Below are 57,671 nucleotides of genomic sequence, written 5' to 3' on the forward strand. Positions count from 1 at the left end.
CAGAGGACGTGCCTGCCGGCTTCGAGGGCCTTGATCGACCACGGGACGTGGAGGTCATTGGGCAGCGGGTTGTAGATCGCGTCCACCTCGGGATCGGCCAGAAGTTCCTCGTAGGAGCCGTAGGCCCGGGGGATGCCCAGCGAGGTCGCCGCTTCGCGGGCGCGGTCGATGCCCCGGGAGGCGATCGCGACGACCTCGGTCAGCTCCCCCTTCTGCATGGCGGGGATGACCTTGGCGACGCCGATCTTGGCCGTGCTCAGGATGCCCCAGCGGATCTTCTTCATGGCGGTTCTCGGACGAGATTTGGGCCGGGGTCGTGGCCTGCGTTCAGGCGATCGCCATTATCCCCGCCGGGGCGGCGTCTTCAACTCCCGAGGGGGAGGGCGAGGCGGTGCGATCCGCCCCCGATGATCCCCCTGGCATGGTCTCGGGTGCTGTGATAGACAGATGCGTCGATCATCGACGGTTCGACGATCGACCTGACGGCCCGAGGACGAGTTGCCATGAATGCGATCGCCGCCATCAAAAGTTCCTTGCTCTCCACCCGGCACTTGACCGAGATGCTCGTGTCGGATCTCTCCGATGCCGACCTTCTGGTCCGGCCCGTGCCGAAGGCCAATCACATCGCCTGGCAGCTGGGCAACGTGATCGCCGGCGACCTGTTCCTGGTCAAGTCGCAGATCCCCGAGGCGGAATACCCCGCATTGCCCGATGGGTTCATGGAGAAGCACGGCCCGTCTTGCGCCTCGGACGATGGGCCGGACGGATTCTTGACCAAGGCCGAATATCTCGACCTGCTGAACCGGACGCGTGCCGCGACCGTCGCCGCGCTCGAAAAGATGACCGAGGCCGAACTCGATCGCCCGCCCAGCGAAGACATGATCCGATTCGCCCCGACCCTCGGCGACGTCTTCATCGCGACCGCCAATCACACGCTGATGCACGCCGGCCAGTTCTCGGTGGTCCGCCGCCTGCTGGGCAAGCCGGTCCTGATCTGAGCCGATTCCCGGGCCGGGCGGTCGACCGTCATCGCCCGGCGAGGAGCAAGCTGGCGTTGAACCCGGCGGGCTGGTTGGGGTCGGCGATCGAGTCGGCGTACCAACGCACCAGGGAAAGGTGGTTGGAGCGGAGCGGGCAGACTACCCCCACGAACGGGGTCGGCCCGGCCACCCGGTGATTCTGGACCCCGGCCTGCGCCACTTCGCGTCCGAAGGCGCTCGGCCCGGGGGACCAGTAGTTCTCGACCCGCGAGGCCAGCGAACCGGCCGACAGCCGCCCGAAGATGACATCGTGGTAGAACGCCGCCGGTTCCAGCAGCGTCAACTGGGCGGCGTGCTGCCCGTAGAGGGTCGCGAAGTCCCAGGCGGCCGACGTCGCGACCAAACCCCCGGCGCTGTGGCCGATCAGGTGGGTCCGGGATGGGGCGACGCCCGCGCGGATCAGGGCCGCGGCCAGCAGGTGCCCCTGCCCGACCGCGTCCTCGACATTGCTGCGGACGCTCAGGGAGTCGAAAGTCGCCGCGTTCCAGTCCCAGGCGAGAAGATTGACCTGATTCGAAAGCCCGCGCCGGTTCAGGCCATCGGCGAGCCGCTCGGCCATCGTGAAATGGACGGTACGCGGCATCGGGTTGAAGCCGTGGATGAAGACCACGGTCGGCCGCGACGGGTCGGGCGGCGCGAAGGGGGGCACGCCCGGGTTATGGTTGACCAGCACGCCCCGGGCCGGGTCGCTGCCGCCGACCAGCAAGGGTCCGCGCCGTAATCCTGGCCCCGCGATCGTCGAAACGAGCGCGACCATCACCATGGCGTGCGTCAGCATGACCAAGCCTCGTCACGGGTGCCATACAGGATGCTGCTATCCTGTAGGTCGGACCACCCGTGGCGAAACTTGAGTCGAAGTCGAACGATTTCAGATCGTGATCCCATCCTGGAGGATGGTGAACTTGGGGATCACCACGATCTTGTCGCGGATCACGTAGTGCGGGGCATCCTCGGAATCGACGATCCCGGCTTCGTTGACGATCCGGACGCCCTGCCCGATCCGGGCGTTCTTGTCGATGATGGCGTTTTCGAGCACCGAGCCCCGGCCGATCCCGACGTGGGGGCGATTGGCCCGGATGTTGGTATCGAGCTGCTTCTGGGACTCGTAGCTATCCGCGCCCATGAGGTAACAATTGCGGATGACGACGTCCTCGGCGATCTGGGCCCGGACGCCGATCACGGAATTCTCAATCACCGAGTTCTTGCCGATGACGCAACCGTCGGAGATCAGGCTGTCGGTGACCTTGGCCCCGGCGATCCGCGAGCAGGGCAGGTAGCGGGGCCGGGTGTAGATCGGGTGGTCGGCGAACATGAAGTCGAACGGGGGGTTCGGGCGCGTCAGGTCGATGTTCGCCTTGTGGAAGGCGCCCACCGTCCCGATGTCCTCCCAGTAGCCGTCGAACAGGTGGGCCTGCACGCGGTGGTTGGCGATCGCCTGGGGGAACAACTCCTTGCCGAAGTCGGTCGCGTTGCCCGAGGCCAGCAGGTCGATCAGGGTCGACCGATTGAACAGGTAGATCCCCATGCTGGCCAGGTAGGGGCGGCCGGCGGCCTCGATCCCCAGGCGGGCCATCCACTCCGGGTCGGTGTGGACGCGGTCCAGGAGTTCGCGGGTCTTGGGCTTCTCCTCGAAGTCGATGACGCGGCCGCTCGTCTCGACCCGCATGATCCCGCACGCCTTGGCCTCCTCCTCGGGGACGGGGAGCGTGGCGATCGAGACCTCGGCCTTGTTCTCGATGTGGTTGCGGATCATGTCCCGGAAATCCATCCGGTAGAGCTGGTCCCCGGACAGGATCAGGACGAGGTCGAACGACGATTCGGTGAAGTGGGGGATGTTGCGGCGGACGGCGTCGGCCGTCCCCTGATACCACCCCTCGTATTGCATCGTCTGCTGCGCCGCCAGGATCTCCACGAACCCCCCGCCGAACGGGTCGAACGTGTAGGTGTTGGCGATGTGGCGGTGCAGGCTCACCGAGTTGAACTGGGTGAGGACGAAGATCCGGTTCAGGCCGGAGTGGATGCAGTTGGAGATGGGAATATCGATGAGGCGATACTTCCCGCCGATCGGCACGGCCGGCTTGCTGCGGGAACGGGTGAGGGGGAAGAGGCGAGTGCCCCGCCCTCCCCCGAGGATCAGGCTGATGACCTTGGACATCGCGACGCTCCGGCCGATACGATCTGTCGTGTCCCGAGAAGATCGGCAGTTTGCGCGCCAAACTCAAGTCTCGAACCCGGTCCCACCCCGCGACCGCCGGCCGGCCGTCACCAACCCAGGGCCATGTTGGATTCGATGACCTTGCGGGCCCCTTCCAGGTCGGTGCCGGTCTGCTGCATGTAGAGCCGGACCGCGTGGAGCTTGTCGCCCTGGGCCTTGGACAGGCAATCGCGCGCCTTGACGCAGGGGTCGCCGGCCTTGGTGATGCCCAGCAGGTTCTTGGAGATCACCCAGGCGTCCCTGGGCCGGTGGCTGACCCGAACGACTTCCTCCTGGGGATAGTTCTCGGCGGCGAACCCGCGTGCGGCGGCCTCGTTATCGGCGCACGCGATCATGATATGCGACGTCGTTTCCACTTCGAACAGCGGCATGTTCCACCCCTCCCTCGCGTTGGATTCGATCGGGGGTCGCGGAAGGATCCGCGGCCGGACATGACCTGACTCGATTGATCCTATCCCTGCCGGGTGGGGCGGTCAAATCCCTGGCGGCCCGCGCCGCCCGGGAAAATGTCCGCCACTCCAACCGGCGGCATCAGGGGAGCGGCTGTCCCGTGGCGATGGTCGCCTGGTCCTCGTAGATCTGGGCCATGATCAGGGAACCGAGGCTCACGACCTCCTCGCCGACGGCCAGCCCGCGACCGACCACCACGGCCTCGGCCCCCTCCTGCTTGACGTCGAGCTTCCTCCGCTCGAAGCGATCGCCGTCGCCGTCGCGTGACTTGCGGACGAAGGCATAATACTGGCCGTTGATCACCGTCAGGCTGCCCCGGAGGATGACCGTATCCCCCCCCTCGGGCGGGATCAGGAGCGTGGCGCGGACCAGCATGTCCGACTTCAGCCGCTTGCCCGGGTTGGGGATCGTCGCGCGGATCCGGACGGTATGGGTGTCGGGATCGACGCGGCTGGAGATGCTTTCCACCTTCCCCTCGACGTGGTCGTTGAGGTAGGGGAAGTCGATGTCCCAGGTCTGGCCGAGCCGGACCTTATCCTGGTCGCACTCGAACACGTTGCCCCAGACCCAGAGGCGGTCCATCGGCGAGATCGTGATCAGGTTGTCCTTGCTGTCGTAGACGTTGCCGGGGACCACCTCCTTCTCGACGACGAGGCCGTCGACCGGCGAGAGGACGACCATCCGGGAGATGTCGTTGGACTCGTTGGCGGCGGAACCGCTCGGGACGCCGTCGTTGGCGAGATTCTTGAGCAGGCCATCGATCTCCGCGCGGTTCATCCCGTAGGTGATGAGCTGGTCGCGGGCCACGTCGTAGTCGAGGCGGCTCTTCTGCTCCGAGTTCTGGGTGTCGGTCCAGAGCACCTGGGTGATGCCCCCGCTCTTGGCCAGGGGCTCGCGGGCGATCATGAGATTGCGGTCGTGATTCCACTGGACGTACTTGGTCCGGCAGTCGTTCTTGGCGGCGGCGAGGTCCGAGCTGTAGAGCTCGAAGAGGGGTTCGCCCCGCTTCACCATCTGGCCAGTCGTGGCGTAGACGTGCTGCACCAGGGCGTTGTCGAACCGGGGGCGGATCTTGTTGAGCGTGGAGTGGTCATAGTCGGTGCGGCCGCTGAGTTCGAGCTTGATCGGCACGACCTGCGCCTGGACCGGCACCAGCTTCAGCCCGATCGAGGTGGCGTCCTCGTCGCTCAGCCGGATCGTCCCATCCCAGGGCCGGGGCTTGGGCAGGGCGATCGTGGGCTGGACCGGATTCGGCTCGTGATGCCCCGGGATGTGACGGCGGGCCTGTTCGTAGAGTTTGATGAGCCTGGCTTTCCCCAGCTTCGCGGCCCCGGCCCCGAGTCCTCCGACGATGAGGAACGTGACGATCAGGGCCCAGGGGACCGACCGCTTCTTCCGCGACGGGTCCGCCGGCCGATGCCCGGCCACTCCCCGGTTGGGTTCGTTTTGATGCGGCGCGGCCTCGGCCATCGCCACGGACGTCGAGATATCCATCAGATCCCCTCCCCCTGGGCGTTGTGATCGGGAATGAACGAGCCGTCGCCGAGTCCGCTGACTTCCTGATCCAGCCCGTCGGGCGCCGGGAAGTAGCTGTAGAGGACCGGCATCAGGTACTGGGTCAGGAGCAATGCCGCCGACATGCCGCCGACCACCACGATGGCCAGCGGCTTCTGGGCCTGGGAGCCGATCGAGTTGGCCAGGGCGGCCGGCAGCAGGCCGAGGATCGCCGTGAGCGAGGTCATGACGACCGGCCGGAGGCGAAGCTCCGAGCCCCGGATCACGACCTCGCGGACCGGGATGCCCGAGGCCCGCATCTGGTTGAAGTAGGAGATCAGCAGCACCCCGTTCTGGACCGCGACGCCGAAGATCGAGATGAAGCCGACCGCCGCCGAGATGCTGAACGGGGTCCCGGTCAGCTTCAGCGCCCAGACGCCCCCCATCGTGGCCGTGACCACGTTGGCCATGACCAGCAGGGCATCCTTGATCGAGCTGAACGCCGTGTAGAGGAGCATCAGGATCAGCCCGATCGAGACCGGGACGATCCACATCAGGCGGGCGTTGGCCGCTTCCATCTGGGCGAACTCGCCCGACCACTCCAGTTCGTAGCCGCGAGGGAGCTTGGCCCCATGTTCGGGGTGGTCCACCTCCTGCTTGGCCGCTTCGATGGCCGAGGCGAGGTCGCGGCCCCGGACGTCGAACTTGATCGGGATGTAGCGGCGGTTGTTCTCGCGGTAGATGTACGAGGCGCCCGACTTGTGGGGCTCGATGTGGGCCAGCTGGGAGAGCGGGATCCGGCTGCCCGGCGTGGTGGGCGTGGCGGGGATGTCCACCGTGATCCGCTCGATCACGTGGGGATCGTCCCGCAGATCGACCGGGAGCCGCAGGACAATGTCATAAAGCTTCTCCCCCTCGACCATCTGCGAGAACGCCTTGCCGCCGATGGCCACCTGCACGGCCGCCTCGACGTCGGCCACGTTGATCCCGTAGCGGGCGCAGGCCCGGCGGTCGATCTTGATCTCCAGGTTGGGCTGGCCCAGGATGTGGAACTGGCCCACGTTCTCGATCCCGGGGACCGACCGCAGGAGCCCGACGACCCGCTGGCCGGCGTCTTCGAGGGTCTTCAGGTCGGTGCCGAAGATCTTGACCGAGTTGGACCCCTTCACGCCGGAGAGGGCCTCCTCGACGTTGTCCCGGATCAACTGCGAGAAGTTGAAGCTGATCCCCGGGAACTTGGCGAACCGGCGGGACAGCTCGTCCTCGATCATCGGGCGGGTCATCCCCTCGCGCCACTCCTCCATCGGCTTGAGCGGGACGTTGAACTCCAGGTTGAAGAAGCTGGTCACGTCGGTCCCGTCGTCGGGCCGGCCGATGTGCGACATCACGTTGCGGACCTCGGGGACCGAGGCGATCACCTCGCGGAGCTTCGGGGCCATCCGCGAGGCTTCTTCCAGCGACACGGTCCGGGGCAGGACCGCCCGGATCCAGAGGTTCCCCTCCTCCAACTGCGGCATGAATTCCCCGCCCAGCCCCGGTACCAGCGAGGCCGTGAAGGCGAGCAGGCCGGCGAGGAAGGCGAGGAAGATGGGCCGGTGGTTCAGGATCCAGCCCAGGACCGCGAGGTAGCGCCGCTTCATCAGGCGATCGATGAAGGTGTCCTTCTCCTCGTGCTTGTTGTGGAACAGGAACGAGCAGAGGACCGGGGCCAGCGTCACGGCGATCGCCAGGGCGCCGAAGATGGCGAAGGCATAGGTGTTGGCCATCGGTCCGAAGAGGGCCCCCTCCGGCCCGGTCATCACGAAGAGAGGCAGGAAGGCACACACGATGATCGTGGTCGAGAAGAACAGGGGGCGTTCGATCTCGTGCGAGGCCTCGGCGATCCTCTGGATCAAAGGCCGGGTGCGGTCGGCCCCGTGGGCCGTGATGTGCCGGTAGATGTTCTCGACGATGATCACCGAGCTATCGACGATGATCCCGAAGTCCACGGCACCGATCGACAGGAGGTTGGCCGACTTCCCCTGGAGGTACAGGACCGTCACCGAGAACAGCAGCGCCAGGGGGATCACCAGCGCCACGATCCCGGCGCTGATCAGGTCTCCCAGGAAGATGAACAGGACGCCCGCCACCAGGGCCATGCCCACGACGAGGTTGTGCATCACGTTCTCGGTCGTGACGCTGACCAGGTCGGTCCTTTGGTTGAAGACGCGGATCTTCATCCGGGGCGGGAGGATGCCCGACGACTCGATCTCCTTCAGCTTGGCCTCGACCGCCCTGGCCACCGGGATCGACTTCTCGTACTTCCGCATCAGGACGATGCCCTCGATCACGTCGTCCTCGTCGATCGCGACCGGCTTGCCGTCCTTCTCCTTGAGCCTCCGGCCGACCTTCCCCTGGCGCGGCTGATGATCGATGACCACGTTGGCGAGCTGCCGGACGTAGATCGGCACGCCGTTGGTGGAGGTGACCACCACGTCGTTGATGTCCTGGATCTTCCCGGTCTCGATCGCCTGGGCGTCGGCCACCAGCAGCGGGTCGAGCGGGTCCACGCCGCCGCCCAGCAGCCCGACGGCCCGGACGTTGTGGGCCTGCGTGCCGAGCGTGATGATGTCGCCGCCGACGTTGGCGTTGGACCGCTGGACCGCGTCTTCCACCTGCTGGAGCGTCACGTTGTATTGCTTGAGCAGGCGGCTATCGACCTGGATCTGATACTGCTTGATCTCCCCGCCGTAGCCGGTCACGTCGATCACGCCGGGCACCTGCTTGAGCGCCCGGTTGAGGACCCAGTCCTGCACCGCCTTGATCTGCTTGGTGGTGTATCCGGGCCCTTCGAGGACGTAACGGACGATCTCGCCGGTCGGGCTCCAGGGAGAAAGCTTCGGGCTGATGTGCTCGGGGAGTTCGGCCTGCCCGATCCGGTTGATGACCTCCTGGCGGGCCGACCAGTAGTCGGTGCCGTAGGCGAACTGGCATTTGATGTCGTTGAGGCCGGCGATCGACGTGCTGCGGAGGTCTTCCAGGCCCGGCATGCCGTTCAGGGCGGTCTCGATCGGGATGCCGACCAGCCGCTCCATCTCCTCGGGGCTGGCGCCGGGGTTCTGCGTGATGACCTCGACCAGGGGCGGCGTCGGGTCGGGATACGCTTCGACGTTGAGATTGAGCGCGGAGTGCACCCCGGCCGCGATCAGGGCCATGATGCCCAGGATCACGATGAATCGGTTATGCAGGCTCCACTTGATGATCAAGTAGACCATGGGGATGACGCCTTCGAATGGGGCGATGAAGCCGACCGGAACGGCCCTGCGCGAGGAGGGCCGGCGACGGGGTGCGATCGGGCGCGTCTGGCCAGGGCCCCGATCCGATCACGCGCGGGCGTGGGATGGTTCCGAAGGCGAGAGCGGATGGTGGAGGGACCGTGCAGCCTGCCTCAGCAGCGCAACGGAGGGGCCAGCGCGAACGCCTGCCGGTGCCCGCCGAGGGCGGAGGGCCGGAGCGTGGCGGTGGCCGGGATCAGGCCGGGGAGTTGGATCCGGTGATCGGCCGGGCCCGGGAGCATGGTCCGGGCCTCGGGCTGGCCGTCCGAGTCCTCCGCATCATCCAGCGAGGAGGATTCCCTCGACCACCCGGGGGCGGTCGGTGCATCGACCCCGCGGACCGAGGCGTCGGCCTTCACCAAGGTGGGGAACGCCGGTGCACGGTCGGCGCCGGGAAGGTTGATCGACGCCAGCGGGTACTGCTCCGGCCAGGCGACCAGGCAGGACAGGACGAGACAGAGGATGGGCAACTGGCGGAACCGGTTGAACAAGCTCGTGGAGTCCCGATCGGGCGAGAACCAAGGATGAAGGCGATCGACCCTCGATCATACGACGCATTCGTCGCAAAGGGCGAGATCAATCCTCGGAAGTTTTCCGTGTTGCGGTTTCGATTCAATTGCGATCGAACCAGCGGCTTGGTTCGATGCTCTGAGGGACTGAGATCCCGATCGGCATCCGACCCGGCCCCACTTTCCTCCAAAACGGATCGAGCCACCGACCATGAACGAAGCGTCCCCAGGCGACCATGACCGCAATCTGTCCGCGGCCTTCGACGGCCAGGCGTCCCAGTTCGAGAAGGCCCCGGTCCAGACCGATCCCGCCGCGCTCGCCCGCCTGGTCCGGTTCGCGGACCTGCCCGGGTCGGCTTCGATCCTCGACGCGGGGTGCGGGCCGGGGCTGGTCAGCGAGGTCTTCGCGGAGGCCGGCCATCGGGTGACCGGCGTGGACCTGTCCGCCGAGATGGTCGATCGTGCCGGCGTCCGATGCGCGCGGTTCGGCGACCGGGCGCGGTTCGCCCGCCAGTCGTTGTACGACCCGATCGACGGGGGCCCGTTCGACGCCGCCGTGTCCCGCTACGTCCTCCACCACGTCGCCGAGCCGGAACGATTCATCGGCCGCCAGGTCGAACTGGTCCGCCCCGGCGGCGTGGTGATCCTGAGCGACCACACCACCGACCCCGACCCGGCGCGGGCCGAATGGCATCGCGACCTCGAATGGGCCCGGGATCGGACCCACACCGCGAACTACACGGCCGGCCGCATCGCCGATCTGATGGCGCTCGCCGGGTTGGGCGAGCTCCGCCTGTTCGAGGAGCCTTTCACGCTCGACTTCGACGAATGGTTCGACCGCGGCACCCCCGCCAGGCCCAAGGATGAGGTCCGCGACGCGCTGCTGGCGGGGAGGTCGGCCCGCGGATTCCGCCCGGTCGCCGGATCCGACGGGTCGATCACGCTCCATTGTTGGCGGGCGGTGGTGCGGGGCGTGGTGCCGTCCTGACCGGGTGGGGGTCGCCTTGTCCCTCCCCCGGATTGGCCTTAGGATAAGGCCATCGCCGCGCGGAGGGATGCTCCGCCCGGACGGCTTTCCCCGGGGGACTTGACGTGATCAGCCTTTCACTTCACCGGCCACGGTCCGCGACGTCGTGCGTCCGGCTCGCGTCGGCCGTCTTGCTCGCCCTGATGACGTTCAGCCCCCCGGCCGCCCCGGCGGCCGACCTGCAACCGGCCAAGAAGGACAGCAACAAGCGGGCCCAACCCAAGGACGCGACGCTGACCGCCAGCGTCACCCCGGCCGAGGCCCGGCCGGGAGAGACGGTCACCTACAAGGTCACGGCCCGGATGGAGCCGACCTGGCACATCTACGCCTATAACAAGACCCAGCCGGACGACGGACCCCGGCTCACCCAGTTCGACTTCTTCGACCCGGCCGGCCTCAAGGTCGTCGGGGAATGGACGCCGTCGCGGCCGCCGATCCAGAAGAACGAGCCGGCGTTTCCCGACATCCCCTTCCTCGAATTCTACGAGGAGGAGGTGACCTGGAGCATCAAGCTCACGGTCCCCGCCGACGCCGCCCCGGGCAAGAAGACCCTCAGGTGCCAGGCGGCCTACCAACTCTGCTCCGACCAGAGTTGCAGCTTCCCCGGCCAGTGGACCCTGCCCGACGTCTCCCTCACGATCAAGCCGAAGGCCGCCGGTGCGGCTCCCCCGCCCGAGGTCATGAACGATATCCCGGCCGACGCCTCGCTGGTGCGGGTCTCCGCCGAGGCCCCGTCCGCGTCCCCCGCCAAGCCGGCCAAGAAGGACAGCAACCCCCGGGCGAAGCCCAAGGATGTCGCCTTCACCACCGCCATCGAGCCGGCGACCGCCCGGCCCGGCGACACGGTCCAACTCCGGGTCACGGCCAGGATCAACCCGCCCTGGCATCTCTACAAGTATGCCAAGGTGCAGCCGGACGGCCCGGGGCCGAAGCTCACCACCTTCGACCTCTTCGATCCCGCCGGCTTGACCCCCCAGGGGGAGTGGGCGGCCTCTCGGGCGCCGATCCAGAAGAAGGATCCCGCCTTCGAGGAGCTGGAATATGTCGAATTCTACGAGGATGAGGTGACCTGGAGCCTCCCGCTCCTGATCCCCGCCGATGCCACGCCGGGCAGCAAGACGGTCCAGGTCCAGGCGGGCTACATGATCTGCGCCAAGGTGTGCAGCATCCCCGGCCAGTGGACCCTCCCGGCGGCGACCTTGACCGTCGAGTCCGGGGGGACGGTGCCGGCAGCGGCTCCGGTCGCGGCGATCACCCCCCCTGCCCCGATCGTACCGGCCTCGGAGACCAGGTCGACCGATGACACCGCCGAGCAGGCTTCGCTCACCGGCCATCTCGAATTGTCGTCCATGAAATCGGACCGGGGCGGATTCCTCGGATTCCTCGTCCTGTGCGCCGGTGGGGGCCTGCTCGCCCTGGCCATGCCGTGCGTCTGGCCGATGATCCCGGTGACGGTGAATTTCTTCGTGAAGCAGGGCCAGAAGAAGGGCGGAGGCAACGCGACCGGGCTGGCGATCACCTACTGCCTGGCGATCATCGGGATCTTCACGGCGATCGGAGCGTTGTTCTCGGTCTTCCTGGGCGCCGGTTCGCTGTCCAAGCTGGCGAACAATCCCTGGCTGAATTTCGGGGTGGCCGGCCTGTTCATCGTCTTCGGCCTGAGCCTGCTCGGGCTGTTCGAGATCCGGCTGCCCAATGCCCTGCTCAACGCCTCGGTCCAGGGGGAGAGCCGGGGCGGGCTGGTGGGCGTCATGTTCATGGCGCTGACGCTGACGATCACCTCGTTCACCTGCACCTTCCCCGTGGTCGGGGCCCTGCTGGTGGCGATGGCCAACGGCGAATACTTCCGGCCGATCATCGGGATGATCACGTTCGCCTCGGTCGTCGCGTTCCCGTTCTTCCTGCTCGCCCTGTCGCCGGGCCTGCTGGCGAAGATGCCCAGGAGCGGCGACTGGATGAATTCGGTCAAGGTGGTCGGCGGCCTGATCGAACTGGGGGCGGCGTTCAAGTTCCTCAACACCGCCGAATGCGCGTTCGTGGTGCCGAAGGAGGCCTGGACCAACGCCTACGCCGTCCTGACCATCTGGGTCGTGCTGGCAATGATCTGCGGGATCTACCTCCTCGGCCTATTCAAGACCGACCACGACCACGGCGACGCCGGGGTCGGGCCCGGCCGGATCGTCTTCGGTTGCGCGTTCCTCAGCCTGGCCCTGTTCCTGGCCCCGGCCCTGTTCGGGCGTCCTCCCCAGAGCCCGCTCTGGTACACGGTGGTCGGGCTCTTGCCCGCCGATGCGGGCGACCTCAAGGCCGAGAGCCACGGCGGAGGCGGCGGGGAGCGCCGGACGGCGGAGGCCTCGTCGTCCGATCCCAAGAAGGCGGAGCGGGAGCAGGTCGCCTTCCACGGCGTCGCGTGGGGGATGAGCTACGACGCCGCCATCGAGACCGCCAAGGCGACCGGCAAGCCCGTCCTGATCGACTTCACCGGGGTCAACTGCGCCAACTGCCGCCTGATGGAGCAGCAGGTCTTGCCCCGCGAGGACGTGGCCAAGGTCCTCGGCGAATTCGTCACGATCCAGCTCTACACCGACTTCGTCCCGATCAACTCGATCACCAAGGAGCAGCGGACCGAACTCGCGGAGCAGAACCTCGACCGCGAGATCAAGCTGACCGACGAGGCCACCAACCCGAACTATGTGGTCGTCGACGCCGAGGGCCGATTCATCGGCAAGATGGGGGGCTGGAATTCCCCCGGCGACTTCATCGCCTTCCTGAACGACGCCCTGACCCGGGCCCGGCAGACGGCCAGCCTGGGCCGGCCCGGGGTCGGGGGCTGATCGATCGCCCGGGCCGTGAGAGCCCGCCTCAGGCGGCGGGCGACTCGTCCCAGGTCACGCCCTTCTCGCCCTCGACGACCTCGCCGATCACCCAGGCCGGCTGCTTGACCTCGGAGCGGAGGTAGCGGGCGATCGCCTCGGCGTAGTACTCGGCGACGACCAGCACCATGCCGATCCCCATGTTGAAGACGCGGAACATCTCCTCATCGGGGATGTTCCCGACCTTCTGCATCCACGGGAAGACGGGCGGCACGTCCCAGCACTTCCGCAGGCGGATCGCGCAGCCGTCGGGCAGGATGCGAGGCGGGTTGTCGATCAGCCCGCCGCCGGTGATGTGGGCGATCCCGTGGACGATCCGCTTGACCCGGTAATGGCGATAAACCGTCTTGAGCGCCCGGGTGTAGATCTTCGTCGGGCGGAGGAACTCGTCTGCCACCGTCGCGCCGAACTCGGGCACGAACGAGTCGGCCTGGAGCCCGGCCCCCTCGAAGGCGATCTTCCGGGCCAGGCTGTAGCCGTTGGAGTGGAGGCCCGAGCTTCCGAGCCCGATCACCTTGTCGCCGGGGCGGATCTCGCGGCCGTCCAGCACCTGCTTGCGCTCGACCACGCCGAGGGCGAAGCCGGCCAGGTCATACTCCCCCGACTTATAGAAGTCGGGCAGGATGGCGGTCTCGCCCCCCATCAGGGCGCACTCGGCCTCGATGCAGCCGTCGCTGATCCCCTGGACAACCTTGCGGGTCAGCTCGGGGTCGTCCTTGCTCATGGCGACGTAGTCGAGGAACATCAACGGCTCGGCCCCGGCGCATAGGCAGTCGTTGACCGACATCGCCACGAGGTCGATCCCGACCGTCTCATGCCGGCCGGTGGCGAAGGCCAGCTTGAGCTTGGTCCCCACGCCGTCGGTGGAGGCCACCAGGACCGGGTCGTGATACTTGCGGGTCAGCAGGCGGATGCCGTCATCGAGCCGGAACAGCCCGGCGAAACCGCCCGGCCAGTCCATGACCCGGGGCGAGTAGGTCCGCCGGAGCAGCGGGGGCAAGGCGGCCATCGTCTGCTCATAGGCGTCGAGGTCGACTCCGGACGCCTTGTAATCGAACGGCTCGGGCATGGTCATTCGCAGGGGCTTGGGGACGTCGCGGCATTGCGGGCACCCCAGGAGTGTACCCCAGGGATGCGGCCCGCGAAATAACCGTTCCGGCCCGACCTCGCACGAGGGGCGGGTGAGGCTTGATCGCGGCGTTGGCGCCCTATACTTTAGAGGCCTTCCAACCGGCACGCCTCTCGTCCCAACGATCCTGGAGCCTCGCTCATGCTGCGCAAGTTCGCGATCCTGGCCGTCAGCGTCTCCGCCCTCGCCGGCCTGTCGTTTGCGGCCGACGATGACGATACCCCGTTCCAGAAGTCGATGACCCAGGTCAACAAGGCGAACGGAGCGCTCCGCAAGGCGACCCGCAACGAGGCCGAATTCAAGAAGGCCGGCGACTCGATCGGCAAGAACGCCGAGATCATCGCCAAGGTCGGGAAGGAATCGCGCGAGCTGAAGGACTTCGCCGAGAAGGAGAAGAAGCCGCTCGCCGAATGGACCAAGCTGATGGACGAGATGACCAAGGCCGCCGAGGACGTCTCCAAGGCCGCCGCCAAGCCCAAGGCAACCGCCGAAGAGGCCAAGACCGCCTTCACCGCCCTCAACAAGACCTGCGCCAACTGCCACAACGTCTTCAAGAAGGACGAATAAGATCCGCACGGCCCGGGCCTGCGACCCTCAATTCCGGGTCGCAGGCCGGCCGAGTGCGGCGGGCCGGGCCGATCACCCCCTCTGCCGGCCCTCGATGGCCAGCAGGAGGACGACGGTCGCGACGGCCAGGGGGCGGGGCAGGAGCTGATCCGTGTCCTGGCTCAGGTCGACGTCGAACTTCTGGATGAACGGGTTGAAGTGCTGGCGCATCGAGCCGACCACCTGCCCATCCACCTCGATGTTGAAAGTTTGCGGCAGGAACAGCGAGGCCGCGTCCACGAACCGGCGGGCCAACGCCTTCCAGGTGCTTTCCTCGACCACCTTGCCGCGGACCACCCCGTCGGCGTCGAGGATCTCCCACGAGTCCTTGAACATCGAGGACCAGCCCTTCCGCCTCAGCGTGCCGATATGCTCCCCGGTCTGTGCATCATCGACCCGATAGGCGGCGCTGAAGTCCACGATGCGATCGGCCTTGATCCGGAGAAGTTCGGCCCCATCTCCGCCCGGTTCGTTGATCCGGATGTCTTCCTTGAGGCGGAAGGCCTTCTGCTCCGAGCGGGCCAGCGGGCGGCCATCGGTGGTCTCCAGGGTGAAGCCCGCCCCCAGGAGCTTGAAGACCTTTCTCCTCGCCCGGAAATGGTCCAGGCGATAGACTTCGGGTGTTTCCATTGTCATCCGGTCGGACCTCCGGTCGATGCCTGATTTCTGGATGGCAGAGATGGTCGCCGACTCCCCGGCCGCGATCAAGTCCTTCGCCCATTGAACTTCGTGCCAAAAAGGCGGATCGGCCCGTGACCTGGCCAGCGCAGACCGCCATCGACTTCACCCTGCCCGGGATCCCGGCCAACCTCGCCGCCGATGAAGCCCTGCTGATCGAAGCGGAGGAATCCGGCCATCCGGCCGTCCTCCGGTTCTGGGAGGCGGACGAGACCGCGGTCATCCTGGGCGCCTCGTGCCGGATCGCCGCGGAAGTCCACGTCGAGGCTTGCCGCGACGACGGCGTGACGATCGCACGCCGGTCCAGCGGCGGCGGCACGGTGGTGATCGGGCCCGGTGCCCTCAACGTGACCGTGGTCGTGCCGATCGCCGCCGACCCGGAGTTCCTGTCCGTGGACCTGGCCCAGCGGGCGGTCCTCGGGCGGATCGCTTCGGCCCTGCGGCAGGCGGGCCCCGCGGTCGATGTCCAGGGATCGGGCGACTTGACCCTGGGAGGCCGGAAGTTCTCCGGGAGTGCCCAGCGACGACTGCGCACGATGATGATGATCCATGCGAGCATCCTGTACGATTTCCCGCTCGACCTCGTGGATCGCTACTTGCCCATGCCCCCTCGTCGACCGTCTTATCGCGCGGAACGGACCCATGCGGAGTTTCTGACCAATCTCCCCCTCCCCCGGGCAAAAATAATCGAAGCGATCTCGGGAGAGTTGGGGGCGTCGCAACCAATGGGTCAGGAGGGAGATACGCTCATCCCGATGGGGCGGGCACGGCGGCTCCTGGGGGAGAAATTTTCAGATCATCGGTGGATCGGGCGACTTTGAACGTAATGCGAGTTGGGCCCATCGCGGGGGGCCGACGTCGCGGGTCATCGGGCAATGAACCTGCCGCCGGTCCGTCGGGGCTCTATACTATTGCAGAGAGACCGACGAACAGGGTTTGGGTCCTGTCCTGATTTCGGTATGCTGGGCGGAGGAGACATGTGCCTCAGGACGGCGCAAGTCCTCGCCCAAGTTTTGGCGAAGCACGTCTAATCGACTGGGGCCGCGTCGCCCGCGCCGCCCCCAGGGGATCAAGCTCCCATGAATCGCTCGACGGTCGCGAACCGGCAGAATCTCGGGCTGATCGAAGAGAATTACCGGCTCTGGCAGCTCGATCCGACCTCGGTCGACGCGACCTGGCAAGCCTTCTTCGACGGATATGATCTGGGTCAATCGCGCAGCGGGGCCGAGGGATCGACCCCGGACGACTTCGAGGCGCAGGCCAAGGTCACCCGCCTGACCGATACCTACCGCGAGATCGGCCATTATCTGGCCGACCTCGACCCGCTCAAGTTGAGCAAGCCCGGCGAGGCCGAGGCCCTGCTCGACCCCGAGACCTTCGGCCTCACCGCCGAGGACCTCGACAAGTCCTTCCATACGCGCCTGCCGGGTGCGAGCCGCGCGACCCTGCGCGAGATCCTCGCCGCCCTCCGCGAGACCTACTGCCGGACGATCGGCGTCGAGTTCATGCACATCCGGAACGAGCCGATCCGCGCCTGGCTCCGCGAGCGGATGGAGGCCTCGCGCAATCGGCCCCAGCTCGACATCCGCCAGAAGCGGCGGATCATCCTCAAGCTGAACGCGGCCGAACTCTTCGAGGAGTTCCTCCACGGCCACTTCGTCGGCGCCAAACGGTTCTCGCTCGAAGGCGGGGAGACGCTGATCCCCCTGCTCGACGCCCTGATCGAGCGTTCGGCCAGGCATGGCGTCAAGGAAGTGGTCCTGGGCATGCCCCACCGTGGACGCCTCAACGTCCTGGCCAACATCCTCGACAAGCCGTACGGGATGATCTTCGCCGAGTTCGAGGATAACCTCCCGGAGACCGTCGCCGGCGATGGCGACGTGAAGTATCACCTCGGCTTCTCGGGCGACCACATCTCCGCCGATGGCCACTCGATCCACCTGTCGCTGACCCCCAACCCCAGCCACCTCGAAGCCGTCAACCCGGTGGTCGAGGGGCGGATGCGGGCCAAGCAGAGGCGATTCAAGGACAAGGACCGCAAGCTCGGCGTGCCGATCCTGATCCACGGCGACGCTGCGTTCGCCGGCCAGGGCCTCGTGGCCGAGACGCTGAACCTGTCCCAGCTCCGCGGCTATCGGACCGGCGGCACGGTCCATGTCGTCGTGAACAACCAGATCGGGTTCACCACCTCGCCCGTCGATAGCCGGTCCACCCGGTATTGCACCGACGTCGCGAAGATGATCGAGGTGCCGATCTTCCACGTCAACGGCGAGGACCCCGAGGCGGTGGTCTACGTCGCCGAGATGGCCCTCGACTTCCGCGAGACGTTCGGCCGCGACGTGGTGATCGACCTGGTCTGCTACCGCAAGCATGGCCACAACGAGGTCGACGAGCCGGCCTTCACCCAGCCGCTCATGTACAGCCGGATCAACGGCCGGCCGACGATCCGCGCCCTGTACACCCAGTCCCTGATCGAGTCCAACGAGATGACGGCGGCCGAGGCCGAGACGATCGCCGAGACGTTCAAGGACAAGCTCCAGGCCGTCTACGACGAGGTCCACCATCAGACGCCCAAGCCCCTCCCCTCGACCGGGTTCGGCGGGCCGTGGAAGGGTCTTCAGCCCAAGTATCGCTTCGAGCCGATCGAGACCGGCGTACCGCACGAGGTCCTGACCCGGATCACGCAGGCCACCACCTCGGTCCCCGAAACCTTCCACATCCACCCCAAGATCGGCCGCCAGCTCACCGCCCGGCTCAAGACCTTCGAGAGCGGCGAGGGGATCGACTGGGCGTTCGGCGAGACCTTCGCGTTCGGCTCGCTGCTGGCCGAGGGGACCCCGGTCCGGCTCAGCGGCCAGGATAGCCGCCGGGGCACGTTCAGCCATCGCCATGCGGTGCTGGTGGACACCCAGGATGGCGAGACCCACGTCCCGCTCAACGCCCTCTCCCACAACGGGGCCGAGATCTGCGTCTACGATAGCCTGCTGTCCGAGGCCGCCGTGCTCGGCTTCGACTACGGCTACTCGCTCGACGAGCCGAACATGCTGATCCTCTGGGAGGCCCAGTTCGGCGACTTCGTCAACGGCGCCCAGGTCATCATCGACCAGTTCATCAGCTCGGCGGAATCGAAGTGGAACCGGGCCAGCGGCCTGGTCATGCTCCTGCCCCACGGCTACGAGGGCCAGGGCCCCGAGCACTCCAGCGCCCGCCTGGAGCGGTTCCTCCAGCTCTGCGCCGAGGACAACATCCAGGTGGTCTACCCCACCACCCCGGCGCAATACTTCCACCTGCTCCGCCGCCAGATGAAGCGGGACTTCCGCAAGCCCCTGATCGTGATGACGCCCAAGAGCCTGCTCCGCCACAAGGCCGCGGTCTCCAGCGTGTCGGAATTCACGGCAGGCAGCTTCCGCGAGGTCATCGACGACACCGTGTCGCCCGAACGGGTCAAGCGGGTGGTCCTCTGCTCGGGCAAGGTCTACTACGACCTCATGGCCAAGCGAGACGAGTTCAACAAGTCGCGCGAGGTGGCCATCGTCCGCCTGGAGCAGTTCTATCCCTGGCCGGGCGATGCCCTGAAGGCGGTCGTCGATCGCTACCCGGCCGTCAAGGAATGGGTGTGGGCCCAGGAGGAGTCGCACAACATGGGCGGCTGGTCGTTCGTGGCCCCGCGCCTCAAGGACCTGACCGGCCACGACTTCGAGTATGTGGGCCGCGACGCCAGCGCCAGCCCGGCAACCGGCTCGCACACGATCCACGACCGCGAGCAGAAAGAACTGGTGGAAGCCGCCATCGGCGCCGCCATCCCCCACCAGGTCAAGGCGCATCCGGCACGCCCGGCCGTCGCCCTCACAAGCAAGGATTGATCCGATGGCCGCCATCCCGATCAAGGTCCCGTCCGTCGGCGAATCGATCTCCGAAGGGATCCTGGCACGTTGGCTGAAGTCCGACGGCTCGATGGTCAAGGCCAACGAGCCGCTGTTCGAGCTGGAATCCGACAAGGCCAGCCAGGTGGTCAATTCCCCGTCGGCCGGGACGCTCAAGATCGAGGTCCAGGAAAACGAGACCGTGGCCATCGGTGCCGTGATCGGCTCGCTCGATCCCAACGGCACCCCCTCGGCATCGGCACCCGCCGCCGCCCCGGCGAAGGCGGCCGAGCCGGCCCGCGCGGCGGTCGCCCAGGCCCCGGCCCCGGCCGTGCCCGCGACCAATGAAGCCCGGCCCGTCGACTCCACCGTGACCGGCGGAGGGGCGGATGCCCTGGCCCCGTCGGTTCGGCGCCTCGTTGCCGAAAACAACCTCGACCCGTCTCAGGTCGAAGGGACCGGCCGCGGCGGCCGGATCACCAAGGGCGACGTCCTCGCCCACATGGAGACGCTGCCGGCGAAGCCCGCCCCCGCCCCCGCCGCCCCGGCCCCGTCCCCTTCGCCGGTCCCGGCGGCCGGGCGTGAGACCCGGAAGCGGATGAGCGGCCTGCGGCAGAAGATCGCCCAAAGGCTGGTCGAGGCGCAGCACACCGCCGCGATCCTGACGACCTTCAACGAGGCCGACATGACCAAGGTCATGGAGCTTCGGGCGAAGTACAAGGACAGCTTCAAGGCCAAGCACGGCGTCGCCCTGGGGTTCTCGTCGTTCTTCATCAAGGCGACGATCGAGGCCCTCAAGACGTTCCCCGGCGTGAACGGCCGGATCGACGGCGCGGACATCGTCTACAACAACGTCTACGACATCGGCGTCGCCGTCAGCACCGAGCGCGGGCTGATGGTCCCGGTGATCCGGGACGCTGACAAGCTGAGCTTCGCCGCGATCGAGAAGGCGATCGGCCAGTATGCCGCCAAGGCCCGCGAGGGGACCATCGCCGTGTCCGACCTCCAGGGGGGGACGTTCACGATCACCAACGGCGGGGTGTTCGGCTCGCTGCTCTCGACCCCCATCCTGAACCCGCCCCAGAGCGGCATCCTGGGGATGCACTCGATCCAGAAGCGTCCGGTCGTGGTCGACGACCAGATCGTGATCCGCCCGATGATGTACCTGGCCCTCTCCTACGACCATCGCATCGTCGATGGTCGCGAGGCGGTCAGCTTCCTGGTCAAGATCAAGGATTGCATCGAGAGCCCCGAGCGATTGATGCTCGAACTCTGAGCCATCCGGCAACCGGACCTCTATAATGGACGCGGCGGCCCCGGCCCTGGCTTCGATCGCGAAGCCGACCGGGTCGCCGCGTCCGGCATATCCTCAATGTCGAAGGAGCCTCTGGTGGCGGAGCGTTACGACCTGGTGGTGATCGGCGCGGGTCCCGGGGGCTATGTCGCCGCCATCCGCGCGGCCCAGCTCGGCATGAAGGTGGCGTGCGTCGAGAAGCGGGCGACCCTCGGCGGCGTCTGCCTGAACATCGGCTGCATCCCGAGCAAGGCCCTGCTCGACTCCAGCGAGTTGTTCTACCTGGCCAAGAAGCGGTTCGGCAAGCACGGGATCAAGGTCGGGGAGATCGGCCTCGATCTCCCGGCGATGCTCGCCCGCAAGGATCAGGTGGTTAAGGAACTGACCGACGGCGTCCGCTTCCTGTTCCGCAAGAACAACATCACGACGGTCCACGGCTCGGCCCGGATCGCCTCGCCGACCTCGGTCGTCGTCGCGGGCGAGGATGGCCAGGAGACGACCCTCGACGCCGGCCACATCCTCATCGCCACCGGCAGCGCCCCGGTCGAGTTGCCGTTCCTCAAGTTCGACGGGACGACCGTCGTCAGCTCGACCGAGGCCCTGAGCTTCTCGAAGGTGCCCGATCAGCTGGTCGTGGTCGGCGGCGGCTACATCGGCCTGGAACTGGGCTCGGTCTGGCTCCGCCTGGGGGCCAAGGTCACCGTCATCGAGTTCCTGGACCGGATCACCCCCCTGGCCGACCTCGAGATCGGCGGGCTGCTCCACAAGTCTCTGGCCAAGCTCGGCATGGAGTTCCAGCTCTCCACCAAGGTGACCGGCGCCAAGGTCGAAAAGGGCCGGGCCCTGGTCTCGGCCGAGACCAATAAGGACGGCCAGAAACTCACCTTCGACGCCGAGAAAGTGCTGGTCGCCGTGGGTCGTCGCGCCTACACCGACGGCCTGGGACTCGACGCGGTGGGCGTCAAGTACGATGCCCGGACCGGGAAGGTCGCCGTCGATCCCCACTTCCGCACCAACGTCCCCTCGATCTCGGCGATCGGCGACGTGATCGACGGCCCCATGCTCGCCCACAAGGCGGAGGATGAGGGGACCGCGTTCGCGGAGATCCTGGCCGGCAAGGCGGGCCACGTCAATTACGACACGATCCCCGGGGTCATCTACACCTGGCCCGAGATGGCCAGCGTGGGGATCACCGAGGAACAGGCCAAGGACAAGGGCCTGGACTACAAGGTCGGCAAATTCCCGTTCGTCGCCAACGGCCGGGCCAAGGCGATGGACGAGCCCGAGGGGCTGGTCAAGATCCTGGCCGACGCCAAGACGGACCGCGTCCTGGGCGTGCACATCATCGGCCCAAGGGCCTCGGACATGATCGCCGAGGCGGTCGCGATCCTCGAATTCTCGGGAAGCGCCGAGGATATCGCCCGGATCTGCCACGCCCACCCCACCCTGTCCGAGGCGTTCCGCGAGGCCGCCCTCGACGTGGACGGCCGCGCCATCCATTCGGCCCCCCGCGTTTCCCGGGCGGTGGCCGCTCGCTGAATCTCGCAGGAGGACGACATGACGGCCATGCTTATCTGCGATCCCGACCTCATCGAACGACTCAAGGCCGAGCGGCAACGCCTCGGCCTCGATAAGCGGGACGAGATCTGGGATGGAGACTACGTCATGTCGCCCTTGCCCAACGTCGACCACCAGTGGATCGTGACGGAACTTGCGGCGATCTTCCGGACCATCTGCCGCTCCCGGGGGAATGGACGGTCCTTCGCAGGTCTGAATGTCAGCGATCGCGGCGAGGGCTGGACTCAGAATTATCGCGAGCCGGACGTGGCGGTTTATCTGGATGGTAACTCGGCGAAGGATTGGGGGACGCACTGGGAAGGCGGCCCCGATTTTGCCGTCGAGGTCCTCAGCCCGGGCGACCCGGCCCGTCGCAAACGTGATTTCTATGCCAAGGTCAACGTTCGCGAATTCATGATCGTCGACCGCTCCCCCTGGTCTCTGGAATTGTACCGGGCAAACGCTGGCCGCCTCGACCTCGTCGGCAAGGCGACGGTCGATGGCGCGGAGGTCTTGGCGAGCGAGGTCCTGCCCCTGACCTTCCGTTTGATCCCGGGCCAGGAACGCCCTCGGATCGAAGTCGCGCGGACCGACGAAGGCGAGACGTGGGCCATCTGACACCTTCCGCAGGCCCGAATAGCTGGGGACCGTTCTCTTGACACGCATCCTGACCACCGCGAGCCTCGACGGGCAGGCAGAACCCATCTCCCCCTCTGATCTCCTGGCGCGTTATGTGGCCGTCCGGGGCCAGACCGACCGCCTCTGCGAGCCGCTGGAGCCCGAGGACTTCGTCGTCCAGTCGATGCCGGATGCCAGCCCGGTCAAGTGGCACCTGGCGCATACCTCCTGGTTCTTCGAGACCTTCGTCCTGGCCTCGGCCCTGCCCGATTACCAGACGATCGACCCGCGATACAACTTCCTGTTCAATTCCTATTACAACGCGATCGGCGAGCGGATCGCCCGCGATCGCCGCGGCCTGCTGTCTCGCCCCACGATCGGCGAGGTGGAGCGTTATCGCCGGGGCGTCGACGACCGGATGGGGGAATGGCTCGGGGCCGCGGACGGGGATACGCTCGAACGGCTGGCCCCTTTGATCGTCCTCGGGTTGCATCACGAGCAGCAGCATCAGGAACTGATCGTCACCGACCTCAAGCATGCCTTCGCCAGCAACCCGCTTCGACCAGCCTACCTGGACCGGCAGCCCGATTCGACGTCATCACCCGGGCCAGTCGACTGGGTCGAGTTCGAGGCGGGGTTGAACGTGGTGGGATTCGAGGGCTCGGGGTTCGCGTTCGACAACGAGTCGCCCCGGCACAAGGCATACCTCGAGGCCTTCGCGCTGGCCAGCCGACCCGCGACCAACGGCGAGTTCATGGCCTTCCTGGACGACGGCGGTTACGACCGGCCGGAGTTCTGGCTCTCCGACGGCTGGGCCGCCCGCAAAACACGCGGCTGGTCGGCGCCCCTTTACTGGGTGCAGCACGATGGAGCGTGGTCGACCATGACCCTCGCCGGCCTGCGCCCGGTGGTCGCCTCCGAGCCGGTGACGCATCTGAGCTATTACGAGGCCGACGCGTTTGCCCGCTGGTCGGGCGCCCGGCTGCCGACCGAGGCGGAGTGGGAGGTTGCCGCGTCCCGGTCGCCCATCGAGGGGAACTTCCTCGAAAGCGGCCGGTATCACCCCGCACCCTCGCCAACCCGGGACGCCGGCCTCGTCCAGATGTATGGTGACGTCTGGGAATGGTCCCAGAGTCCCTACACGCCCTATCCCGGTTATCGGCCGGCGAGCGGGGCGCTGGGCGAATACAACGGGAAGTTCATGTGCAACACGATCGTCCTCAGGGGCGGGTCGTGCGCCACGCCGAGGTCCCACATCCGGCCGACCTATCGCAACTTCTTCGGGCCCGAAGCCCGCTGGCAATTCAGCGGCGTGCGACTGGCCAGGGACCTGCAATGAGGTAAATCGGGCCGAACCGGCCTCGACTTGCGGTCGAGGCCGGACGGCGATCTGAGATCAGATGTGGACAGATTCGCCCAGGGCCTGCCCGGCCGCTTCCATGACGGCCTCGGAGAAGGTCGGGTGCGGGTGCATGGCGTGGATGATTTCTTCTTCGGTCGCTTCGAGCTTCTTGGCCATGACCAACTCGGCGATCAGCTCGGTGGCCTGCGAGCCGACGAGGTGGGCGCCGAGTAGTTCGCCGTGCTTGGCGTCGAAGATCAGCTTGACGAACCCTTCGGTCTCGTCGGCCGCCTGGGCCCGCCCGCTGGCGACGAACGGGAACTTGCCGACGCGGATCTCGTGGCCGGCCTCGCGGGCCGCCTTCTCGGTCAGCCCGACGCTGGCCACGCCGGGGTCGGTGTAGGTGCAGCCGGGGACGTTGGAGTAGTCGACCTCGCGGTGGGCCTTGCCGCAAAGGGTCTCGATGCAGGCGATCGCCTCGTGATGTGCCACGTGGGCGAGCCAGGGCGGCCCGATCACGTCGCCCACGGCGTAGACGCCCGGGACGCTGGTCTTGTAGCCGTTCTTGGGATCGGCCTTGATGTGGCCCTTGACCAGCTCGACATTGAGGCTGTCGGCGAAGACGCCCTCGACGTTGCCCAGCACGCCGATCGAGACCAGCAAGACGTCGGCCTCCAGCGTCTGCGGGCCCTTGGGTGTCTCGACCTCGACCTTGACGCCGTTGCCCGTCTTCGTGACCTTGCCGGTCTTCGAGCCGGTGAGGATCGTGATCCCGCGCTTGGTCAAGCTCCGCTGCAACGCCGCGGACGATTCCTCGTCCTCCCCGGGCAGGATCCGGTCGAGCAGCTCGATCACCGTGACCTTGGTGCCGATCGCGTTGTAGAAGTAGCCGAATTCCAGGCCGATCGGGCCGCCGCCGATGATGATCATCGACTTCGGCTGGGCGGGCAGGGACATCGCTTCTTTGTAGGAGATGATCGTCTTGCCGTCGAACTCGGCGCCCGGCAGGGGCCGGGGGCGGACGCCGGTGGCGACCACGATCGACTCGGCCGTGACCTTCTCATCCCCCATCTGGACCGTGTGGGGGGCGACGATCTTGGCGGTCCCGAACTTCGAGGCCACCTTGTACTTCTTGAAGAGTTGCTCGATCCCCTTGTTCAGGTTCCCGGCGACCGAACGGCTCCGGGCGATCATCTGGCCGAAGTCCCAGCCGGGGGTGCCGGTGAATCCGAACGCCTTGCCATGGCGTGAGATCAACTCGACGAGGTGGGCGTTGGTCAGCAGGGCCTTGGTGGGGATGCAGCCCCAGTTCAGGCAGATGCCGCCAAGCTTGTCGCGTTCCACGCAGAGGGTACGCTTGCCGAGTTGTGCCGCGCGGATCGCCGCGGCGTAGCCCGCGGGCCCGCCGCCAATCACGACGAGATCGAAATCGTAAGCCATGGGTTCCCTTCGAGGATCGATCGGGCGGACAACCCGCCGGGCTCCGGGCGGTGACCGGGCCGATCCGGCCCGATCATCGCGTCATCGAAACCATTATAGGAGCATCGAGGTCGGCTCTTCGAGCAGGCCCTTCAGGGTGCGGAGGAACTCGGCGGCCAAAGCCCCATCGACGGCGCGATGGTCGGCGGTCAGGTTCACGGTCATGACCGTGCCCACCGTCAGGGTGTCATTCACCACGACCGGCCGCTTCTCGGCGGCGCCGACGGCGAGGATGGCGACCTGGGGCAGGTTCAGGATCGCGTCGAACATGCTCACGCCGTACATGCCCAGGTTGCTGATCGTGAACGTCCCGCCGGTCAGCTGCGTCGAGGTCAGCTTGCCGGCGCGGGCGGCATCGACGATCGCCTGGCTGCCGGTGCGGATCTCGCGGAGGCCCAGGGTATCGGCCTGATGAATGACCGGCACCATCAGGCCGCCTTCCAGGGCCACGGCGATGCCGACGTTGACGTCGGCATGCTCGACGATGGCGTCGGGCTCGAACGTCGCGTTGACCCCGGGATGCTTGCGGAGCGCCAGGGCGACGGCCTTGGTCACGAAGTCGCCGACCGAGAGCTTGACCTTCTCGGCGGCCAGTTGCTTGTTGAGCCGCTCGCGGATCGCGACCACCTCATCGACCCGGATATCGACCGAGACGTGGATCTCGGGCGCCGTGGTCTTGGCCTGGATCATCCGCGCGGCGATCGTCTTCCGCATCGGCGTGTGCGGGATCCGGCGGGGCTGGCCGGAAGGCCGGGGCGCCGAGGGGGCGGCGGCCGTCTTGCCGGCAGGGCCGGCGGCGGGCTTGGCCGCCAGGAAGGCCTCGACGTCGCGGCGGATCACCCGCCCGCCCGGCCCGCTGGGGGCGACCTGGCCGAGGTCGACCTTGGCCTCGGCGGCGATCTTGCGGGCCAGCGGGGTGGACTTGATCCGGCCCCCTTCGTGGATCACGGCGGCGGTGGCCGGGGCGTGGTCCTGGCCGTTGGTCGCGGAGATCTCGGGGCGGGTCGGGCTGCTGGTGTTTTCCCGATAGGGGACGCCCGACTGCTGGGCCTCCGGCTTCTCCTCGGCCGGTTCGGCCTTGGCTTCGGGCTGGGTCTTCGCGGCGGGCTTGGCCGAGGCGCCACCGCCGGCGGAGGCCGCGATCGCCTTGGGGTCTTCCCCCTTGCCGGCGAGGATCAGCATCCGCTGGCCGACCGGGACGTCGTCGCCGACGTTGGCCAGCAGGACGGCCACGATCCCCTCGTCGAACGACTCCAGGGGCATGACCGCCTTGTCGGTCTGGACCTCGGCCAGGGTGTCGCCTTCCTTGACCTTGTCGCCGACCTTGACCCGCCACTCGACGATCTGACCGCTCGACATCGTGGGGCTGATCGCCCCCATGGCTACTTCGATCGGCACGGGGGCTATCTCCCAAAAGGCATGTCGGCGCGGGCCGAGAGCAATGATTCGATGGGCCGGAGGGTCGGAACCGGGGACGGACCCGCTACATCGCGGAGTGGTCCGTCCCCTTCATCCCGAGGAGTCGCCAGGAACGGCGACCCGAGATCAAAGGCGGCTATACATCACGTCGTGGACCTGGGCGACGATCCGGTCGACGTTGGGGAGCATCGACGCTTCCAGGGCCCGATTGTAGGGGATCGGGGCATCCTTGGTGGCAACGCGGCGGATCGGGGCGTCGAGTTCGTCGAACGCCTTCTGCATGATCCGGTCGGAGATGCCGGCGCCCAGCCCGCAATAGGGCCAGTCTTCCTCGATGATGACCGCGCGGTGGGTCTTGCACACCGAGGCCAGCAGGGTGTCCATGTCGAGCGGGCGGATCGTCCGGAGGTCGATCACCTCGGCGTCGATCCCCTCGCCGGCCAGGACTTCGGCGGCGGCCAGGGTCGCCTTGAGCGACCGCGAGTAGGTGATCAGGGTCACATCGGCGCCGGGGCGGACGATGTTGGCCTTGCCGATCGGCACCAGGTGCTCGCCGTCGGGGACCTCCCCCTTGTCGCCGTAGAGGACCTCGTGCTCGATGAAGACGACCGGGTCATCGGACCGGATCGAGCTCTTGAGCAGGCCCTTGGCGTCGGCCGGGGTGGCCGGCATGACGACGGTGAGCCCGGGGATGTGGGCGTACCACGCCTCCAGGCGGTGCGAGTGGGTGGCGGCCAGGCAGCCGGCCATGCCCGAGGAGCCGCGGAACACGATCGGCACCGAGAACTGGCCGCCGCTCATGTACCGCATGTTGGCGGCGTTGTTGACGATCTGGTCGATGGCCACCAGGCTGAAGCTGAAGGTCATGAACTCGATGATCGGCCGGAGGCCCACCATCGCGCCGCCGATGCCCATGCCGGCGAAGCCTTCTTCGGAAATCGGCGAGTCGATGATCCGACGCTCGCCGAACCGGGCCAGCATGCCCTGGCTGACCTTGTAGGCGCCATCATATTCGGCGACTTCCTCGCCGATCAGATAGACGCGATCATCGCGCTCCATCTCCTCGGACATCGCCTGATTCAGGGCTTCACGATAGGCAATGACGGCCATGGTCACTCCTGGGGGATGTGGTGGGCCACCGTGACGTCCTGGTAGAGCGCCTCGGGCGGGGTGGGATCGCTGGCCTCGGCGAAGGCGATCGCCTCCTCCACCTCGGCCTTGACTTCCTCGTGGTAGCGATCGAGGGTCTCGTCGTCGAGCCAGCCTCGCTCCTTCAGGACCATCCCGTAAGAGACGATCGGGTCGCGTGCCTTGGCCTCTTCGAGTTCCTGCTTGGTCCGATACTTGGACGGGTCGCTCATCGAGTGGCCGCGGAAGCGGTAGGTCTTCATCTCGATGAAGCTCGGCCCCTCGCCGGCGCGGGCGCGGGCGGCGGCCTCGCGGGTCGTCTCGGCCACCAGCTCGATGTCGTTGGCGTCGATGGTCACGCCCGGGATGCCATAGGCGGTCCCGCAGCGGATCGTCAGGTCGGTCAGGCAGGAGTGGCGATGGAGGTGGGTCCCCATCGACATCATGTTGTTCTCGACGACGTAGATCGCCGGCAGCTTCCACAGCGAGGCCATGTTGAAGGCCTCGTGGAGCGAGCCCTGGTTGATGGCCCCGTCGCCGAAGTAGCAGATGACGACCTTGTCTTCCCTGCGGTACTTGATCGCGTGGGCCACGCCGGTGGCGACCGGGATGTGGCTGCCGACGATGGCATGGCCGCCGAGGAAGTTGCGCTCGGCGTCGAAGAAGTGCATCGACCCGCCCTTCCCCTTGGAGCAGCCGGTGTACTTGCCGAGCATCTCGGCCATGGCGTGCTTGGGGTCCATGCCGCGGGCCAGGGCGTGGCCGTGGTCGCGGTAGGCGGTGATCACATAATCGTCGTCGCGGAGCGCCCCGATCGAACCGACCGCGACCGGCTCCTGTCCGCTATAAAGGTGGCAGAAGCCGCCGATCTTGCCGCCCATCTGATAGAGCTTGTAGGACTGCTCTTCGAAGCGGCGAATCAACAGCATCATCCGCAACCAGCTGAGGGCCTGGTTCTTGGTCGTCGCGGGCTTGGCTTCGGTCGTCGCTTGCGACATGAAGGCCGACTCCTGAATAAGATCGCCGGTCGGCCGTCGCGGAGGAAGCGACGCCGGCGCTTCGGGGAGGGTGAGCGAGACGGAAGCCCCGATGGGCGGCACGGCCGGGGCTCGCGCGTCGTCCGCCGGGCGGAACCGATCGCGAACCCAGCCGATCAACTGTGATATCTTAACCGAAATCACGGTTTGCGATCCAGCCGGGTACGACCGGGCCCGAAGGGCCCGGGACGGGATCGCCATCGACTCGCGGCCGACGGGGCGATCGTCGGGCCGATGACCGGCCCGTCGACGCCGCCTGATCGGCCCGATTCTCCTGCCGCGCGGGTTGCGACAGGCTCATGATCGGGCGCCATCCGCGGTCGACGCGGAGGACCCTGCCAGCAGCTGACGCAACACGTAGGGCAGAATCCCGCCGTGTTGATAGTACCGGATCTCCTGGGGCGTGTCGATCCGCACCGTGGCGGTGAACTCCTGCACCGCTCCATCGGGGCGGGTGGCCTTCACCGTGACCTGGCGGCCGTGGGCGAACTCGTCGGCCAGTCCCGCCGCGAGCCCCTCGATCGAGTAGGTCTCCTCGCCGGTCAGGCCCAGCGACTCGGCGTCGTCGCCGGCGCCGAACTGGAGCGGCAGGATGCCCATCCCCACCAGGTTCGAGCGGTGGATCCGCTCATAGCTCTCGGCGATCACGACCCGGATGCCCAGGAGCTTCGGCCCCTTGGCGGCCCAGTCGCGGGACGAGCCGGAGCCGTACTCCTTGCCGGCCAGGATCACCAGCGGGATGCCTTCCTGCTGGTAGAGGGCCGACGCGTCGTAGATCGGCATCACCTCGCCGTCGGGCAGGTGGCGGGTGACGCCGCCCTCGGTGCCGGGGGCGAGCTTGTTGCGGAGCCGGATGTTGGCGAACGTGCCCCGAACCATCACCTCGTGGTTGCCGCGGCGCGACCCGTACGAGTTGAAGTCGGAGACAGCCACGCCGTGCTCGATCAGGTAGCGGCCCGCCGGGCTCTGGACCTTGATCGCGCCGGCCGGGGAGATGTGGTCGGTCGTGATGCTATCGCCCAGGACGGCCAGGACGCGGGCGTCCTTGATCTCGACGATGGGCGGCGGCTGGTCGGGCATCCCCTGGAAGTAGGGGGGATTTTTGACATAGGTCGACGCGTCGTCCCACTCGTAGAGGTCGCCCTGGGGAACTTGCAGCGAGTTCCAACGCTCGTCCCCCTTGAAGACCTCGCCGTATTCCTTCTGGAACATCTCGGCGCGGACCGAGCGGAGGATCGTCTCCTGGACCTCGGCCTGGCTCGGCCAGATGTCCTTGAGGTAGACGGGCTCGCCGTCCTTGCCGTGCCCGATCGGCTCGGTCGCCAGGTCGATGTCCATCGTGCCGGCCAGGGCGTAGGCGACCACCAGGGGGGGCGACGCCAGGTAGTTGGCCCGGACGTCGGAGTTGATCCGACCCTCGAAGTTGCGGTTGCCGCTCAGGACTGCCACCGTGACCAGGTCGTCGTCGTGGATCGCCTTGGAGATCTCCAGCGACAGCGGCCCGGAGTTGCCGATGCAGGTGGTGCAGCCGTAGCCGACCAGGTTGAACCGGAGCTTGTCGAGGTAGGGGGTCAGGCCGGCGTCGTCGAGGTAGCTGGTCACGACCTTGGAGCCGGGGGCGAGGCTGGCCTTCACCCACGGCTGGGTGGACAGCCCGCGCTCGACGGCCTTCTTGGCCAGCAGGCCGGCCGCGACCATCACCGACGGGTTGGACGTGTTGGTGCAGCTGGTGATCGCGGCGATCACCACCGAGCCGTTGTCGATGTAGCCGTTGCGGAGCGGGCGATAGGCGGCCGCGGGGGCCGTCGGGTCCTCGGTGCCCACGGCGGTGCCGCCGCCCCCTTCCCCTTCCAGCCGGATCTCGCCCTTGACGTCGGCGGCGGCCGCGACCGGCGTGGATGCCTTGGCCGGGCGGGCATCGTGCATCGTCTTGAGGGCCTTCTGGAACGACTCCTTGGCCGCCGACAGGGCCACCCGGTCCTGCGGCCGCTTCGGGCCGGCCAGGCTGGGCTCCACCGTCGCCAGGTCCAGCTCCAGGACGTCGGTGTAGGTTGCCTCGGGGCCCCCGGCCTCGCGCCAGAGCCCCTGCTCCTTGGCGTAGACCTCGACCAGGCGGATCAGGTCGGCCGGGCGTCCCGAGAGTTCCAGATAGCGGAGCGTCTCGGAGTCGATCGGGAAAATCCCGCAGGTCGCCCCGTACTCGGGAGCCATATTGGCGATCGTCGCCCGGTCCGCGAGCGGGAGGCTGGACAGGCCGTCGCCGAAGAACTCGACGAACTTGCCGACCACGCCCTTGCGGCGGAGCTGCTCGGTGACGGTCAGCACCAGGTCGGTGGCGGTCGCCCCTTCGCGGAGCTTGCCCGAGAACTTGAACCCGATCACCTGGGGCACCAGCATCGACACCGGCTGGCCGAGCATGGCCGCCTCGGCCTCGATCCCGCCCACGCCCCAGCCCAGGACGCCCAGACCATTGACCATGGTCGTGTGCGAGTCGGTACCTACCAGCGTGTCGGGGTAGGCGACCGGCTCGGGGTCGTGGGCCCCTTCCAGGGCATCATTGGAGTTGAACACGACCCGGGCCAGGTACTCGACGTTGACCTGGTGGACGATGCCGGTATCCGGCGGCACGGCCCGGAAGTTCTGGAACGCCGTGGAGCCCCAGCGGAGGAACGCGTACCGCTCGCGATTACGGGCGAACTCCAGCTCGGCATTGGTGAGGAACGCCAGAGCGGTGCCGGCCTCGTCCACCTGGACCGAGTGGTCGATGACCAGCTCGACCGGCTGGAGGGGGTTGATCCGCTTGGGGTCGCCCCCCATCCGCTTCATGGCGTCACGCATCGCGGCGAGGTCGACCACCGCCGGCACGCCGGTGAAGTCCTGGAGCAGGACGCGGCTGGGGCGGAAGGCGATTTCTCGGCTGGGGATGGCCTTGGCATCCCAGTTGGCCAGGCCGAGGATGTCATCGGCCGTCACCGTCACGCCGTCTTCGTTGCGCAGCAGGTTTTCCAGGAGGATCTTGAGCGAGAACGGGAGCCGATCCAGGTCGATGTCGTGCTTTTGCAGGGCGTCGAGGCGGTAGAGCTGGAAGGTCTTCTCGTCCACCTTGATCTTGGCCAGGGCATCGAAACTTTTCGGCATGGGCGGAGGACCTCTCCAAAATCGCGACCAAACGGGGGAGCGGTGACCATCACGGCGACGGCGGGATCGGCTCGGCGAAGACCCCCAGTGTAGCGGAATCGGCCCGGGGCGCGGACCTCTCCGGGAAAAAATCCCGGAGGGGGACCGCCCCGATTCCGGTCGGGTCAGCCGATGAACTGGACGTCCAGAGGGCCGGGGATGATCCCCGCCTCGGCACCCCGCTGGAGCAGGAGCCGGACCGCGGCCCGGCCGCGTTCGCCGTAGTCGACGGTCCACTGGTTGACGTACATCCCCACGAACTCGTCGGCCAGGGCAGGGTCGAGGTCGCGGGCGTAGTTCAGGGCATAGTCGAGGGCTTCACGGCGGTGTTCCAGGGCGTAGACGATGCTCGCCTTCAGGAGCCGGGCGATCTCATTCACCGTCTCCTCGCCCAGGTCCCTGCGGACCACGTTCCCGCCCAGAGGCAGCGGCAGGCCGGTCTGCTCCTGCCACCAGACCCCGAGGTCGATGACCTGATGCAACCCCTTGTCGCCGTAGTACAATTGGCCTTCATGGATGATCAGGCCGGCGTCCGCCCTCCCATCGACCACGGCCGGCAGGATCTGGTCGAACGGCATGACCTCGACCTTGACGTCCTTGCCCAACAGGAGCTGGAGGGTCAGGTAGGCCGTCGTCAGCTTGCCCGGGATGGCGATCGTCCGGCCGCGGACGTCGTCCAGGGTGGCGGGGTCGCGGGTGACGATCTTCGGGCCGTACTGGTCCCCCATGCTGCAACCGGAGGCGAGCAGGGCGTAGCGGTCCGCCAGGTAGGCGAACGCATGGATGCTGACGGCCGAAACCTCCAGCTCTCCGTTCAGGGCGCGACGATTGAGCGTCTCGATGTCTTCGAGCTGATGGACGAACCGGAGGTCGCCGTTGTCGAGCTTGTCGTGAGTCAGGGCATAGAACATGAAGGCATCATCGGAGTCGGGGCTGTGGCCGACCCGGATTTCGCGGCGATCCGTACTGCTCGTCATCGGAAGGGCGTCCTCAGTCCTGGTGGGGACGCCGCCCTGCCCCGGACCGCGCCGGGACGGAACGTCCCCCATCTTTGATCTACTGTAGTCAAAATGCCCCCCCACGACCAACAGGCTCCCATGCGGGGGGTTACGTCGATCTTCCGGGATGGGCCAAATTCTCCGGTGGGAATCATTGTGAGAATGATGAGTCCCGGGCCGATAAGGGGGTGGAGACCTCGGCGTGGTCGCATCCCGTGTGGGATGAGTGGCAGGCTGCCGGGGTCTCACCGTCGAGGGGGCGCTCGCCGATGAATCGGTCGGGAATGGGGCGGGATGCCGGAGAGGTTGGCGGACCTTCGGCTCGGCTGGTCGGGCTGGAAGGCCCGGGAATGCGCGGAGTGGCGCAGGTCCTGGCCCGGCAGGGCGAGGCCGTCTCGGGTACGATCGCGGAGGAAGGGGCGACCGCGTCCCGGCTCCGGCGGCTCGGCATCCGCGTCGATGCCGGCCACGCCCACCGGAGGCTGCCCCGATCAACCCGCATCCTGATCCACGACCCCGACCTCCCTCGGACTCATCCGGCTCGGCTGGCGGCGACGCTCCGGGGCATCGAGCAGACGACCCCCGCCGACGCGATCGGCCGTTGCCTCGGACAGGGCGTCGGCATGGCCGTGTCCGGCGACCGCCGGGCGGGCGTGGCCGCGTCGATGATCGGCTGGACGCTCAACCACTGCGGGTACGACCCCACGGTGATCCTGGACACCTTCACGCCGCAGCTCGGCGGTTGGGGGCGATCCGGCCGGGGCCCGCACGTGGTCGCCGAGGTCGCCGCCGAGGAGGTCTCCGCCGAGATCATGGTCCTGATCGACGGCTGGATCGACCCGGCCGAGCGATCGCGGGCCCTTCGGAGTCGCGTCGCGGCGGCGTCGCCGGGGGATTATCTCCTGGGCCTGGCCCTGGAAGGCGACCCGGATTGCGCCAACGATCACCGACCGTCCGGGGTGGAGGTCGAACGGTTCTCGCTGGCCCGTGGGGTTGAGTGGTGGGGGGCCGACGTCCGCGAGGCGGGGCAGGGCTCGCGGTTCCGGGCCTTCCATCGCGGCCGGTTCGTCGCCGAGGTCCGGCTCCAGGTCCCCGGCCTGTCGGCGGTGGTCTCGGCCCTGGCGACGGTGGCCGCCTGCACCCGCGCCGAGATCCCCGCGAGGGGGATCAAGGAAGCCCTGGAAGAGTTCGCGGGCGTTTCTCGCGGATTCGAGTCACGCGGGAGCTATCGAGGTGTTACCCTGTTAGACGACGAGGCGCGAGGACCGTCCGCGGTCGGCGAGGCGCTGGCGATGGCACGCCGGGTCCACGGGCGTCGTCGGCTCTGCGTCGTGTATCGCCCCGATGGGGCGGGGGCGACCGGGCTCGATGCCGGGGAGTTCGCCCCGGCCGACCTCGTCTGGATCGTCGACGAACTGGGCAGGCCGGGCGGCCCGATGGCCGGGCTGCTGGCCGGTGCCTTGATCGAGGCGGGGATCCGGGTCTCCCGGGTCGCCTGCCTGGACGAGGCGATTCGCGAGTTGGACCGGGATCTCGAACCTGGCGATGTGCTGGTGACGCTCGGGGCCGGAGATGTGGGGACGATAGCCGATGCATTCCTTCGAAGAGTTTCGCGAGATCGTCACGACTGACGAGCCGCTGGCCCCCCATACCTGGTTCCGCCTGGGCGGCTCCGCCGCCTTCCTGGCCCGCCCCCGGGATGCGTCCGAGGTGGCCGCCCTGCTCCGCCGGGCCCGGGAGTCCGACATCCCGGTGCGGATCCTGGCCGGCGGGTCCAACGTCCTGGTCCGCGACGAAGGCTTCCCCGGGCTGGTCATCCACCTGGAAAGCCCGGCCTTCTCCGACGTCGCGATCGACGGGGGCCGGGTCACGGCCGGCGCGGCCGTCCCGCTCACGGCCCTGATCTCCCAGACGACCCGGGCGGGGCTCGCCGGGCTCGAAGTCCTGACCGGCATCCCGGGCACGGTCGGCGGCGCCGTGAAAGGTAACTCCGGGGGACGCCAGGGGGCCATCGGCACCCACGTCCGGAGCGTGACGGTGGTCGACGAGGCCGGAGAGTTGGTCGTCCGCGACGCCGACGAACTCCGGTTCGATTACCGATCCTCCGACCTCGATGATCCGGTCATCGTGTCGGTCGACTTTCAGCTGGAGCGGGAAGATCCGGAGACCGTCGTCAAGCGGATGCGGCGGATCTGGATCATCAAGAAAGAGAATCAGCCCTACGGCCACCAGTGGTCGGGCTGCATCTTCAAGAACCCGTCACCCGAGCTTTCGGCCGGCACCCTGATCGAGCGAGCCGGGATGAAAGGTCAACGCGTCGGCGCGGCGGAGATCTCCGACCGCCATGCCAACTATATCGTCGCGCATCCCGGGGCCACGTCCGATGAGGTGCTCCGGCTGATCGACCTGGTCAGGCAGAAGGTCAAGCAGCAATTCGGCCACGACCTGGCCTTGCAGATCAAGATTTGGTGACGGCGACTCGCCGGGCATCGCGGCGATTCGAGATTGGGCGGAGGCCCACGCGGAGGGGCAGACCGGGTGACGGAGCACCGCGACATCACAGGCCGGTTCGAAGCCGACGCCCCCGACGAATCGCGTCGGGGGTCGACGCGCCGGTTTGCGCGGTTGGTGGCCCACCCGACCGCACGTCGCCTGTCCGTCTCGCGCCTCATGCTAGCCTTCCTCGCGATCGCGGCGATCGTCGGCGGGATCTATGTGGTCGGCGGATGGGCGCTCCGATCGTCGGGCGACTGGCTCCAGTCCCAGCCCTCCCAGCAGATCGCTCTCAGTGACGTCCGGCTGGTCCCGCCCCCGGACCCCTGGATCCGCTCCGGCTCGGCCCAGTTCCTCAAGGCCATCGGTTCGGGCGATCGCATCTCGCTCCTGACGCTGGATCTGGACGAACTCCGCAAATCGCTCCGGCTCTGCCCCTGGGTCAAGGATGTGGGCCGGATCGAGAAGGCCCACGGCTCGTTGACGATCCCGCTGACGTACTATCAGCCGGTGGCGATGGCCCAGTTCGAAGGGGGCCGGATCGTCATCGACCGCGATGGGGTCATCCTCCCGGCCCAGGACCTGGCCTGGGAGACGGCCGACCCCAAATCCCGGAGGCTAAGGGGGCGCGCCGAGCCCTTGATCCTCTTGGAGGGGTTCGATGGTCCCGATCAGATCAAGGCGGGTTCATACTGGGGTCGGGAAGGGAGAGTTGACCTCAAGGTGCTCCGGGCCGCCCGGCTGGCCGACTTCCTCACGACATCCGCGATGGCCGATGGTCCCGAGGCGATTCGATTCGCCGCGATCGCTCCGCCCAATCCCCCCGACCAGGGCCTCTTCGCAAGCACCACGAAAAATGTCCCCGTCTACTGGGGGTGGTCGCCAGAGGTTGAGACGCCCGGTCAGCCCAACGCGGCGGAAAAATGGGCCATGCTCCGGGATTGGGTCAAGGATCATGGGATGCCCCGGGTGACGGCCCCCAACTACCTTTACTTCACCCCGACCGGCTTGCAGGACCATAAAGATACCCTGACGCGCCGCCCGACCCGGGATCCATGACGATCGGGTCGGGAAGTTCGATCGTCCGGGCGTCCCATTCCTGATGGCGACCCGCGCCGCCCGTCGAACCGTCCGAGCATTTGGGGGTCCACCGTCATGGCGAGTCAGCTTGGCCCGAAGTGGTTGAACCGTGTGAACCGGATGGCGGCGCCCACCCACGCCGGTCGCCTGGGCCGATATGCCCTGCTCGCCGATCAGGTCAACGCCCTGGAGTCGACCCTGGAGGCGGAGACCGACGCCCAGCTCAAGGCACGCAGCACCGCCCTCAAGCTCCGCGCCCGGCAGGGCGACTCGCTCAACGGACTTTTGCCCGAGGCCTTCGCCCTCACCCGCGAGGCCGCCAAAAGGACCGTCAAGCAGCGCCACTATGACGTTCAGCTCGTCGGCGGGGCCGCGATCCACTTCCGATGCCTGGCCGAGATGGAGACGGGCGAAGGGAAGACCCTGGTCGCCACCCTCCCGGCCTACCTGAACGCGCTGACGAGCAAGGGCGTCCACGTCATCACCGTCAACGACTACCTGGCCCAGCGCGACGCCGACTTCAACACCCCGGTCTTCCAGATGTTGGGGATGACGGTCGGCTGCATCCAGACCGGCCAGCCCGACGCGGCCCGGCGGATGGCCTATGCCTGCGACATCACCTACGGCACCAGCAAGGAATTCGGTTTCGACTTCCTCCGCGACGAGCTGAAGCGGCTCCAGCTCGGCGATAACCCCCGCAAGACGTTCGAGCAGGCCTTCATCGGCCAGACCAGCAACGGCGGCGACTCGCCGGTCCAGCGCGGGCATTCGTTCGCCATCGTCGACGAAGCCGACTCGATCCTGATCGACGAAGCCCGGACCCCGCTCATCATCGGGGCCAATAATCAGCCGACCCAGGAGGAGGCCGCCGCCTACCTGGGGGCCGACCAGCTGGCCGCGACACTGGTCCGGGGCAAGGACTTCAAGTACGACCCGGCCGAGCGCAAGGCCGAACTGAACATGTCGGGTCGCCGCAAGGTCCAGGCGGTCGCCGGCCACTCCTCGTTCGGGATGCTCACCGTCGACGGGCTCTACGAGTATGTCGAGCGGGCGCTGCGGGCCCAGATCGCCTACATCAAGGATCGCGACTACGTCGTCTTCGACGGCGAGATCGTCATCGTCGACGAGTTCACCGGCCGAATGATGCCCGGCCGCCAGTGGCAGGACGGGCTCCACCAGGCGATCCAGGCCAAGGAACGGCTCGAAATCACCCTGGAAACGATCACCGCCGCCCGCGTGACGGTGCAGGACTTCTTCCTCCGATACAAGAAGCTCGCCGGGATGACCGGCACGGCGTCCTCCGACGCCCGCGAGCTGAAGCGGGTCTACAAGGTCAACGTCTTCAAGGTCCCCACCAACCGGCCGGGGCGACGGTCGTGGGTCAATGACCGCGTCTTCTCAACCGAGGACGAGAAGTTCCAGGCCGTGGCCGATCAGATCGTCGCGTGGCACGGCAAGGGGGTGCCGGTGCTGATCGGTACCCGCTCGATCGAAAAGTCCGAGAAGCTGAGCGCCCTGCTCCACGTCGCCAAGATCGAGCACCAGATCCTCAACGCCAAGAACCACGAGATCGAGGCCCAGATCGTGGCGCAGGCCGGCGGGCCGGGCAAGGTGACGGTGGCCACCAACATGGCCGGCCGAGGGACCGACATCAAGCTGCTCCCCGAGATCGCCGCCCAGGGCGGGCTCCACGTGATCGGGACGGAGCGGCACGAATCGCGGCGGATCGACCGACAGCTCGCCGGACGCTGCGCCCGCCAGGGAGACCCCGGCTTCTGCCAGTTCTTCGTGTCGCTGGAAGACGAGATCATCGAGGCCTACGGCGAAAAGCCCGCGATGCGGATCCGCAAGCGCTATCGCGGCAGGGGCGAGTTGACCAGCCTCCGGATGCGCCGGCTCGTCCTCGCGGCCCAGGCCCGCAAGGAACGGCAGCACTACCGCGACCGCAAGATGCTGATGCAGTACGAGAAGCAGAGGGCCGACATGCGGAAGAACATGGGCCTGAACCCCGTGCTCGGTTGATCGTCCCGGCTCACCTCGACCGCTGCAATAGGCGGTCGAGACGGGCCAGGTCGCCCAGGTGTTCGGAGGCGATGGCGATCCGTCGCCCGGGGTCGGGGTTCTCCCTCACCGCGGCCAGGTAGGACCGGAATTTCGGGGTTCGCCCCAGATCTTTGAGGAAGTAGTAGCCCAGCAACCAGGCCTCGACATATGCCGTGAGCTGGGTCGCTTCGTCCTCGAACAGGGCGTCCTCGGTGAGCAGGCGTTCCAGGGGGATCCAACGGTCGCCGCGGCGGCCGTCGAGCCTCAGGCGATTTGTCCGGCCGATCTCCCCGGTCCGCCTCGGCCCCCAGGTCTCGGCATAGGTGGCCAGGGATTCGCTGATGGCGACCGGGGTATCGTGGCTGCGGTCGAGCACGCCCGTGTTGAACGTCAACTGATGGACGGTCTCGTGCACCAGCGTGAACGTGTTGATCCGCAAGGCGTTGGGCGTGGCATCGGGCCCGCCGGATCGTGAATCGAACGTCACCTGCTGGTTGGCCGTGAGGTCGTAATGGCCCCCCACCGCCTTCTCCAGGTCGTGCTGCTTCTCGAAGGCCGCGTAGGCCCGGGGGCTCGATAGAAGGATGACCCGGAGCTTCGCGGCGGGGCGGGTCAGGGCGAAGCCCTTCCGTTCGAAGTGCTTGCGATAATCGGCGGCCAGGGTTTCGCAGAGGCCAAGGGCCTCGACCATGAACGCTTTCGGTGCATCGCCGATCCCCTGGAAGGCCTCGGTCTCGACGGCCTGGAACGGTTCGAGCCCGGCCGCCTTGCCGGCCTCGCGGATCCGGTCCAGCTCAGCGGCGGCCCGGACCCGGGCGGGAGCCAGGGCGAGCGCGATGCTGCCGCGAAGCAGGGCGCGACGGCCGATCGTCCGACGACGGTCGTTCATGGGCGGGATCCCCGGGGACTCGGAACGGCACCGGCCGACGCAGCATTGTAGCGGGCCGGCGGCCGGGGTCGAGCGGGTCGGATTGACCGCCATGCCATCGCGGGATAGAGTTGACTGGATCGACGCGGGTCCGCTGCGCGCCGACGGAGCACGCCACGATCGACCCCGGCTCGCGCCGCGATCCTGACCCCTTCCCGGCCCTTCCTTCCCTCGTTCCCGGGAACCCCATGGCCTTCGATCCCCGGTTCATCCGCAACTTCTCGATCGTCGCCCATATCGACCACGGCAAGAGCACGCTGGCCGACCAGCTCCTGCTCCAGTCCGGCGCCATCACCCAGCGCGAGTTTCGCGAGCAGCTGCTCGACGACATGGACCTGGAGCGAGAGCGAGGGATCACGATCAAGGCGCGGGCCGTCGCCATCAACTATCTCATGGATGGCCAGAACTACGAGCTGAACCTGATCGACACGCCGGGCCACGTCGACTTCCACTACGAAGTCTCGCGGAGCCTGGCGGCCTGCGAAGGGGCGATCCTGCTGGTCGATGCCACCCAGGGCGTCCAGGCCCAGACGGTGGCCAATGCCTACCTGGCGATCAACGGCGACCTGACCATCGTCCCGGCGCTGAACAAGATCGACATGCAGGCGGCCCGCCCCGACGAGATCCGCGAGGAGATCGAGTCGACCCTGGGCATCGACCCGTCCGAAGTCCTGGCCGTCAGCGGCAAGACCGGCGTCGGCGTGCCGGAGATCCTCCGGGCGATCATCGAGCGCATCCCGCCCCCGCCCGGCGATCCGAAGGCCCCGCTCCGCGCCCTGATCTTCGACAGCAAGTTCGACGACTATCAGGGGGTCGTGATCTACTTCCGGATCATCGACGGCAACATCAAGGTCGGCCAGAAGATCCGCCTGATGGCCGGGGAGACCGAGCACGAGGTGATCTCGCTCGGACAGTTCCGGCCTCGCGAGACCGCCTGCGAGAACCTCGGCGTGGGCCAGGTGGGCTACGTCACCGCCAACATCAAGCGGCTGGCCGACGTCCGGATCGGCGACACGATCACAGATGCCCTCCGCCCCGCGACCGACGCGTTGGAGGGGTATCAGGAGCCGGCCCAGGTCGTTTATTGCGGCCTGTTCCCGGCCACTCACAACCAGTTCGAGGACCTGCGGACCGCCTTGCAGAAGCTGTCGCTCAACGACGCCAGCTTCACCTTCGAGCCGGAATCGTCGGACGCTCTGGGCTTCGGCTTCCGCTGCGGGTTCCTGGGCATGCTCCACATGGAGATCGTCCAGCAACGCCTGGAGCGCGAGAGCAAGCTGATGCTCGTCCAGACCGCGCCCAACGTGACCTACGAGATCGTCACGAAGAAGGGCGAGACGCTCCACATCTCCAACCCGACCCGCATCCCCGACCCGGGTGAGATCGAGGAGTTCCGCGAGCCGGTCGCCAAGGTCAACTTCATCCTGCCGTCGGACTGCATCGGCGCGATCATGCAGCTTTGCGAGGATCGCCGCGGCGTCTACCTCAAGACAGAGTACATGACGCCCACCCGCGCCATCCTCTCCTATGAGCTGCCGCTGGCCGAGATGATCTACGACCTCTACGACAAGCTCAAGAGTTCGACCCGCGGCTACGGGACCATGGACTACGAGGTCCTGGGCTACAAGGCGAACGATCTCTGCCGCCTCGACGTACTGGTGGCTGGGGCGAAGGTCGATGCCTTGTCGGTGGTCGTCCACCGCGCATTCGCCGAGCGGAGGGGCCGGAAGCTGGTCAAGAAGCTCCGCGCCGAGATCGATCGCCACCAGTTCGAGGTGGCCATCCAGGCGGCGATCGGCACGCGCGTCGTCGCCCGCGAGACGATCTCGGCCCTCCGCAAGAACGTGACCGCCAAGTGCTACGGCGGCGACATCAGCCGGAAGCGGAAGCTCCTGGAGAAGCAAAAGGAAGGCAAGAAGCGGATGAAGCAGGTGGGCAACGTGGAGATCTCCCAGGAAGCCTTCCTTTCGGTGCTCGACGACGGGGACGAATGACGCGGCGGCTCGCTGTACGGGCCGCTCCTCGGGGGGCGCAAGATGGACGAGCGATCGGACGGCCCGGAGCTTCGTGTCTCGACCGATGAGCCGGCCGACCGCCCGGGACGCGCCCCCGGAGACGATGGGATCCGCCGGCCGACCATCGAGTTCCTGATCCTCCTGGGGATCGGGATCTTGCTACTTCGGACCTTCGCGGCCGAGGCCTACGTCGTGCCGACCGGTTCTATGGCGCCGACCTTGCTGGGCTATCACAAGGAAGTGACCTGCCCGAACTGCCGGTTCCCGTTCGTGGTCGGGATGGATGAACGCGGCCGGTCGCCCCGCCCGGTCTGCCCGAACTGCGGGCAGGATGACCTCGACCGCGAGGTCTCCGTGGAATGCAACGGCGACCGCCTCCTGGTCCAGAAGTTCTTCTTCGACGTCCGCACGCCCCGCCGCTGGGAAGTCGCCGTCTTCCAGAGCCCCGGGGAACCCGATCAGGCCTACGTCAAGCGCGTGGTCGCCCTGCCCGGCGAGTCGATCCAGGTGGTTGATGGCGATGTGTTCATCGATGGGTCCATCGCCCGCAAATCGCCCCGCGAGCAGAAGGCCACCCGGATCCTGATCCACGATGCCGCCTTCAAGCCGGCGGACGTGGACCGCTTCCCCAGGTGGACCTTGCGGGTCGAAGGATCGCGCCGGCCCGCCCCGAGCGGGTGGAAGGACCTGGGGACCGGCTTCGTCCACGATCCGATCCCGGAGGCCGAGGACGAGGACGCGATCGACTGGCTCAACTATCGCCATTGGGATCCGGATCGGGGCCGGTTCGGCCCGATACGGGATTTCTGCCCCTACAATGGCGGGGATCTCCGGGGCGACAACCTCGTCCGCGATCTGGCCTTCGAAGCGCAGGTCGCCCCGCAGGCCGGGGCGACCGGGCTGTTCATCCGGATCGACCATGGCGGGGACCGGTTCCTGGTCCGCATCCCGGTCGATGGTCAAGGATCCGTCGAGGTCCGCCGGAATGGCCGGACCCTGGAGACGACGGGACATACCCCGGGCCTTGCGTCCACGCCGGGCGGGACGCCGTCGTTCGCCCACCTCGAAGGCTCGACGATCGACCGTCGGCTGACGATCTCAATCGACGGCGTGCCGCTGTTCGACCCCATCGACTTCGAGAACGCGGCCGACGGGGTGTCGGGCAGCTTCGCCAGCCCTTTGGCGTTCGGGATCGGTGGGGGCGGCCAGGTTGAGGTGAAGGGGATCCGGATCTATCGGGACATCTTCTATACCGGGAGCCTCGCGGTCGGGCCCAGGCGGCCCTTCGGGGTGGATGCCCCATATCGGCTCGGCCCCGACGAATACTTCGTGCTGGGGGACAACAGCCCGGTCTCCAACGACTCGCGCTTCTGGGATGGGAGCCCGGTGGTGAGGGGGGACCGTTTCCTGGGGAAGCCCTTCCTGGTCCACCTGCCGGGCCAGGTCTTCGCCCTGAGCGTGTTCGGGCGATCGCTGGGCTGGATTCCCGACCCCCGCGAAATACGTTACATTCGTTGAGACGGGCGACTTCGACCGACCGCTCGATGCCCGATGTCAGCCAGGGACCTCGCACGATGAGTCGGACACCCACGATCCCCGCCCCTCAACCCAAGATGGCCCAGACCCCCCCTCCCCCTTCCAAGCCCAAGGAATCCTGGCGCGACCTGATCGAGCAGTTCGTCGTGGCCATCGTCCTGGCGATGCTGGTCCGCGGGTTCGATGCCGAGGCGTTCGTGATCCCGACTGGATCGATGGCTCCCACGCTCATGGGCCGCCACAAGGAGATCAACTGCCCCCAGTGCGTGTTCCTCTACGCCATCAACGCCTCGGATGAGAGCGAGGCGATGGTCCGGCGGGGCCGCCTGGAGGAGGTCGGGATCTGTCCGAATTGCCGGTACACCGCCCGGGTCACCGACACCCCCAGCTACAAGGGGGACCGGATCCTGGTCATGAAGTTCCCCTACGACCTGCCGTTCCTGCCCGGTTCCTCGGGCCCGAGCCGGTGGGACGTGGTGGTCTTCCACTACCCGGTCAATCCCGAGACCAATTACATCAAGCGGATGGTCGGCCTGCCCGGCGAAGACCTGCGTCTCAACCGGGGCGACATCCAGACCCGGCCGGGCGGCACCGCGGACGCCTTCCGGATTCAGCGCAAGCCGCTCCATCACCAGCGTGCGATGCAGATGACGGTCTACGACGACGCCCACCGCGCCGCGAAGCTCCGCGACCTCCACGAGTGGGATCGCTGGAAAGGGGCCGAAGGCTGGAAGGAAGAGACGCCCGGCCGCTATGTCGCATCGGACCCGGCCGGCGTCGAATGGTCGAGGCTGGCTTATCGCCACCTGATCCCCGACCCCGAGCAGTGGGCCGCGATCGAGGCCGGCGAGAAGCTCCCCCGGGCCCCCCGGCCCTCGCTGATCACTGACTTCTACGGCTATAACAGCAACGTCGGCCAGAACCCGTACGACAACTGGCTCCAGTCCAACTGGGTCGGCGACCTGACCGTCTCCGGGCGGGTGGACGTGACCAAGGCGGTGGGCCATGTCCGTTTCGAGCTGGTCGAAGGCGGCGTGACCAACCGGTGCGAGTTCGACCTCGCGACCGGCAAGGCAACCCTCTACCACGGCGAGGCCAAGCTCGGCGAGGCGACCACCGCGCTGGTCGGGCTCGGCGGCCATGATGTCGAGTTTGCCAACGTCGACGATCGCCTGACCCTGTGGGTCGACGGCCAGACCCCATTCGGCGACGGCCTCGTCTATGAAGAATCCCCGGACATGACCCTGGCGCCCGATGCGTCGGACCTCACCCCGGCCGGGGTGTCGATCCGGGATGGGGCCGCGGTCGCGGTGAGCGGCCTTGTCGTGAAACGCGATATCTACTATACCCTGGACCCGAGATTCCCCGACGTGAAGATCCCGGTCGGTCTTGGCGCGACCTCCGAGACAAGCCGCGTCATAGCGATGTTCGACTTCCTGTCCGATCCGGCCCAGTTCGCGGCCTTCGGCGAGTTGCCGCCGGGCGATCCCTACGCGATCCGCCCGGACCATTTCATGATGATGGGCGACAATAGCCCGAGGAGCTGGGATAGCCGGGCCTGGAATTCGGACGACAGGGCGTGGAGGACGGTGGAGCGGTCGAGCTGGGAAGTCCCGCGTTCGATGCTGATCGGCAAGGCGTTCTTCGTCTACTGGCCCCACGGTAAGCCGTTCGGCCCCGACATCCGCCTGAATCGCGACCTCCAGGTCCCCTTCCGCCCCTATGTCGAACGGATGAAATGGATCCGGTGATCCAGGCCCGAGCCCCACGACCGAGCCCGCCTCGCCACGCGATCATGGAGGATCGTCCTGATGCCTTTGCTGGATGTCCGCGGCCTGGAGAAATGGTACGGCCGCCGCAAGGTGGTCAACGGCGTCACGTTCGACGTGAACCAGGGGGAAATCGTCGGCTTGCTCGGGCCCAACGGTGCCGGCAAGACGACCAGCTTCCGCATGACCGTCGGCCTGATCGATGCCGACGGCGGGTCCGTGGTCTTCGACGGCCAGGTCGTGACCAAGCTGCCGATGTACCAGCGGGCCCGCGCCGGGATGGGCTACCTGGCCCAGGATTCGAGCGTCTTCAAGCAGCTCTCGGTCCAGGATAACCTGATGGCGATCCTGGAGACCCGCAAGGGGCTGAACCGCCGCGCCCGGAAGCTCCGGCAGGACGAACTCCTCAGCCAGTTCGGGCTCAACCACATCCGGGCGACCAAGGCCAACCGCGTGTCGGGCGGCGAGCGGCGACGCCTCGAAATCGCCCGCTGCCTGATCACCGAGCCGAAGTTGATCCTCCTCGACGAGCCGTTCGCGGGCATCGACCCCAAGACCGTCGGCGAGATCCAGGATGCGATCCGCAACCTCGCCGAGGTCCACAACCTCGGCATCCTCCTGACCGACCACCAGTTTCGCGAGACCCTGGAAGTCACCGACCGCACCTACGTCATCCGCGAAGGCCAGGTGTTCGCCTACGGCGGTCGCGAGGAGATCATCAACAACCCGGACGTCCGCCGGTACTACATCGGCGAGCGGTTCGACGTCGGGCACCTGCTGGATAAGCGGCATCGCCACGCCCTGCCGGGCGAGGGCGTCCCGCCCGGCCAGGCCCATCCCACCGACGTCGTCATCGACCACGTCGATGATGGTCCCGCGTCGCCCTATCCCGCCGATCACGACGACGAGGGGCCGGTCCCCGACTGAGCCTGCCGAGGCCCCATGATCCCGATCCTGTACGAAGACAATCATTGCCTGGTGCTCAACAAGCCGGCCGGCCTCCTCTCGCAAGGGGATGCCGGCGGCGACCCGAGCGTGGTGGATGTCGTCGCGGCCTATCTCAAGGAAGCCTACGCCAAGCCCGGCAACGTCTTCGTCGGGCTGGTCCACCGGCTCGATCGCCCGACCTCCGGCGCCATCCTGGTGGCGAGGACCAGCAAGGCCGCGACCCGGCTGTCCGACCAGTTCCGCCGGGGCGGCGTGACCAAGACCTACCTCGCGGTCGTGGAAGGCCTTCTACGCCTCGACGATGAAGGGGAGATGGTCGATTGGCTCGTCAAGGACGAGTCGACCAACACCGTCGCATCCGTTCCGCAGGGCACGCCGGGCGCCCAGCACGCCCACCTGGCCTATCGCGTCCTCGACCGTCACCTGGGGCGGGCGACCCTGGAACTGACCCCGACGACCGGCCGGGGCCATCAGATCCGCGTCCAACTCGCCTCCCGGAAGCTCCCGATCGTGGGCGACCGGAAGTATGGCTCGCGGGTCCGGCTCGACGCGGAAGATGGGCGGCCCCGGATCGCCCTGCATGCCCACCAACTCCGGTTCACGCATCCGACGAAGGGCGAGCCTCGATCGATCGAGGCCCCTTTGCCTTCCGATTGGCCCGCGAGGACCGGGCCAGGCTGAGGGCCGATCGGCTCCAGTAGGCCAGGGGCAGGCCGACGAAGGCGAGGACCAGCGTGGCCACCGACTTCCAGGCCTTCGGGTCGAAGGGGATCTCGGGTCGATGGGCGTTCGCCTGGGGGCGGAGCACGTCGCTCATGTCGGAAGCCGGCTCGGTCGTCGGTTCCGGCGCGGGGGCCGGCGCCGGCGAGGCCGCCACGGGAGTCGCCTCGATCGGAGGTGCCTCGATCACCGGGGGCTCGACCTGCTCCGACTCGGGGGCATTGTCGGAACCCTCGCCCGAGGACATCGCGAACGAAGCCGAGGGCGGAAGTTCCACCTCGGCGGTCCGGGCGGGCGGCGGGCTGGGTGCGGGCTCGGCGGCGACCGGTGCCGGGGCCGGCTTCTCCGCAGGCTTGGGTGCGGGGGCCGGGGTAGGTGCCGGGGCCGGTGCCGGGGCCGGCATGGCAGCGGCGGCCGTCGGCATGCGCGAACGGACTCCCTGAGCCGCCAGATACGCCTTGGCTTCCGCGAGCCGGTCCCCCGGGAGCCCGACCTCGATGGCTTCATGCTCGGCGGCTTGCGCATCGTAATGGTCGACCGTCATCCGGTGGATGTACCAGGCCAGGCCGGCGCGCGATCCATCGGTGTCGCAGAAGTAAAGGGGACGGGCTTCGGACTGGGAAACGAGATCGTCGAAACGAGCCAAACGGGCGGAGTCCAGACGGTTCGCCAGGATCGGAAGTGCAACGTAAACCAGGCCACGATCGGAGACGGAATCGACGAAAGCCGGATCGACCTCGGTGCGGGCGCGCAGGTCCAGGAACGTCTTGTAGCCGCGTTGCTTGAGCCAGTCGAGCCCTTCGACCGTGGGGAGGCTGCCCCCCATCAGGTGGGGTTCCACCGAGCTGCAACGGACGATGCCGGGGGTGGCGCTGGAAGCAATCGGGGCGGCGAGCCTGGGCAACGCAGCATCCGCCCCCTCCGCCGCCGAGAGATTCTCGGCGACGGGAGCGGCGGCGGGTCGAGCTTCGGGGGCCGGTGCGACGTCCTTCGCATCCGGCGAGACGGCCGGGGCCGGGACGTTCCCGACCGGCACCACGGCCTTGCTGGTCACGTCGGTCGACAGGTCGACGGGCGGCAGGTGGTCGAGGAAGTTCGACGCCCCGCCCGCCGCCGCCCCGTTGCCGGGGGACGACGGGGTGTGGACGGCCCGGGCCACGTCGCCATAACGGCTCCGCGTGGGCGAGGCCTTCCGATTCGCCTCGTAGGCGGACCGGTTGGCCCCGACGGGAAGTCGGTTCTGCGAGGTCGATGGGGTCGATACCGCGCCGGTCGGCGAGGGGCCGGCCGGCTTGGGGTCGAGGGGCTGCAACTCGGTCGGGCCGGTTTCCACCGGGGCCGGGATCAGACCGCCGGGCACGACCGGGACGACGGGCGTGACGGGCACGCCGCCATCGATGATGAGCCCTTCTTCGACGGCACCGCCGCCGCAGCACCCCCCGCCGCCGGTCACGACGGTGGCCCCGCGTTGGTGGAAGCGGGAGCCGAGGGCCTGAACCCCATTGCTCAACTTGGTGCCGATCCCCCCCAGGCCGCAGGTGCTGCACCCATCGGATCGGCAACCCACCTGGGCCAGGGCGATCAGCGCCAGCGCCAGCAGGCCCAGTCCGGGAGGCTTAGCCCAACGGCGGGGTGCCAGGGACCCTTTCGGGAGCCCACCGGCCGAACTGCGATTCATCGTCATCGCGGAACTCTCCCATCTTCTGACCCAGATCCTCGCTACCTCGGCCGCGTCCGGCTTCGCCGGTCCATCGAACGCCGACGACCGGGCCGTCGGGCCCGATGATGCCGGGCCCGAACGAGGGTCTTCCACCGCCCCGCCAGTCCTCCGCTCGAGCCGGGCCACATTCGAGATCTCGACGCGCGGATCCGGCACCATTCGCGACCCGCGCCGAGGCCGGACCGACCCGGGGAGATCCCGGCGCGGTTCGTCTTGGGACAGGAAGTCGTTCGAATGACGCACGGGACGCCCTCGATGGTGTGATTTCAAGGTGACCGGGTCGATGTCGTGGAACGTGGATGCTCGCTGCTTCGACCGTCCTGGCCGTCCCGTCATCGTCGCGATGGGCGACCCCAGGTCAGGGGCAAGCCTCATCGATCGGACCCGGGTGACGGCCCCGTTTGGTGCCGTCGAGGAAACTTAGCCGATGAACCGGGCGTTGCCAAAAATCCGGGAGGATTTCTAAGATGTGGGTGGATTCGGGCCCTCCATCCTGACGAATCGACGGGAAAACGTGACGAATCTCTGGCATAACCCGCAGCATTTACCCGGCTTACGCAACTGGCTCGACGCTCATTCTCGCTGGGTCGGGGGGCTGGTCGGGGTCATGGCCCTGGTCGTGTTCGGGTCCAACTTATCCGCAGAACCCCACTTCGTGGACGAGTCTGCCTACATTTCGCAGTCGTTTTATGCGGACTTGTTGATTGGTGGCAGGCACGACGATCCGACCTGGCTCGAATATCCGGGGTATGATCTACCCCCCCTCCCGAAATATCTGATCGGCCTGGCGCTCCGCCTGGAGGGGTTCCCCAGGCCGGGGCCGGCCGCCGCGCGGGCCTGGTATGCCAACACCAGCCGGCAATTCGTCTCGCCCGAGGCCCTGGTCGCCGCCCGCCGCCCCTCGGTCCTGTTCGGGGCGATCGGCTGCGTGGCGATCTTCGCCCTCGGGACGATGAGCTTCGACGCCCGGGTCGGCCTGCTCGCCGCCCTGGCCCTGATGGCGAACCCGCTCTATCGGATGCATGCCCGCCGGGCCATGTCCGACGTCCCGAGCGAGGCCATGATCCTCGCGACCGCCGCGATCGGCCTCTGGGCCTGGAAGCGATTGCTCGGCGGCCGATCGATCTGGTGGCCGACGCTCGTCCTGGCGGTCGGCGGCGGGACCTGCGCCGGGCTGGCCGTCCTGTCCAAGCTGAATGGGGCCCTCGGTGGGTTCGTTCTGGCGGGGTGGGCGGCCCTCGGTCTGGCGTTGGGTTCGTTTTCGCTCCGGGGTCGATGGGCGTTTGTCGGGGATTGTTTCGCCGCCGGGATCCTGGCCTTCGCCTTGTTCGTGGCTTTGAATCCATTCCTCACCGCCCGGCCGCCGGGACCAATCCCGGCGAACCTGGAACCGATCGCCAACCTGACGTTCCTGGAGCGGGTGCAGAAGGTCAAGGATCATCGCGCGGGTGTCTCGAAAGATGCTCGGTTGATCTTCCCTGCCGACGCCCTGAACGGCCCCATCGATCAGATCAAGGCGGTGGCCATCCAGGGTTTCGGGCGATTCGGGCTGTTCGGGCCGAGGGGCTGGACCGACTCCACCCGCCGGTTCGACTGGTCCCAGGACCGGGGGGCGTGTGTCTGGCTCCCCCTGGTCGGGGTTGGGTTCGTTTTGGCTATTCGGTTCGGTCGCGATCAACTCAGGGCCGGGTCGCCCCCTACGGCATGGGCCGTGGCGCTCCAGGCCTTGATTGCGCTCGGCGTGGTGGGTTCGTTCATCCCGCTGGCCTGGGACCGCTATTACCTGTCGATCCAGCCGGGGTCGGCCCTGCTGGCGGCGATGGGCCTGGTCCTTGGGTTCGATTGGGTGCGCCGGTCCGTCCGGACGGAGAAGGCCGCGTGAAGCTTGCCCGCCACCCCGCCGCCTGGACCTTCCTGATCCTCCTGGCGAGCTACGCTTTCTTCTGGCATGGGCGGGACTGGAACACGGCCAGCCGGCTGATGCTCACCTATGCCATGGTCGACCGCGGCTCGCTCTCGATCGACGGCCTGGAAACGCAGACCGGCGACCTTGCCCGGCGCGACGGTCACTATTACACCGAGAAGAACCCCGGCTTCTCGCTCCTGGCGGCCATCCCCTACAAAATCGCCAAGCTCATTTTCTCGTCCCCCGATCACCCGCTGGGCGTGCCCGGGTTCGCCTACTGGCCCGCCGATTATTGGATCACGCTGGGGACGTCAGGGGTGATGACGGCCGGGGCGGGCGCAATCCTGGCTGTGCTGGCCCTCCGCCTGGGATGCGGGCCGAGGCGGGCGGCCTTGGTCGGGCTGGCCTACGGGCTCGCGACGCCCGCCTTTGCCTATGGGACGCTGGCCTACGGGCATCAACCGGCCGCGTTCTGCCTGCTGGCCTCATTCGCGCTGCTCTGGTCCGGGGATGGGGCCCGCCCGCGTCTCCGCTGGTTCGCGGCCGGGGCGTTGGCGGCCTACGCGTCCGTGATCGAGATCCAGGTCGGGCCGGTCTCGTCGATCCTGGCCGGGTTCGCGTTGTCGCTCGTGGTCAGTCAGCGGAGGCCGCTCGCGCTTCTCCTGTGGTTCGCCCTCGGGACGGTCGGGCCGACGCTGATCCTGCTGACCTACAACACCCTGGCGTTCGGATCGCCCTGGAAGATGGGCTACTTCTTCCTGATCCTGGATCGTTTCAAGGAGGTCCACTCGGACGACAACCCGCTCGGCCTGGCCCGGCCCGACTGGCATCGGGCGGGGGAACTCCTGTGGGGGGAGCGTCGCGGTCTGATCCGCTACGCCCCGATCCTGATCCTGTCGATCCCGGGGCTCGGGGTCCTGGCGGCCCGCCGGGCGTGGGGGATGGTCGGGGTCGTGGTGGCGACGGCGGGGGCCATTCTCCTGGTCAACCTGAGCTATCCCGAGTGGACGGGCGGGTGGACAACCGGCCCTCGGTTACTGGTGCCGATGCTCCCGTTCGCGATGCTGCCGGTCGCGGCCCTGCTGGCCGCGGGCGGGCGGTGGGCGAGCTTCCTGGCCCTGATCCTAACGATGGCCGGCGGTGCGGTGATCCTGCTGTTCCAGGGGGTCGGGGCCCGAGTGCCCGACCCGATCGCATCCCCCCTGGCCTCCGCCGTGTGGCCCCTGTGGCGGGGGGATACCCCCCTGCCCGGCTGGACCTTCGGCCGCCGCTTCGCGGTCAACCTGGTGGAACTGGCCTGGCCCGGATTCGTGGCCGGGCTCCCCCCCTCGGCCGCCTGGCTGCCGTTCGCGGCGCTGGTCCTGGTCCAGATCCTCCTGATCGGCGCGATGCTCGGGGCGATCCAACCGAAACAGGCCGGGACCGATCCACGCCCGCCGGCCTAGCCGGCCTCGCGGGCCGGGGCGATCTCGGCGGGTAGGCTCCGGGCCACCGCCCGCCAGACCCGTTCCGGGGTCAGCTCGGCCATGCAGATCAGGTCCGGGCAGGTCTTGCGATAGCTCGGGGCACAGTGGACACAGCTGCGGACCGCTAGGGCGCGGGGCCCGTAGGGGCCGGTGCGTCCGGGGCTGGTGCAGGTGTAGACCCCGACCACCCGTGGCCCGGCGGCGGCGGCCAGGTGGAGCGGCCCGGTGTCGTTGGACAGGAAGACGTCCACCTCGGACGCGATCGCCGCCAGCTTGGGCAGGCTGGTCCGGCCGCAGAGGTCGAGGGCCGGGATCGACCCGAGGTGGCTGAGCAACTCGTCGACCAGGGGACGATCCTCGGGGGCGCCGACCAGGACCAGCCCCGCGCCACGCTCGGCGACCGCGCGGCGGGCCACCGCGGCGAACTGGGCCGGCGGCCAGCGCTTGGTCAGCCAGCGGGCCCCGACGTTGAGGGCCAGCCGGGGCCGTGGCACGCCCTGGAGGATCGTCGCGGCCCACCGGGCGTCGTCGAGTCCGATCGCCGCGCGGAACCGGGGGTTCGTCGCGTCGGCCCCCAACGCCGTCGCGACCCTGAGGAGGCGGTCGACGGCATGTTCCTCGGGGTCGGGGGTCTCGACCCGGACGTTGTAGAACCGGGCGGCCCCCTCGCGGGCCGAGGCCAGGCCGACCTTGTACTTCGCCCCGGTCGCCCAGGTCATGATGCCCGATCGGAGCAGGCCCTGGAGGTCGATCGCCACGTCGAAGCGGCGGCGGCGGAGGTCGCGGAGGAATCCGCCGACCGAGCGGGCCCCGGCCACGCCAAACTTGACGGCGGCGCGATCGAAGGGGATCACCTCGTCGAGGTCGGGATGGCCGTCCAGCAGCCCGCGCAGGCCGCGATTGACGACCCAGGCCAGGTGGGCGTCGGGCCAGTGGGCCCGGAGCGCCGCCAGCACGGGCAAGGCGTGGACGATGTCGCCCAGCGAACTCGGCTTGAGGATGCAGACCCGTTCGGGTCGGAGGCCGCGCAGGGCGGCGAGGCGGTCGAGGCTCATGGCGGGAATTCCCTTTCCCCCGGTGGACGAGGCGGGGTACTGTAGCGACCGCCCCCGATCCTGGCAACCGCGACCCGATGGGACCCGCCCTCATGCCGCCCGCCCTTGCGGTTGCGACCGTCCTCCTCGCCCAGACCGTCACCCTCGGCACGGCCACCTTCCGGCCGACGCCGGCCGAGTCGCAGGTTCCCGAGCTGTTCCGGCTCCCGGCCGCGACCTTCACCTACGAGCGCGAGACGGTGCGGGTCACCCCCGCGTACGACGTGAGCAAGGTCCGGTTCCCGTCGCCGGTCGAGACCCCCGATACGGCCAACAACACGGTCCACGCCGAATACTTCCGCCCGACCCGGCCGGGCCGGCATCCGGCTGTGGTGGTCCTGCACATCCTCGGGGCCGACTTCGCCCTGTCCCGCTATTACGCGGCCCGGCTGGCCGACCGGGGCGTCGGGGCGTTGTTCCTCAAGCTGCCCTATTATGGGGAGCGCCGCCCGGCCGGCGGGGGCGTGAAGTTCCTGTCGGAAGACATCGAACGGTCCACCCGGTCGATGCGGCAAGGGGTCCTGGATGTCCGACGCGGGATCGCCTGGCTCGCGGATCAGCCCGGGGTGGATCCTGCCAGGCTGGGCGTGACCGGCATCAGCCTGGGCGGGCTGACCTCGGCCCTGGCGGCGGCCGCCGACCCGCAGATCGGCAAGGTGGTCACCCTGCTGGCCGGCGGCGGTCTGGACGAGATCCTCTGGACGATGGACGAGCCCGACGCCGCCCGCTATCGCAAGGGCTGGCTGGCCTCGGGCCGGACCCAGGCCGACCTCCGGGCGATCACGCTGCCGCTCGACCCCCTGACCTATGCCGACCGGCTGGCGGGCAAGAAGATGCTGATGTTCGCCGGGAGCATCGACGAGGTGATCCCTCCGTCCGCCGCCCGCAGCCTGTGGGATGCGGCGGGCCGCCCGCCGATCGTCTGGTTCCCCTGCGGGCACTACTCGGCGGCCGGATTCCTGCTCCCCGCGATCCGCCAGGCGGTCGATTTCTTGGCGGACGACGCGCCGAAACCGTGAGCCCCGCCGCCGCCCAGGCTCGCGTTGCGGAACCCGGGGGTACAGGGTATCCTCCCGCCTCGACACGTCTTGGGGCGATCTGAGGAGGGAGACACGATGGACGTCCAGGTGACCAGCGTCTTCATGTATGTCGACGACGTCCAGAAGTCGCTCGACTTCTACCACGAGATCGTCGGCGCCGAGGTCGTGCAGCTCCACGTCGAGGAAGAAGGCGGCCCGCTTACCCTGGCCCTGCTCCGCCTGGGCGACTTCACCCTGATGCTCCACCCCCAGGACGAGGAAACCGCCGACTTCCAGAACAACAAGTTGGGTGTCGGGATCCACCTCCAGGTGCGGGTCGACGACGTGGATGCCTTCTACCACCACTGCCTCGACGAGGGGGCGATGCTCTCCGTCTCCAGCGAGCCGGTCGACCAGCCCTGGGGCTGGCGGGAATTCGCCCTGAAGGATCCGGACGGCTACGTCTGGTCGATCTATCAGGATAAGTCGGGCGGGCAGTGGACCTGAGCCCCCGGCGCGGATAAGGTTCGAAGGAGGGATTGCCCGCCGGCGATCCCCGCGATCGCCTCGGCAAAGCTCCTCTCCCGGGCCTTTGATGAGCCGCGAAACCTTCCCGCCCTCCCTCGCCGAGCCCCGCGAGGAGCGTCCGCCCGCTCCCCGGGATGTCGCGCCCCTGCCGATCGTCCGGTATGGCCCCGAGGCTGCCGTGCCCGACGAGGACTGGGTGGCGGTCGAGGAACCGCTGGAGATCCGGGCGCGCGGGCCCGGGCAGGTGCCCGTCAGCGTGGCCGTGACCATGCGGACGCCGGGGCATGACCTCGAACTGGCCGTCGGTTTCCTGTTCACCGAAGGGCTGATCCGTTCCCGCGACGAACTGGACCTGTCGGCCCGGCACCTGATCCACGATGGCGACATCGTCCGGGTCGCCCTGAACCGGCCGTTCGACGGGGAGGGCCTGACGCGGCACTTCTACGCGACCTCCAGTTGCGGGGTCTGCGGCAAGGCCAGCCTGGACAAGGTGGCCGTGATCTGCCACCCGGTCGGCGATGGCCCGGTGGTCGGACGGTCGACCATCGTGGGCCTGCCCGATGCCCTGCGGTCGGCCCAGAGCGGGTTCGACCGCACCGGCGGGGTGCATGCGGCCGGCCTGTTCGATGCCGAAGGCGGGCGGATCGCCCTCCGCGAAGACGTCGGGCGGCATAACGCGGTCGACAAGATCGTCGGCCGGGCGTTGCTCGACGGGATGGTCCCGCTGGGCGGCCACATCCTGATGGTCTCGGGGCGGACCAGCTTCGAGATCTTGCAGAAGGCGGCCGTGGCGGGGGTGCCCATCGTCTGCGCCGTCTCGGCCCCGTCGAGCCTCGCCGTGGCGGTCGCCGATCGGCTCAAGATCACCCTGGTCGGCTTCCTCCGGGGCTCCCGGTTCAACGTCTATACCCATGCCCACCGGATCGACCCGCTCCGCTAGACGCCAGGAAGGGAGGGCGACGTGTCCGATCCTGAGAAGAAGCCCGAGACCGCCGACGTCGATGTCCGGCCGTATCATCATCCGGCCGCCGGCTTCGGCGCGATCCTGAGCACGATGAAGCACGCCGTCAACGAGATGGGCGTGCTCCGCAGCGTGTCGATGCTGCTCAAGGTCAACCAATCCAACGGGTTCGACTGCCCCGGCTGCGCCTGGCCCGACCCCGGCGCCGGGCACGGGTCGCACGCGGAGTTCTGCGAGAACGGGGCCAAGGCCGTCGCCGCCGAGGCGACCAAGCACCGCGTGACCCCGGAGTTCTTCGAGGAGTGGCCCGTCTCCCGCCTGCTCGACCAGTCCGACCACTGGCTGGAATCCCAGGGACGGCTCACCACCCCGATGCACCTGGCCCCCGGCTCCGACCACTACGCTCCGATCGCCTGGGACGAAGCCTTCCGCCTGATCGCCCGCGAGTTGAACGCCCTGGCCTCCCCGGATGAGGCGATCTTCTACACCTCCGGCCGGACAAGCAACGAGGCGGCGTTCCTCTACCAGTTGTTCGTCCGCCTGTACGGGACCAACAATCTCCCCGACTGCTCGAACATGTGCCACGAGTCGAGCGGTGTCGGGATGGGGGAGACTCTCGGGGTCGGCAAGGGGACGGTCTCGCTCGCCGACTTCGACCTGGCCGACGCCATCTTCGTGATCGGGCAGAATCCCGGGACCAACCATCCCCGGATGCTCTCGGCCCTGGAAGCCGCCGCGCGTCGGGGCTGCCACATCGTCAGCATCAACCCGCTCCACGAAAAGGCCCTGGAACGCTTCTCCCACCCGCAGGACGTCCGCGACCTGCTGACCGGCGGGACGGCCATCGCCGAACTGTTCCTCCCGGTCCGGATCAACGGCGACGTGGCCCTGCTCAAGGGGATCATGAAGGAGGTGCTGGAGGAGGAGCGTCGCCGGCCCGGCGAGGTCCTGGATCACGCCTTCATCGCCGAGCACACCTCCGACTTCGAGGCCTTCGCCGCCGCCCTGGAGGCGACCTCCTGGGAGGAGATCGTCCGGGAGAGCGGCATCGATCGCGAACTGATCCGCCGAGCCGGGCAGATCTACGCCAACGCCGGGCGGGTGATCGTCTGCTGGGCGATGGGCCTGACCCAGCACAAGAACGCCGTCGCCAACATCCAGGAAGTCGTCAACCTGCTGCTGTTGCGGGGCAACCTCGGCAAGCCGGGCGCCGGGGCCTGCCCGGTGCGGGGGCACAGCAACGTCCAGGGCGACCGGACGATGGGGATCTACGAACGCCCCTCGGAGGTGTTCCTCGACCGCCTCGGCGCAGCGTTCGGGTTCGATCCGCCCCGCCACCACGGCCACGACGTGGTGGCGGCGATCAAGGCGATGCACGAGGGGCGGGCCCGCGTCTTCTTCGCGATGGGCGGCAACTTCCACTCGGCATCGCCGGACACCGACTACACCGCCGAGGCCCTCCGCCGCTGCCGCCTCACCGTCCACGTCGCCACCAAGCTCAACCGCTCACACCTGGTCCACGGCCGGGAGGCCCTGATCATGCCCTGCCTCGGCCGCACGGAGCTGGACGTCCGGGCGTCCGGCCCTCAGTTCATCACGGTCGAGGATTCGATGAGCGCCGTCCACGGCTCGCGGGGGAGCCTTCCCCCGGCGTCGGACGACCTGCTCAGCGAGCCCGCCATCATTTGCGGGCTCGCCCGCGCCACCCTCGGGCCGGGCTCCCCCATCGACTGGGAGGGGATGGCGGACGACTACGACCGGATCCGCGACCGGATCGCCGAGGTCATCCCCGGCTTCGAGGACTTCAACGCCCGGGTCCGCCGGCCGGGCGGGTTCGCCCTGCCCAACAACGCCGCCCGGCTCCGGTTCGACACCGCAACCGGCAAGGCCCGGTTCACCGTCCACCCGATCCCGAAGATCCCCCTGCTCCCCGGCCAGTTGCTGATGATGACGGTCCGCAGCCACGACCAGTACAACACCACGGTCTACGGCCTCGACGACCGCTATCGGGGGGTCTATCACGAGCGTCGGGTCGTCTTTTTGAACCCGGACGACATCCGGGACCTGAAGCTGGTCGATCGCCAGGTGGTCGACCTGATCGGCGAGTTCCGCGGCGAGACGCGCCGCGCGTCGCGATTCATCGTCGTGCCGTATGACATCCCCCGCGGGTGTGCGGCCACCTACTTCCCCGAGGCCAA

The 57,671-nt window shown here is 67.9% G+C and carries 43 protein-coding genes (2 of these 43 cut by a window edge); 25 read left to right on the forward strand and 18 right to left on the reverse strand.

Annotated elements, in window-relative coordinates; genetic code table 11:
- Positions 1-284, reverse strand: the 5' portion of a protein-coding gene (locus tag TA3x_RS22635) for a Gfo/Idh/MocA family protein (protein ID WP_435016944.1). The gene continues 727 nt to the left of window position 1, outside the view; only the first 284 of its 1,011 coding nucleotides appear in the window; it begins with the start codon at positions 282-284; the stop codon falls past the left edge of the window.
- Positions 285-503: 219 nt separating this feature from the next.
- On the opposite strand from TA3x_RS22635, the gene TA3x_RS22640 reads away from it, so the two are divergent.
- Positions 504-998 carry a DinB family protein gene (locus TA3x_RS22640; RefSeq protein ID WP_435016945.1) on the forward strand — a complete coding sequence of 165 codons (495 nt, stop codon included), beginning with the start codon at positions 504-506 and terminating at the stop codon, positions 996-998.
- Between the two features lie 28 nt (positions 999-1,026).
- Here TA3x_RS22640 and TA3x_RS22645 read toward each other — a convergent pair whose 3' ends face one another.
- The 6 genes from TA3x_RS22645 to TA3x_RS22670 form a co-directional block, all read right to left on the reverse strand.
- Positions 1,027-1,818, reverse strand: a complete 792-nt coding sequence (locus tag TA3x_RS22645) for an alpha/beta fold hydrolase (protein WP_435016946.1) — start codon at positions 1,816-1,818, stop codon at positions 1,027-1,029.
- A 90-nt stretch (positions 1,819-1,908) separates the two neighbouring features.
- A complete protein-coding gene (locus tag TA3x_RS22650) occupies positions 1,909-3,195 on the reverse strand; it encodes a glucose-1-phosphate adenylyltransferase (RefSeq protein WP_435016947.1) in 1,287 nt (428 codons plus the stop codon).
- 107 nt (positions 3,196-3,302) lie between these two features.
- Positions 3,303-3,626 carry a DUF6793 family protein gene (locus tag TA3x_RS22655; protein ID WP_435016948.1) on the reverse strand — a complete coding sequence of 108 codons (324 nt, stop codon included), beginning with the start codon at positions 3,624-3,626 and terminating at the stop codon, positions 3,303-3,305.
- A 160-nt stretch (positions 3,627-3,786) separates the two neighbouring features.
- Positions 3,787-5,199, reverse strand: a complete 1,413-nt coding sequence (locus TA3x_RS22660; protein ID WP_435016949.1) for an efflux RND transporter periplasmic adaptor subunit — start codon at positions 5,197-5,199, stop codon at positions 3,787-3,789.
- Positions 5,199-8,453 carry an efflux RND transporter permease subunit gene (locus TA3x_RS22665; protein ID WP_435016950.1) on the reverse strand — a complete coding sequence of 1,085 codons (3,255 nt, stop codon included), beginning with the start codon at positions 8,451-8,453 and terminating at the stop codon, positions 5,199-5,201. Before TA3x_RS22665 ends, TA3x_RS22660 begins: the two co-directional genes overlap by 1 nt.
- Before the next feature lie 173 nt (positions 8,454-8,626).
- Positions 8,627-9,004: a hypothetical protein gene (locus TA3x_RS22670; RefSeq protein ID WP_435016951.1), complete on the reverse strand. Its 378-nt coding sequence runs from the start codon at positions 9,002-9,004 to the stop codon at positions 8,627-8,629.
- Positions 9,005-9,233: 229 nt separating this feature from the next.
- On the opposite strand from TA3x_RS22670, the gene TA3x_RS22675 reads away from it, so the two are divergent.
- Positions 9,234-10,010 carry a class I SAM-dependent methyltransferase gene (locus TA3x_RS22675; protein ID WP_435016952.1) on the forward strand — a complete coding sequence of 259 codons (777 nt, stop codon included), beginning with the start codon at positions 9,234-9,236 and terminating at the stop codon, positions 10,008-10,010.
- Positions 10,011-10,114: 104 nt separating this feature from the next.
- Positions 10,115-12,883, forward strand: coding sequence for a cytochrome c biogenesis protein CcdA (locus TA3x_RS22680; protein ID WP_435016953.1), 2,769 nt, complete (start codon positions 10,115-10,117; stop codon positions 12,881-12,883).
- 28 nt (positions 12,884-12,911) lie between these two features.
- Here TA3x_RS22680 and purM read toward each other — a convergent pair whose 3' ends face one another.
- Positions 12,912-13,991: a phosphoribosylformylglycinamidine cyclo-ligase gene (gene purM, locus TA3x_RS22685; protein WP_435016954.1), complete on the reverse strand. Its 1,080-nt coding sequence runs from the start codon at positions 13,989-13,991 to the stop codon at positions 12,912-12,914.
- A gap of 201 nt (positions 13,992-14,192) precedes the next feature.
- On the opposite strand from purM, the gene TA3x_RS22690 reads away from it, so the two are divergent.
- The gene (locus TA3x_RS22690; protein WP_435016955.1) at positions 14,193-14,618 is read left to right on the forward strand and encodes a hypothetical protein; all 426 of its coding nucleotides are present in this window, start codon (positions 14,193-14,195) and stop codon (positions 14,616-14,618) included.
- 72 nt (positions 14,619-14,690) lie between these two features.
- Here TA3x_RS22690 and TA3x_RS22695 read toward each other — a convergent pair whose 3' ends face one another.
- On the reverse strand, positions 14,691-15,293 hold the full coding sequence (locus tag TA3x_RS22695; RefSeq protein WP_435016956.1) for a hypothetical protein: 603 nt from the start codon (positions 15,291-15,293) through the stop codon (positions 14,691-14,693).
- 116 nt (positions 15,294-15,409) lie between these two features.
- On the opposite strand from TA3x_RS22695, the gene TA3x_RS22700 reads away from it, so the two are divergent.
- The 6 genes from TA3x_RS22700 (at position 15,410) to egtB (ending at position 24,006) form a co-directional block, all read left to right on the forward strand.
- Positions 15,410-16,156, forward strand: coding sequence for a lipoate--protein ligase family protein (locus TA3x_RS22700; protein WP_435016957.1), 747 nt, complete (start codon positions 15,410-15,412; stop codon positions 16,154-16,156).
- 258 nt (positions 16,157-16,414) lie between these two features.
- Entirely contained in the window at positions 16,415-19,198 is a 2,784-nt protein-coding gene (locus TA3x_RS22705; RefSeq protein ID WP_435016958.1) for a 2-oxoglutarate dehydrogenase E1 component, read from the forward strand.
- Between the two features lie 4 nt (positions 19,199-19,202).
- Complete coding sequence (odhB, locus tag TA3x_RS22710) at positions 19,203-20,474, forward strand: 2-oxoglutarate dehydrogenase complex dihydrolipoyllysine-residue succinyltransferase (RefSeq protein WP_435016959.1); 1,272 nt, start codon at positions 19,203-19,205, stop codon at positions 20,472-20,474.
- A 114-nt stretch (positions 20,475-20,588) separates the two neighbouring features.
- Positions 20,589-22,031 (forward strand): dihydrolipoyl dehydrogenase, encoded by a 1,443-nt coding sequence (lpdA, locus tag TA3x_RS22715; RefSeq protein WP_435016960.1) that lies wholly within the window; start codon positions 20,589-20,591, stop codon positions 22,029-22,031.
- A 27-nt stretch (positions 22,032-22,058) separates the two neighbouring features.
- Positions 22,059-22,667: a Uma2 family endonuclease gene (locus TA3x_RS22720; RefSeq protein ID WP_435022411.1), complete on the forward strand. Its 609-nt coding sequence runs from the start codon at positions 22,059-22,061 to the stop codon at positions 22,665-22,667.
- Positions 22,668-22,713: 46 nt separating this feature from the next.
- On the forward strand, positions 22,714-24,006 hold the full coding sequence (gene egtB, locus TA3x_RS22725; protein WP_435022413.1) for an ergothioneine biosynthesis protein EgtB: 1,293 nt from the start codon (positions 22,714-22,716) through the stop codon (positions 24,004-24,006).
- Positions 24,007-24,063: 57 nt separating this feature from the next.
- On the opposite strand, the gene lpdA (TA3x_RS22730) is transcribed toward egtB, so the two are convergent.
- From lpdA (TA3x_RS22730) to TA3x_RS22755, 6 genes are all read right to left on the reverse strand, one after another.
- On the reverse strand, positions 24,064-25,449 hold the full coding sequence (lpdA, locus tag TA3x_RS22730) for a dihydrolipoyl dehydrogenase (protein WP_435016961.1): 1,386 nt from the start codon (positions 25,447-25,449) through the stop codon (positions 24,064-24,066).
- A gap of 93 nt (positions 25,450-25,542) precedes the next feature.
- Positions 25,543-26,886 (reverse strand): dihydrolipoamide acetyltransferase family protein, encoded by a 1,344-nt coding sequence (locus tag TA3x_RS22735; RefSeq protein WP_435016962.1) that lies wholly within the window; start codon positions 26,884-26,886, stop codon positions 25,543-25,545.
- A gap of 147 nt (positions 26,887-27,033) precedes the next feature.
- Positions 27,034-28,017 (reverse strand): pyruvate dehydrogenase complex E1 component subunit beta, encoded by a 984-nt coding sequence (locus tag TA3x_RS22740; protein WP_435016963.1) that lies wholly within the window; start codon positions 28,015-28,017, stop codon positions 27,034-27,036.
- A 2-nt stretch (positions 28,018-28,019) separates the two neighbouring features.
- Positions 28,020-29,033, reverse strand: coding sequence for a pyruvate dehydrogenase (acetyl-transferring) E1 component subunit alpha (pdhA, locus tag TA3x_RS22745; protein ID WP_435016964.1), 1,014 nt, complete (start codon positions 29,031-29,033; stop codon positions 28,020-28,022).
- A 336-nt stretch (positions 29,034-29,369) separates the two neighbouring features.
- Positions 29,370-32,210, reverse strand: coding sequence for an aconitate hydratase AcnA (gene acnA, locus TA3x_RS22750; RefSeq protein WP_435016965.1), 2,841 nt, complete (start codon positions 32,208-32,210; stop codon positions 29,370-29,372).
- 164 nt (positions 32,211-32,374) lie between these two features.
- The gene (locus TA3x_RS22755; protein WP_435016966.1) at positions 32,375-33,226 is read right to left on the reverse strand and encodes a menaquinone biosynthesis family protein; all 852 of its coding nucleotides are present in this window, start codon (positions 33,224-33,226) and stop codon (positions 32,375-32,377) included.
- Between the two features lie 305 nt (positions 33,227-33,531).
- Between TA3x_RS22755 and TA3x_RS22760 the strand changes: the two genes are divergently transcribed.
- From TA3x_RS22760 to TA3x_RS22775, 4 genes are all read left to right on the forward strand, one after another.
- The gene (locus TA3x_RS22760) at positions 33,532-34,878 is read left to right on the forward strand and encodes a glutamate ligase domain-containing protein (protein ID WP_435022415.1); all 1,347 of its coding nucleotides are present in this window, start codon (positions 33,532-33,534) and stop codon (positions 34,876-34,878) included.
- Positions 34,838-35,719: a UDP-N-acetylmuramate dehydrogenase gene (murB, locus tag TA3x_RS22765; protein ID WP_435016967.1), complete on the forward strand. Its 882-nt coding sequence runs from the start codon at positions 34,838-34,840 to the stop codon at positions 35,717-35,719. Before TA3x_RS22760 ends, murB begins: the two co-directional genes overlap by 41 nt.
- Before the next feature lie 66 nt (positions 35,720-35,785).
- Positions 35,786-36,799: a cell division protein FtsQ/DivIB gene (locus tag TA3x_RS22770; RefSeq protein WP_435016968.1), complete on the forward strand. Its 1,014-nt coding sequence runs from the start codon at positions 35,786-35,788 to the stop codon at positions 36,797-36,799.
- Between the two features lie 96 nt (positions 36,800-36,895).
- Entirely contained in the window at positions 36,896-38,842 is a 1,947-nt protein-coding gene (locus TA3x_RS22775; RefSeq protein ID WP_435016969.1) for a preprotein translocase subunit SecA, read from the forward strand.
- 10 nt (positions 38,843-38,852) lie between these two features.
- Here TA3x_RS22775 and TA3x_RS22780 read toward each other — a convergent pair whose 3' ends face one another.
- The gene (locus TA3x_RS22780; protein WP_435016970.1) at positions 38,853-39,752 is read right to left on the reverse strand and encodes a DUF1570 domain-containing protein; all 900 of its coding nucleotides are present in this window, start codon (positions 39,750-39,752) and stop codon (positions 38,853-38,855) included.
- 227 nt (positions 39,753-39,979) lie between these two features.
- On the opposite strand from TA3x_RS22780, the gene lepA reads away from it, so the two are divergent.
- From lepA to TA3x_RS22805, 5 genes are read left to right on the forward strand one after another with little or no spacing between them, the layout of a single operon-like run.
- Positions 39,980-41,785, forward strand: a complete 1,806-nt coding sequence (gene lepA / locus TA3x_RS22785) for a translation elongation factor 4 (RefSeq protein ID WP_435016971.1) — start codon at positions 39,980-39,982, stop codon at positions 41,783-41,785.
- Between the two features lie 42 nt (positions 41,786-41,827).
- Positions 41,828-43,324, forward strand: coding sequence for a signal peptidase I (lepB, locus tag TA3x_RS22790; RefSeq protein WP_435016972.1), 1,497 nt, complete (start codon positions 41,828-41,830; stop codon positions 43,322-43,324).
- A gap of 56 nt (positions 43,325-43,380) precedes the next feature.
- Positions 43,381-45,093, forward strand: a complete 1,713-nt coding sequence (locus TA3x_RS22795) for a S26 family signal peptidase (RefSeq protein ID WP_435016973.1) — start codon at positions 43,381-43,383, stop codon at positions 45,091-45,093.
- Between the two features lie 60 nt (positions 45,094-45,153).
- Positions 45,154-46,038 carry an LPS export ABC transporter ATP-binding protein gene (gene lptB / locus TA3x_RS22800; protein WP_435016974.1) on the forward strand — a complete coding sequence of 295 codons (885 nt, stop codon included), beginning with the start codon at positions 45,154-45,156 and terminating at the stop codon, positions 46,036-46,038.
- Between the two features lie 15 nt (positions 46,039-46,053).
- Positions 46,054-46,740 (forward strand): RluA family pseudouridine synthase, encoded by a 687-nt coding sequence (locus TA3x_RS22805; RefSeq protein WP_435016975.1) that lies wholly within the window; start codon positions 46,054-46,056, stop codon positions 46,738-46,740.
- Here the strand turns inward: TA3x_RS22805 and TA3x_RS22810 are convergent.
- Positions 46,658-48,463, reverse strand: coding sequence for a fused DSP-PTPase phosphatase/NAD kinase-like protein (locus tag TA3x_RS22810; RefSeq protein ID WP_435016976.1), 1,806 nt, complete (start codon positions 48,461-48,463; stop codon positions 46,658-46,660). The genes TA3x_RS22805 and TA3x_RS22810 overlap by 83 nt on opposite strands.
- A gap of 550 nt (positions 48,464-49,013) precedes the next feature.
- Between TA3x_RS22810 and TA3x_RS22815 the strand changes: the two genes are divergently transcribed.
- Positions 49,014-50,381 carry an ArnT family glycosyltransferase gene (locus TA3x_RS22815; protein WP_435016977.1) on the forward strand — a complete coding sequence of 456 codons (1,368 nt, stop codon included), beginning with the start codon at positions 49,014-49,016 and terminating at the stop codon, positions 50,379-50,381.
- The gene (locus tag TA3x_RS22820) at positions 50,378-51,850 is read left to right on the forward strand and encodes a hypothetical protein (RefSeq protein ID WP_435016978.1); all 1,473 of its coding nucleotides are present in this window, start codon (positions 50,378-50,380) and stop codon (positions 51,848-51,850) included. The genes TA3x_RS22815 and TA3x_RS22820 overlap by 4 nt, the downstream gene beginning before the upstream one ends.
- Here TA3x_RS22820 and TA3x_RS22825 read toward each other — a convergent pair.
- Positions 51,847-52,926 carry a glycosyltransferase family 9 protein gene (locus tag TA3x_RS22825; RefSeq protein ID WP_435016979.1) on the reverse strand — a complete coding sequence of 360 codons (1,080 nt, stop codon included), beginning with the start codon at positions 52,924-52,926 and terminating at the stop codon, positions 51,847-51,849. The genes TA3x_RS22820 and TA3x_RS22825 overlap by 4 nt on opposite strands.
- Positions 52,927-53,018: 92 nt before the next feature.
- Here TA3x_RS22825 and TA3x_RS22830 point away from each other — a divergent pair, with 92 nt between their 5' ends.
- From TA3x_RS22830 to TA3x_RS22845, 4 genes are all read left to right on the forward strand, one after another.
- Positions 53,019-53,984 (forward strand): alpha/beta hydrolase, encoded by a 966-nt coding sequence (locus tag TA3x_RS22830; protein ID WP_435016980.1) that lies wholly within the window; start codon positions 53,019-53,021, stop codon positions 53,982-53,984.
- A gap of 96 nt (positions 53,985-54,080) precedes the next feature.
- Positions 54,081-54,491, forward strand: coding sequence for a VOC family protein (locus tag TA3x_RS22835; protein ID WP_435016981.1), 411 nt, complete (start codon positions 54,081-54,083; stop codon positions 54,489-54,491).
- An 88-nt stretch (positions 54,492-54,579) separates the two neighbouring features.
- Positions 54,580-55,452 (forward strand): formate dehydrogenase accessory sulfurtransferase FdhD, encoded by an 873-nt coding sequence (gene fdhD / locus TA3x_RS22840; RefSeq protein ID WP_435016982.1) that lies wholly within the window; start codon positions 54,580-54,582, stop codon positions 55,450-55,452.
- A gap of 21 nt (positions 55,453-55,473) precedes the next feature.
- A protein-coding gene (locus TA3x_RS22845) for an FdhF/YdeP family oxidoreductase (RefSeq protein ID WP_435016983.1) crosses the window boundary here: on the forward strand, positions 55,474-57,671 show its 5' portion. It continues 118 nt past the right edge of the window; 2,198 of the gene's 2,316 nt are visible here — the first part of the coding sequence; the start codon lies at positions 55,474-55,476; its stop codon lies beyond the right edge, outside the window.

The sequence above is a fragment of the Tundrisphaera macrotermitis genome (genome assembly GCF_051175315.1).
Classification (GTDB): Bacteria; Planctomycetota; Planctomycetia; order Isosphaerales; family Isosphaeraceae; genus Tundrisphaera.

What these genes read in the sequence shown, in the direction of transcription:
- TA3x_RS22640 (WP_435016945.1), top strand. Translation starts at nt 504, where the DNA reads ATGAATGCGATCGCCGCCATCAAAAGTTCCTTGCTCTCCACCCGGCAC.
- TA3x_RS22645 (WP_435016946.1), bottom strand. Translation starts at nt 1,818, where the DNA reads ATGCTGACGCACGCCATGGTGATGGTCGCGCTCGTTTCGACGATCGCG.
- TA3x_RS22650 (WP_435016947.1), bottom strand. Translation starts at nt 3,195, where the DNA reads ATGTCCAAGGTCATCAGCCTGATCCTCGGGGGAGGGCGGGGCACTCGC.
- TA3x_RS22655 (WP_435016948.1), bottom strand. Translation starts at nt 3,626, where the DNA reads ATGCCGCTGTTCGAAGTGGAAACGACGTCGCATATCATGATCGCGTGC.
- TA3x_RS22660 (WP_435016949.1), bottom strand. Translation starts at nt 5,199, where the DNA reads ATGGATATCTCGACGTCCGTGGCGATGGCCGAGGCCGCGCCGCATCAA.
- TA3x_RS22665 (WP_435016950.1), bottom strand. Translation starts at nt 8,453, where the DNA reads ATGGTCTACTTGATCATCAAGTGGAGCCTGCATAACCGATTCATCGTG.
- TA3x_RS22675 (WP_435016952.1), top strand. Translation starts at nt 9,234, where the DNA reads ATGAACGAAGCGTCCCCAGGCGACCATGACCGCAATCTGTCCGCGGCC.
- purM (WP_435016954.1), bottom strand. Translation starts at nt 13,991, where the DNA reads ATGCCCGAGCCGTTCGATTACAAGGCGTCCGGAGTCGACCTCGACGCC.
- TA3x_RS22690 (WP_435016955.1), top strand. Translation starts at nt 14,193, where the DNA reads ATGCTGCGCAAGTTCGCGATCCTGGCCGTCAGCGTCTCCGCCCTCGCC.
- TA3x_RS22695 (WP_435016956.1), bottom strand. Translation starts at nt 15,293, where the DNA reads ATGACAATGGAAACACCCGAAGTCTATCGCCTGGACCATTTCCGGGCG.
- TA3x_RS22705 (WP_435016958.1), top strand. Translation starts at nt 16,415, where the DNA reads ATGAATCGCTCGACGGTCGCGAACCGGCAGAATCTCGGGCTGATCGAA.
- odhB (WP_435016959.1), top strand. Translation starts at nt 19,203, where the DNA reads ATGGCCGCCATCCCGATCAAGGTCCCGTCCGTCGGCGAATCGATCTCC.
- TA3x_RS22720 (WP_435022411.1), top strand. Translation starts at nt 22,059, where the DNA reads ATGCTTATCTGCGATCCCGACCTCATCGAACGACTCAAGGCCGAGCGG.
- lpdA (WP_435016961.1), bottom strand. Translation starts at nt 25,449, where the DNA reads ATGGCTTACGATTTCGATCTCGTCGTGATTGGCGGCGGGCCCGCGGGC.
- TA3x_RS22740 (WP_435016963.1), bottom strand. Translation starts at nt 28,017, where the DNA reads ATGGCCGTCATTGCCTATCGTGAAGCCCTGAATCAGGCGATGTCCGAG.
- pdhA (WP_435016964.1), bottom strand. Translation starts at nt 29,033, where the DNA reads ATGTCGCAAGCGACGACCGAAGCCAAGCCCGCGACGACCAAGAACCAG.
- acnA (WP_435016965.1), bottom strand. Translation starts at nt 32,210, where the DNA reads ATGCCGAAAAGTTTCGATGCCCTGGCCAAGATCAAGGTGGACGAGAAG.
- TA3x_RS22755 (WP_435016966.1), bottom strand. Translation starts at nt 33,226, where the DNA reads ATGACGAGCAGTACGGATCGCCGCGAAATCCGGGTCGGCCACAGCCCC.
- TA3x_RS22760 (WP_435022415.1), top strand. Translation starts at nt 33,532, where the DNA reads ATGGGGCGGGATGCCGGAGAGGTTGGCGGACCTTCGGCTCGGCTGGTC.
- murB (WP_435016967.1), top strand. Translation starts at nt 34,838, where the DNA reads ATGCATTCCTTCGAAGAGTTTCGCGAGATCGTCACGACTGACGAGCCG.
- TA3x_RS22775 (WP_435016969.1), top strand. Translation starts at nt 36,896, where the DNA reads ATGGCGAGTCAGCTTGGCCCGAAGTGGTTGAACCGTGTGAACCGGATG.
- TA3x_RS22780 (WP_435016970.1), bottom strand. Translation starts at nt 39,752, where the DNA reads ATGAACGACCGTCGTCGGACGATCGGCCGTCGCGCCCTGCTTCGCGGC.
- lepA (WP_435016971.1), top strand. Translation starts at nt 39,980, where the DNA reads ATGGCCTTCGATCCCCGGTTCATCCGCAACTTCTCGATCGTCGCCCAT.
- lepB (WP_435016972.1), top strand. Translation starts at nt 41,828, where the DNA reads ATGGACGAGCGATCGGACGGCCCGGAGCTTCGTGTCTCGACCGATGAG.
- TA3x_RS22795 (WP_435016973.1), top strand. Translation starts at nt 43,381, where the DNA reads ATGAGTCGGACACCCACGATCCCCGCCCCTCAACCCAAGATGGCCCAG.
- lptB (WP_435016974.1), top strand. Translation starts at nt 45,154, where the DNA reads ATGCCTTTGCTGGATGTCCGCGGCCTGGAGAAATGGTACGGCCGCCGC.
- TA3x_RS22805 (WP_435016975.1), top strand. Translation starts at nt 46,054, where the DNA reads ATGATCCCGATCCTGTACGAAGACAATCATTGCCTGGTGCTCAACAAG.
- TA3x_RS22810 (WP_435016976.1), bottom strand. Translation starts at nt 48,463, where the DNA reads ATGACGATGAATCGCAGTTCGGCCGGTGGGCTCCCGAAAGGGTCCCTG.
- TA3x_RS22825 (WP_435016979.1), bottom strand. Translation starts at nt 52,926, where the DNA reads ATGAGCCTCGACCGCCTCGCCGCCCTGCGCGGCCTCCGACCCGAACGG.
- TA3x_RS22830 (WP_435016980.1), top strand. Translation starts at nt 53,019, where the DNA reads ATGCCGCCCGCCCTTGCGGTTGCGACCGTCCTCCTCGCCCAGACCGTC.
- TA3x_RS22835 (WP_435016981.1), top strand. Translation starts at nt 54,081, where the DNA reads ATGGACGTCCAGGTGACCAGCGTCTTCATGTATGTCGACGACGTCCAG.
- fdhD (WP_435016982.1), top strand. Translation starts at nt 54,580, where the DNA reads ATGAGCCGCGAAACCTTCCCGCCCTCCCTCGCCGAGCCCCGCGAGGAG.